Source organism: Streptococcus sanguinis SK355, from assembly GCF_000212855.1.
Lineage (GTDB): Bacteria > Bacillota > Bacilli > Lactobacillales > Streptococcaceae > Streptococcus > Streptococcus sanguinis_A.
Window position 1 is genome coordinate 1,809,353 of sequence record NZ_GL890993.1, and the last position, 54,200, is coordinate 1,863,552.

Sequence of the window (54,200 nt, forward strand, 5' to 3'; positions counted from 1 at the left end):
GTTAGAGTTCTTCCTAACCTTTGGAGTGAAGTGTTTTTTACCTTTAAATCTGCATTTGGTTATAGGACTTACTAAAAGATTCAAGAACTTCCTTAGGAGCCTTGTCATACTCGACAGAGCCTTCTAATGTTCCCTTGACAATAGTCCGGTTGGTTGCCGCAGCATCCTCACAAGTAACTAAAGTAATCTCTGTAACGCCTTCAGTATCCTCAATCAGATCTGTTCGATCCGGAGTTACCGTTTCAACACTAGTGATTACATATGTATAGACTTGCTCTTTATCGGTGATATAGATTTTCATACCAACCTTGGCACGATCTAGTGGGGAAAAGAGCATGTTACTAGCCCCTGTGATGCCAAAGACATGGTGGCTAGCCAAGGCATAATTTCCCTGCCCCATCTGCTGAGTCTCTTTCATCGTACCAGCACCATAATACAATCCAGCATTATCCAGCCTTTTGAAGATTGGCAAATTCATGGATACTTCTGGAATCGAGATGCCTCCGATAACAGGCAGTTGCTGGGCTTTCCACTGAGCATTGATGACCGCTTCTGTAGAAAGCGACTCTACCTTGTTAAAATCAAAACTTGTCTTAACATTTTTATTCTTATCAATAGAGTCTTTTGAAACCTTGCTGACCTGATATTGGTTGGTATGCCAAACCATAATCATGTTTCGGATTTGCGCATTAAAGATTAAGCCAAGAGCCACAATAATTAATAATGTCGCAACAATATTGATAAAAATATTTCTTTTGCTTTTTTGTTTTCTTTTTCGACTTCTTTTTCCTTGTACCATATAGAGGTCCTCTTTTACGATTCGTTTTCTTCCTCTGCTACATCTTCTTTATCGTCTGCTTCGACGCTTGTAAAGGTGACAATCTGTGCATTTTGGTCCAGACGCATGACCTTAACTCCCATGGTTGAGCGACCGGTCTGAGAAATATTAGCCACACTGGTCCGAATGATGACACCTGTATTGGTGATAATCATCAAATCTTCCTCGCCAGTAACAGTCATCAGACCAGCAAGAGGCCCGTTCTTATCAGTGATATTGGCTGTTTTAATCCCTTTACCGCCACGGCCCTTGGTTGGGTACTCGCTAGCAAGAGTTCGCTTACCGTAGCCTTTTTCGGTAATGACAAGCACTTCGTCTCCCTCAGCAATCACACCAGCACCAACGACCTGATCGCCCTCTCGAAGATTAACTCCGCGAACACCAGTCGCTATACGGCTCATGCTCCGAACAGCTGTCTCATTGAAGCGGACAGAATAACCAAACTTAGTACCAATGATAACGTCTGCAACACCGTCCGTCAGAAAGACATTGATTAGCTCGTCTTCATCTTTCAAATTCAAAGCCTTAAGACCGTTCTGACGAATATTAGCAAATTCTGTTACACTTGTCCGTTTGACCACCCCATGACGGGTAGTAAAGAAGAGATAGGAATCATCACTGCGATCTTGCTGGACATTAATAATGGTCTGAATGTTCTCTCCTTCATCCAGCTTCAAGAGATTAACAACAGGCAAGCCCTTGGCTGTCCGGCCATACTCAGGAATTTCATATCCTTTGAGACGATAAACCCGGCCTTTATTGGTAAAGAAGAGCAGTCTATCGTGAGTACTCGTTGAAACCAGCTCTTTGACGAAGTCATCGTCTTTGACACCAGTTCCTTGAACACCGCGGCCACCACGTTTCTGAGCAGTGAATTCAGCCTGATTCAGACGTTTGATATAACCTTTATTAGACAGGGTAATCAAAACATCCGCTTCCTCAATCAAATCTTCATCTTCAAGAGAAAGAACTTCCCCCACCATCAGTTCAGTTCGACGGTCATCCGCAAATTTACGCTTGACCTCGTCTAACTCTTCCTTGATAATAGTGATAACGCGCTCTGGCTTAGCCAAAATATCAGCCAAGTCCGCAATCAAAGCAATCAGCTCGTCGTACTCTGACTGAATCTTATCACGTTCCAAACCGGTCAGACGACGCAGACGCATATCAAGGATGGCCTGACTCTGGCGCTCAGACAACTCAAACTTAGCCATCAATTCAGCTTGTGCTTCTGCATCTGTCTCACTATTACGGATAATGCGAATCACTTCATCAATGTGATCCAACGCAATCAGCAAACCAGCCAAGATATGAGCTCGCGCTTCTGCCTTTTCTTTATCGAAGGCAGTCCGTCGAGTCACCACTTCCTTTTGGTGCTCAATGTAGGCTAACAAAATCTCACGCAAAGATAGAATCTTCGGCACACCATTTTGAATAGCCAGCATATTGAAGCTGAAATTGGTCTGCATCTGAGTCAGCTTGAAAAGGTTATTTAGAATGACATGAGCAGAGGCATCACGACGAACCTCAATGACAAAACGTACCCCTTCACGGTTGGACTCATCACGAACAGCTGTGATACCGTCAATGCGTTTTTCCTGCACCAGACGAACAATATGCTCATGAACCTTAGTCTTATTAACCATGTAAGGAAACTCGGTTACGACAATTCGTTCACGGCCATTTTTCATCTCTTCGATTTCAGTGCGAGAACGAAGAACAATCGAACCTTTCCCTGTTTCATAAGCCCGGTGAATACCGGACTTACCCATAACCAGTGCTCCTGTTGGAAAATCTGGTCCAGGCAGGACTTCCATGATGTCGCGAGTTGTTGCTTCCGGATTGTCTATCACCAGCTTAACTGCATCAATAGACTCACCAAGATTATGTGGTGGGATATTGGTCGCCATCCCAACCGCAATTCCTGTCGCTCCATTTACAAGCAGGTTAGGGAAGCGAGCAGGAAGAACTACAGGCTCTCTCTCGCTAGCATCATAGTTGTCAATATAATCAACAGTGTTTTTATTAATATCACGAAGCATCTCAAGAGCAATCTTACTCATACGTGCTTCTGTATAACGCTGGGCAGCGGCTCCGTCTCCATCCATAGAACCAAAGTTCCCATGACCGTCTACTAGCATATAACGATAGCTCCACCATTGAGCCATCCGCACCATCGCTTCATAAATAGAAGAGTCACCATGCGGGTGATACTTACCCATGACATCCCCTGTGATACGAGCTGATTTCTTGTGAGGCTTCTCAGGTGTCACGCCCAGCTCATTCATACCATAGAGAATCCGACGGTGAACTGGCTTGAGACCATCACGAACATCTGGAAGTGCCCGAGCCACGATAACACTCATTGCGTAATCGATGAAACTAGTCTTCATTTCACTAGTCAGATTAACATTTACTAAGTTTCTGTCTTGCATTAAAAAATGCCTTTCTTTCATATTAAACTATCTTATATTATACCACATTTTCTTTAATTTTTCAGTATTTTGAACCGTTTGTAAAAACGTTTACATCGCTAGATACACAAGTTGACCGTGACAAAATATGCCAAAAGTGGTAGAATGAATGTGTATGGGAAATCTTCCCTAAAAAAATAAGGAGATGTTTAGAAATGACTGCTACTAAACAACATAAAAAAGTCATCCTTGTCGGTGACGGTGCTGTAGGTTCATCTTACGCATTTGCTCTTGTAACCCAAGGTATCGCTCAAGAACTTGGTATCATTGAAATTCCTCAATTATTTGAAAAAGCCGTCGGTGATGCTGAAGACCTTAGCCATGCCCTTGCCTTCACTTCACCTAAGAAAATCTACGCAGCTACTTATGCAGACTGTGCGGATGCTGACCTCGTTGTTATCACTGCAGGTGCACCTCAAAAACCAGGCGAAACTCGTCTTGACCTTGTTGGCAAAAACTTGGCTATCAACAAATCTATCGTTACTCAAGTCGTTGAATCAGGCTTTAACGGCATCTTCCTCGTTGCTGCTAACCCAGTGGACGTTTTGACTTACTCAACTTGGAAATTCTCTGGTTTCCCTAAAGAGCGCGTTATTGGTTCAGGTACTTCACTTGACTCAGCTCGCTTCCGTCAAGCTCTTGCTGAAAAGATTGGTATCGATGCTCGTTCTGTCCATGCCTACATCATGGGTGAGCACGGTGACTCTGAGTTTGCCGTTTGGTCACATGCTAACGTTGCAGGTGTGAAATTGGAACAATGGTTGCAAGCTAACCGTCACTTGAACGAACAAGACTTGGTTGATCTTTTCATCTCCGTTCGTGATGCAGCATATTCAATCATCAACAAAAAAGGCGCAACTTACTACGGTATCGCGGTTGCTTTGGCTCGTATTACAAAAGCTATCCTTGACGATGAAAATGCTGTATTGCCATTGTCAGTCTTCCAAGAAGGCCAATATGGTGTTGAAAATGTCTTCATTGGTCAGCCTGCTATCGTTGGTGCTCACGGTATCGTGCGTCCAGTAAACATCCCACTTAACGATGCTGAGACTCAAAAAATGCAAGCTTCTGCTAAAGAATTGCAAGCAATTATTGATGAAGCATGGAAGAATCCTGAATTCCAAGAAGCATCTAAAAACTAATTATAAAAACATCTCCTGATAAAAGGGGATGTTTTTTTGTTGCTTTAAATGGATTTGTTAGCAAAAATTTCAAGCAAATAAGGCGCAACAAGATCACTCTCTATGTCTTCCAAAGAAGAAATCCAGACAAAGTCTGTATGCTCTTCTGAATCCAATATAATATCACGATGCTCCACAATTCTGCCCTCATAAACTAAGCGTGTAAAAACAGTATCTTTGCTAGCATCAAACTGACTATCTTCGTGAATAATCTTATCAATCTGAAGTTTTTGATTAACCTCTTCCATAGCCTCACGTAGAGCTGCCTCTCTAGGCAGTTCATTCTCTTCTACACTTCCGCCTGGAATATCCCAATAAAATGGATAGACATTAGGAAGACCTCGCTTTATCTTAGAACGTTTGATAAGCAGATGCTTCCCGTCTTCCTCGATTAAGGCATGGGCGATTAATTTTACTGTCATTGCATTTTCCTCCAAAAAAAAGAGCAAAAAAAGACTCCGAGGAGCCCAATTTTAAGTCATCCACCCTGAGAGAATCGAACTCCCATCTCAAGAACCGGAATCTTGCGTGATATCCATTACACTAAGGGTGGCAACTAATTCATTATAACTGATTTTCTTTGAAAATACAAGTGAAAATCAGAAAAAGAAGTTGAGATTTCTCAACTTCTTTTATCTAATTACAATTCAATATCGCCAAACAAATCAGCCATTGAGAATCCAGTTTGAGTTTCTGGAAGTTCAAAGTCACGTTTTTCTTGACGTTTTGGACGACGAGGACGTGATTGACGTTTCTCATCTTTTTGTCCTTCTTCTTGAGCTGGGCGTTCTTCAAGAGCCTTGATAGAAAGTGATACACGCTCATCAGCAGCATTCACTTCAAGAACCTTAACAGTCACTTCTTGACCAACCTTAAGGGCATCCTTAGGGCTTTCAACACGTTTGTGTGAAATTTGTGAAATGTGAACAAGTCCATCAATTCCTGGCAATACTTCAACGAAAGCACCGAAATCAGTCAAACGTTTTACAGTTCCTTCAATCACATCGCCTGCAGCAAGTTTTTGCTCAACGCCATCCCATGGCCCAGGTGTTGTTGCTTTAAGAGAGAGGGACACGCGTCCTTCTTCTTCGTTCAAGTCAAGAACTTTCACTTCGATTTCATCACCAACTGATACAACAGACTTAGGTGATACGTTGCGTTCATGTGACAATTCAGTCAAGTGAACCAATCCGTCAACTCCGCCAAGGTCGATGAAAGCACCGAAGCTAGTGATGCGAGCAACTTTACCAGTTACAACATCGCCAACATTCAACTTACCAAAGACTTCAGCACGTGCTGCTGCAGCTTCAGCTTCTACAACTTCACGACGTGAAAGGATGAAGCGGTTTTCTTTTGGATCCACTTCTTTGATCTTAGCATCAAACTCTTGACCTACAAAACGTTCAGTGTTGCGAACGAAACGAGTGTCAAGCATTGAAGCAGGGATAAATCCACGAAGTCCTTCAAACTCAACTGAAAGTCCACCTTTAACAGCACGAGTACCCTTAACAGTGACAACTTCTTCTTCACGACCAACCAATTTGTCCCAAGCTTTGCGAGCTTCCAAACGTTTTTTAGATACCAGGTAAGTTACTGTGTCTGTATCTTTACCCACTACTTGACGAAGAACAAGCAATTCAAGTGTTTCACCTGGTTTTACAAGGTCGTTGATATCAGCGTCGCGGTCGTTTGTCAACTCACGAAGAGTCAAAACACCTTCAACACCAGTTCCAGCGATTGCAACATTAGCTTGGTTAGCGTCAACAGTCAATACTTCAGCAGTAACGACGTCACCTGGCTCAACTTGGCTAACACTGTTTAGCAAATCTTCAAATTCATTCATCTAAAAAAATCCTCCAACAATCAAGCTTTCGCTTGACATACTACTTATTTATTTTCCTAAGCACCCGCAAATGACATTGATCTATCGTTAACGATTTCCATCCTATAAAGAAATAAAACACCTAAGAACATTTTATTATTTTATCAGATCTATTACCTAAGAACTGGGGTAGCTGGATTCGAACCAACGCATGAGGGAGTCAAAGTCCCTTGCCTTACCGCTTGGCTATACCCCAAAAAGAGCGCTGACAAAAGTCACTTTATCATCGTCACAATGAACGCTAATGGAGAGAGAGGGATTCGAACCCCCGAACCCGAAGGAGCGGATTTACAGTCCGCCGCGTTTAGCCTCTTCGCTATCTCTCCGACAATCAACGCTATCTATTATAACATTGATACAATGAAAATGCAAGCCCTTATTTGCTTAAATTATAGGTTTCAATCAAAGTTTCCACGGCTCTTTCAAGTTTTTTATAAAAACTTTCAGCATTTCCATTTTTGATGATAGCAAACTGGCCGTCTAGTTCGGCAATCTCGCCAATAACTTTCTTGCCAATAGTAAGACTGTAACCGTCAAATTGGTCTGCTCCGACTTTCACTTTGCTATCTGTGATTTGAATTTCAATCTTTTTATCTTTTTTACTCATAACTTACCTCTTTCAAATTTCTATTGTACACGAAAAAGGCTGACTACGCAAGCTATCTTAGGCTAGAATTACAGAAAAACTGCCCAATCAAGGACAGCTTTTAGATTATACTTTTACAATCCAACCTTCTGGCGCTTCTATATCACCGAACTGGATACCAGTCAATTCGTCATACAGCTTGCGAGTGACTGGGCCGACTTCTGTTTCGCTATAAAAGACATGGAAATCTTCGCCGTGCTGGATACCTCCGATAGGGGAGATAACTGCAGCTGTTCCGCAAGCTCCAGCTTCAGTAAATTTACCCAAGTCCGCCAGAGGAACATCACCCTCAATCGGTTTGAGTCCTAGTCTATGCTCCGCCAGATAAAGCAAAGAGTACTTGGTGATGGATGGCAAGATTGAGGGACTGAGCGGCGTTACAAACTCATTATTCTTAGTAATACCAAAGAAATTCGCTGAACCCACTTCTTCAATCTTAGTATGGGTTGCTGGATCCAGATAAATCACATCTGAGAAATGCTTATCCTTAGCAATCTTTCCTGGTAATAAGCTAGCAGCGTAATTGCCACCCACTTTTGCCGCACCAGTTCCGTGCGGTGCCGCACGATCATAGTCATCTGAGACAATGAAGTTAGTTGGAGTCAGACCGCCTTTGAAGTAATTGCCGACTGGCATTACAAAGATTGTAAAAATGTATTCTTCAGCTGGTTTCACTCCGATAATGTCACCGACTCCAATCAAGAGAGGTCGAATATAAAGGGTTCCGCCTGTTCCATAAGGTGGTACATATTCTTCATTAGCTCGGACAACCTGCTTAACTGCATCCACAAACATTTCTGTTGGAACCTGCGGCATGAGCAAGCGATCAGCTGTCAGCTGTAAACGCTCCGCATTTTTATCCGGACGGAAAAGCTGAATACTACCGTCCTTAGTTCGATAAGCCTTCAGACCTTCAAAAGCCTGCTGGCCATAGTGAAGGCTAGGAGACGACTCAGAGATATGGAGCGTAGCGTCCTCTGTTAATGTTCCTTTTTCCCACTGGCCATTGCGATAGTATGCTAAATAGCGATAAGGTAATTTCATATATGAGAATCCTAGATTTTCCCAGTCAAGATTTACAGTCATGGTCTTTCTCCTCTTCTTCCAAACTTCATTTTTAGATACTCCCTATTTTACACCTTTTTGAGATATTTTCAAGTATTATTTTCAATTTTCAGAAAATTTTGTTATTCAATCTTTTGTGCCACTATCAAACTTTTAGAAATTGAAAAACCAGCTCCTGCGAACTGGTTTGATGATTATTTGATGTAAGCTGAGAAGACTTCTTCGTCTGATATGGTATCAGAAATGAAGCTGCCATTGCTAGTTCTCTCAGACAGGCTAAGATCAGCTAGATTAATCTCATAGGCAGTTCCTTTATTAGAAAGCACCTGCAAAATCTGCTCCTCACTAGCTTCTGCTTCTGTTGTGAAGAGGTCAAAGTCCACTGCTTCGCCATAGACTGGTCCAGCCACAAAGACACGATGTGGCTTCTTGGTCTTAAGCTCTCTCAGAACTTGAAGACCGCGATTTGCCCGACTGGTAACAGGAATATCTGCGACTGCCATACGCTTGATCGAACCTCGCTGAGTCAGGAGGTAAAGCGAGTCTGTGTTGGCGATAAAGGCTGCCGCTAGGACATCGTCCTTCTTGAGGTTGATGGCTTTAACCCCAGCCGCCTTAGCTCCGATGACAGGTACTTCCTCAATATTGAAGCGCAGTGCATAGCCATTCTTGGTCACGAGCATAACATCATCTAGCTTAATCGGCGCCAGAGCAATGACCTGATCTTCTTCATTTTTCAGCTTGGCAAACTTGAGCGACTTAGACTTGTAGGTCCGCCAAGGACTGAACTCCTTGCGCTCTACACGCTTGATTTGACCTAACTTGGTCGCTGCAAAGTAAGTCCCCTCTTCAAAGCTGTCCAGCAATTCTGTATAGATAACCTCTTCCTTGGTATCAAAGTTGCTGATGGTCTGGCTGAGGTGTTCTCCAATCTCTTTCCAGCGGATGTCTGACAGCTCATGAACAGGCCGGTAAATGACATTTCCAAGACTCGTAAAGATCAGCAAATGCTGGGTCGTCTTGGCAGGGCTAACAAAAATCAGTCGGTCATCATCGCGCTTGCCCATCTCCTCTAGGGTCGAAGCTGAGAAGGAACGCGGACTTGTCCGCTTGATATAACCAGAACGAGTCACGCTGACATAGGTCTCTTCCTCAACAATGAGACTAGCTGTATCAATCTCAATGGCGTTTGCCGTATCCTGCAACTCACTGAGACGCGGATTGCCAAACTTCTTCTTGACATCGCGGAGCTCCCGCTTCATGAGGTTATACATAGTCCGCTCATCACCGATAATGGCTGCCAGCATCGCAATCTTCTCGCGCAGCTCTGCTTCTTCCTCTTCCAGAACCACTACGTCTGTATTTGTCAAACGGTAGAGTTGGAGAGTGACGATAGCCTCAGCCTGCTCCTCAGTGAAATCATAGCTGACTTTAAGATTTTCCTTGGCGTCTGCTTTGTTTTCTGAAGCACGAATCAGGGCAATCACCTCGTCCAAGATGGAAAGCACCCGAATCAGTCCTTCCACGATATGCAGCCGTTTCTCAGCCTTAGCCTTGTCAAAGCGGCTGCGAGCCAGAATGATCTCCTTGCGGTGGGCAATATAACTGGTCAAGATTGGCACAATTCCCACCAAACGAGGCGTGAAATTGTCAATAGCCACCATGTTGAAGTTATAATTCACCTGCAAATCAGTGTACTTGAAGAGGTAGTTGAGAATCAGCTCGGTATTAGCGTCTTTCTTGAGTTCGATGGCAATGCGAAGACCGTCCCGGTCGGATTCGTCCCGAACCTCAGCAATGCCAGCCACCTTGTTATTGACCCGCACATCATCGATTTTCTTGACCAAGACCGCTTTATTAATCTCATAAGGAATCTCGGTGATGACGATTTGCTCTTTACCGCCCTTCAGCTTTTCAATCTCAGTTCTGGAGCGCACTACAACGCGACCTTTGCCAGTCTCGTAGGCTTTCTTGATTTCATCACGACCTTGGACAATAGCTCCTGTCGGAAAATCTGGGCCAGGCAGAAACTCCATGAGTTTGTCCACCTTGGCAGACGGATGATCAATCATATAGATAACCGCGTCAATGACTTCGGCTAGATTATGAGGTGGAATATCAGTCGCATAACCAGCAGAAATCCCAGTTGCTCCATTGACCAAAAGATTAGGAAAGGCTGCCGGCAGAACGGTCGGCTCCTTCTCGGTATCGTCAAAGTTCCAAGCAAAAGGAACAGTATCTTTCTCGATATCCTGCAAAAGATAGCCAGCCATCTCAGACAGCCGCGCCTCAGTATAACGCATAGCCGCCGGTGGATCACCGTCCATAGAACCATTGTTTCCGTGCATCTCGACAAGAATCTCACGATTTTTCCAGTCCTGAGACATGCGAACCATGGCATCGTAGATGGAGCTGTCACCGTGAGGGTGGAAATTCCCCATGATATTCCCGACAGACTTAGCAGACTTACGGTATCCCTTGTCAAAGGTGTTGCCGTCCTTGTTCATCGAATAAAGAATACGGCGCTGAACAGGCTTCAAGCCATCGCGAATGTCCGGCAAGGCCCGCTCTTGAATGATGTATTTGGAGTAGCGACCAAAGCGCTCTCCCATGATGTCCTCAAGGGACATGTTTTGAATGTTGGACATAATAATTCTCTTTTTTATTTTTCTTTTTAATAATAACTAGAAGCTAAGCCTCTCTTTAGCATACTCAATCATTTTTTCTGCTGTTGCTTTGTCATAGTGGAAGCCGGTTTTGAGAGAGAAAGCTTGTGCTTCTTTGTGGAAAAAGCGCATGGTAGCTAAGAGAGATTTGGTGATTTTTTTCTGGTCAGAAAAGTCAAGCAAGGCAGTAAATTCTTTCTCTTTTTCAGCAGGCAAATACTGAAAGAGGTACTTGTAGTTCTTGCCAACATCAACCGAACCCTTATCTGCTGCCACTTGCCAAGCTAAAAGCTTGAGCAATTCTTGTTGGCAGATGCCATAGAGATGATCCGTCGCATAGACCAGGTGATTCCGATGAATGCCCTTGACTACATAAGCTGACACCCACCAAAATTCATTGCAGGATTTGTCAAAGTCAGTCGCACTAGCTGGTGTCGTCCAATAGCGCTTGGGTGCCGGTGCATAAGGAGCAAACAGCCCCCGCGGGTCATCCAGCACCGTGAAATCCGCTTCGCTATCCACCCACTCTTTGATGTGCTCCTTAGAACAAAGGGTCAAATCTATCCGATTTCCATCCTCAAAAAGCATGAGGTAGAGACGGCGATGGTCTAGTAGGACATGCTGCTCAATCATGCGCTTTCCAAACCTTTCCAACCAAGCAAGGTCAGCCACCAGACCATCCAAATCCTCCACAATGTAGACTACATCATAGTCTTGGAACTCGTCCTTGGGAGCATTTGGATTTGTCCGCGAGCCGGACATAGCGACAGCATCAACCTGTAGCACTTTTGCGGTTTGCAAAATCACTTCAAACATCTCGGTTTCAGTTCTCATGGAAACACCTACCTTTTTAGTGAAAACTCTTGATTCTGTAGAGGACATGTCTATAAAGGGGACTGTCTACTGGAACTTTTTCATTATCAAATTCTTTGACAAATTCCATGCCTAGCTTTTGCATGACATTTTGCGAAGGGAGATTGAGCAAAGATGTAAAAGAGTAAACTTCTGACAAGCCAGCTTGCTGAAAAGCAAAGTCTAGACAGGCTTGGGCAGCCTCCGTCGCATAACCACGATTCCAAAACTCTTTTCGCAGACGCCAGCCGATTTCTATAGCTTCTTTTCCAGCAAAAATCCGTAAATCCGAATGGTGCAGACCTACCAAGCCGATAAACTCCTGGCTGGTCTTTTCTTCAACAGCCCAAAGACTGTAGCCATAAGCCTTAGCTTCATCTTGAATGCCCTGATAAAGACGCAAGGACTCCGCTTGACTATATGGCTTTGGGAAATACTGCATGACCTCTGGATCTTGATTCATGGCAATCAAAGCCGGCAAATCTGATTCCTGCAAGTCCCGTAAAATGAGACGGTCAGTTTCAAGCATTGTCATCTAATCACTCCTCTGCAAACTTTCTTATCTCACAAGTCCTCAGCTTTATATAGGCTATAGCCTTCATAGTAGTAACTATGATCTACGCCCTTCATGTAGAGGTTTCGGTTATGAATGTCCTTTGTGAGGGCTTGCTTGAGAACGTGCTTGATTTCTGTATCTCGAATAGGACTGCGCTCCATAGCTAGGAGGTAATCCTCCTTGTCCACTTGAGACCAGTTCACAACTTGCCCCAGTTCAGCCTTTAGCAGGTGGTCTAGCCAAAGCCTCATGCTTCTGCCATTCCCCTCACGGAAAGGGTGGGCAATATTGAGCTCCACATACTTTTCGACAATCTGATCAAAGGTCTGCTGAGGCATGCGGTCGATATTTTCCAAGGAAGCTGACAGATACATGACAGGAGCAAAGCGAACATTCCCTTTGGTGAGATTGACTGTCCGAATCTGACCAGCAAAGTCATAGATTTCTTCAAACAAGAAAGTATGAATAAAGGCCAGAGTAGCATAGGTGCCAGCTGCTTTATCATCTAGAAGCTGCTCTTCAAAAAGCTCTTTAGCTCGGGTCTTGCTGATTTTTTCTTCCATCTTGGCTAGTTCAAGCGAATCCGTCAGACCCAGTTTATTGTCAAGAGTCATAAATACAGCTCCTTTCATTTAGATAGATTTTCTAAGCCCTGTTCCCACAGGCTTAAAACCTACTGTCTGATAAAATCCATCCGCTTCTGATATTAATTCAATGCGAGTTAAAGGATGTTTTTGATGAATTTCAGTGATCAATCGCCGTCCCAATCCTTTTCCGCGATAGGCTTTATCAATGATAATCTCAGCTAAAAAGGTCGTCATGACTTCATCTGTCAAGTAGCGGGCAAAACCAAGGATTTTCTGGTTCTCTTCAACTACCAAGTAATAGGACAGATTTGTTGAAAATAGTGACTTCACTTTTTCCTCTGTAAAAGAAATCCATTTTTCATTTTGATAAAGGGTATAAATAGCTTGACAATCTTTCGTGCTTGCAGGTCTGATTATCATTTTCTACTCCTTTCAAATCCGATGCGACCACTAACAATTTTTCAACTCAAATTTAGTTATATTCTAGTTGCTCTCCGCCACTTCTTCTTTCACCTTCTTAGCAGGTTTGCGTTTTTTGTAGCGGCTGCGGATAGTGTTGAGGTGGTCGCGAAGATTGACAACGTGAGTTCTTTCAGGATAAGCGTAGGCAATGATTGCAGTGAAATCCACTAGAAAATCATAGATTTCTTGGAGCTTGAGGCGGACATTCTTATTCTGGCTTGGTGTCTTACCCTTGAGCTCAGTCAGTCGCTCCTTGTAGACCTTTTCAAAGGCCTTCTGAGCAGCAGCCAGACTATCGATATGGGATTCCAGATGAAGCTTAGCCAGTGCTGTCTGGTAGGCCGGCTTTTTCAGCTCTTGGAGCAAGTGGTTGATGCCCTCGGTCTCCTTTTCCAAGCTTGTTGCAGCTAGACCAATGTAGTTTTTCAGGAGCTGAGACAGGGTCTCATAAGCTTCCTTGGTCGCTGCGTCCTTGACCCGAGCAAAGGCCCGAACTAAAGATTGGAGCGTGCCCAAGGCATCATCGCGCTCGCGGTCAGCCTGATCCAAACTAGCCACCAGCTTGCTGGACTTGGTCTGATGAAGCCCGCCCTGCAGCTGTTCCAGAAGTTTGTCCATCTCATCCAGCTTGGTCGTGTAAATGCCATCCACCTTGTTTTCCTTGATAAATGCCGCAACCTCACTCCGACTCTCGGACATCAGCTGGAAAAATTCGTTGTTTTCTAAAGTTTGAACATCTACACTAGTAATTCCATAAATTTTTTTCATTTTTATAATCTCCTAAATTTTTTATTTATTTTAACTTTAATTCCTTTTTACCTTTCCTGATTTTCAGAAAAAGTTTTTTGCTTTAAAACTACATGCCAGAAAAACAAACGTTCGTCTTTTACTCAAAAAATACTCGTCAGATTTTCTGCCAAACAGAATTTGCAAAAAAACACTCTGTCAGAAAATCTGACGGTCTCACTTTAGAACTGGCGAGTAAAGATTTGTTGTTTTAGGGATAAGCAGGAACTTTCCATGTATGTATAAAAATACTTTTATAAATAATAATCTTTTATAATTCTTGCTGAACTCTTTGTAACTCGGAATTTGAAAAGAGGTCGGTAATCGAAATTACATCACAACTCGTGATATAATTCTTTGCTGCTTTTCTACATTCTTTAGGAATTGTCGAATTTTGCTTTAAAAACATCATATAGGAACTTACAATATTTTTCAAATCCATATATTTAAGAAAAGTTGTCTCATCAAAGATTTTAAAATCAATGTATTCATGAAACTGTGAATTAATTTCTAAATCTTTTTTAAAAACAAAATGTCCTGTACAGTTTATATTTTGTATTAGCCTATGCCTGATTGATTTCTCTTTTTGATAGTAATTCTTTAAATCGCTTATAAGAATTTTTAAATATGGAGCTAAAGTAACATGATAAAGTAACACGATATTTTCTATACTGTAAAAATCTATTTGATAAATCCTAGCCAAATCTTTGTTTTCAAAATCACCGTCTATTACTCCGTAAAATTTCTTATCCTTATCATTTGAAACAATATTCTTAATATCTGAACAGGAACCTCCATTTACTAGTGTGTATTTTCTAAATAATACTATTTTTTGGTAATATTTTTTATTTACTTTTCCTTCAAAAAATATTTTCTTGTCAACTGCTGACAACATGTCATCAGCTGAACGATTGTATTCCTTATAATCTAAATTAGCTACCGATATTTCAGTCATAATTCTAGCCTCTCAAAATCATTTGAAATACAATCTTTAAAAATGTATGGTGCATGAGTCGCTAAAACCATTCTGCTACCCTTTCTTTCACACAAATATATTAAATCGTTAATAAGTTTTGATTGAAAATTTAGTGATAAAGAAACCTCTGGCTCATCGATTAGATAGATATCCGCTTCCTCAAATACAACTGTTAGAAATAATTTTACCACCCTCTTTTCTCCTGAAGAGAGTTTCTCAAAGTCTATAACTTCCGAATTTTTTTAACCTTAATTCTACCAGATTGAACTATAATTTCCAATCCTCCATATCCAGTAGATAATAGCTTATTTATAATAAGAATATTTCCCTTGATTTCGTTAATTTTGTTGATAATACTAATCTGAGTTGTTTTAGTTATCTCTTCTTTTTCAAAAAAAGCAAAACCATATTTTTCTATATTCTTTTTTATTCTATTTTATTAATTATAGTTTCTAAATTCGTTTCAGGTGATATATAATGTGTATCATTGTTTTTTAAGGAAGATTCAAGTCTTTTTTGAAATTCCCTAATAGAATTCACTTTATCATTGTTCTCTTTTAACTCTCTATAATGAGCATCCTCCAAAGTTCTCAATAAATAATCATTAATAGTTAAAGCCTCTTCTGTGAATAAAACAATATCCCTTTCATCTGCATAGCCATCGGTCGTAGAATAAAAACCATGCGGGATATCATTTCTCAATTTCCTTAGAGTCAAGCTACAAGTTCTGAATATCCGATCTACTTTATTTAAGTTGTTAATCTGATTATAAGACCTTCTCTCACCTGACGTGATTCGTAACAATAATTTCAAATCCATTATATGTCGCTTTAACAGTTCTTGGAAAACAAACGAAATTCTACTTAATTCATTCAGTACTGATAATAAATCGGTTAATGCAAATGCTATAGACTTGACATATTTAGTAATATAATTATTGTTTATCATCCTATTGCTAGTAGGAAATAAGTCTGTAAAATTTCTATTATCAATTCGCAATGTAGATAAATTTAATTCTTCTACTAGATTCAAAACTTTACTTTGAAATTCAATGCTTGCAATTTTATGCAAATTATCAATCGCAGTCAATATTCTAGTTTTTCCTCGACCATTATTACCATAAATTACAGTATTTTTAGATAAATCTATACTGCGATGTTTATCCGAACCGTCCCGTAGAACATCTTTAAACGAAAATTCTAATTTCATAATACTTAGCTCCTTTCATCCTCCTAAAACACCATCTCCCCACTCTCCTCAAGCGTAAACTTGACATTATCCTCAATCCACTTGCGGCGTGGTTCGACCTTGTCGCCCATGAGGACATTGACACGGCGTTCGGCGCGGGCCAGGTCTTCGATGGTGACACGGATGAGGGTGCGGGTTTCGGGATTCATGGTGGTCTCCCAGAGCTGATCAGCGTTCATTTCACCGAGCCCCTTGTAGCGCTGAAGCATGGCTCCCTTGCCAAACTTGCGGCGCAAATCGTCCAGCTCACCATCGGTCCAGGCGTACTCGACGACTTCGCTCTTGCCCTTGCCCTTGGACATCTTGTAGAGAGGCGGCAGAGCGATATAGACACGGCCAGCCTCGACCAGCGGGCGCATATAGCGATAGAAAAAGGTCAGCAGCAAGGTCTGGATATGGGCACCGTCGGTGTCCGCATCGGTCATGATGATAATCTTATCATAGTTGGCATCCTCAAGGGTAAAGTCTGTACCAACACCCGCTCCAATCGTGTAGATCATGGTGTTGATTTCTTCGTTCTTGAGAATGTCGGCCATCTTAGCTTTGGCAGTATTGATAACCTTACCACGCAGAGGCAGGATGGCTTGGAACTTACGATCACGGCCTTGCTTGGCAGAGCCACCGGCAGAGTCTCCCTCGACCAGATAGAGTTCGTTCTTGGCTGGATTCTTGGACTGGGCCGGAGTCAGCTTACCAGAGAGCAAGCCCTTGTCTTTTTTATTCTTCTTGCCATTCCGGCTTTCGTCGCGCGCTTTGCGGGCCGCTTCCCTGGCATCTCTGGCCTTGATAGCCTTGCGGATGAGGTTAGATGCCAGCTCGCCATTTTCCAAGAGGAAGAAAGTCAGCTTGTCAGAGACAATGGAGTCTACGGCCGGACGAGCCAAAGGGCTGCCCAGCTTGTCCTTGGTCTGGCCTTCAAACTGCAGGTGAGCCTCAGGGACCAGGATGGACAAGACAGCAGCCAGACCCTCGCGGTAGTCCGAGCCTTCTAGATTCTTGTCCTTTTCCTTGAGCAGACCTGTTTTTCTGGCATAGTCGTTCATGGCTTTGGTAATAGCAGTCTTGAGCCCCGTCTCATGGGTACCGCCGTCCTTGGTGCGGACGTTATTGACAAAGGACAGGATATTATCGGCATAGCCGTCGTTGTACTGGAGGGCGACCTGAACTTGGAAGCCGCTCTCCTCGCCCTCGAAATAGAGGACAGGAGTCAGGGTTTCCTTGTCTTCATTGAGATAGCTGACAAAGTCTTCAACCCCATTCTCATAGTGGAACTCTACTTCTTCGCCAGTCCGTGCATCGGTCAGCGACAGACGGACATTCTTGAGCAGGAAGGCTGATTCCTTAAGTCGCTCAGCAATAGTGTTGTACTTGAAGTCCGTCGTTGAAAAAATCGTATCGTCCGGCATGAAGGTCACTTTTGTCCCAGACTTGGACTTAGGTGCAGTGCCGATTTTCTTGAGCGTAGTGACTGGTTTTCCGCCATTTTCAAAGCGCTGCTTGTAAACAGTCCCATCCCGCGTGATTTCCACTTCCAGCCAGCTGGACAGGGCATTGACAACAGAGGACCCTACACCGTGGAGACCGCCCGAGGTCTTATAGCCACCTTGACCAAACTTACCACCGGCGTGGAGAACGGTGAAGATGACTTCAACCGTGGGAATACCCATAGCGTGCTTGCCGACTGGCATCCCACGTCCGTGGTCTGCAACAGTCAGACTGCCGTCTTTGTTGATAGTCACATCGATCCGGTCACCGAAGCCAGACAGGGCCTCATCGACAGCATTGTCCACAATCTCCCAGACCAGATGGTGGAGTCCAGCTCCGTCGGTCGATCCGATATACATCCCCGGACGTTTGCGGACCGCATCCAACCCTTCTAATACCTGAATGGCATCGTCATTATAATTGTTAATATTGATTTCCTTTTTTGCCACAAGAACCTCCTAATGATTCATCTTTTCTATCTTACAAGTTTTTGGCAAATATTGCAAAGATTTTTTTGAAAATAATGCTGATGAGAGCGGATTTTACACGAATAACAATCCAATATCCGAGTAGACATTTCCTGCTATAAATTCTATCCTTTTCTATTGTAAGAAAGCGAAATAATGGTATAATAAAATCATGATGAACACGATAATTGGATTAATACTAGCATACTTACTGGGCTCTATTCCGACTGGACTTTGGATTGGGCAAATTTTCTTTAAAAAGAACCTGAGAGAATACGGCAGCGGCAATACCGGAACGACCAATACTTTCCGTATTTTGGGAAAGACGGCAGGGACGGCTACTTTTGCTATTGACTTTCTCAAAGGAACTGCAGCGACCCTGCTGCCTTTCTTTTTGCATATTGAGGGAGTTTCGCCGCTTGTCTTTGGCCTCTTGGCTGTGATTGGCCATACTTTTCCCATCTTTGCTGGCTTTAAGGGCGGCAAGGCAGTGGCAACCAGTGCAGGGGTTGTTCTGGGCTTCTCACCAGCCTTCTTTGTCTATCTGATTGTCATCTTTACCAGCATCCTTTATCTGGGAAGTATGATTTCTCTGGCAAGTGTGCTCTCAGCAGTCATCGCTATCCTGTCGGCGCTGCTCTTTCCTCTAGTTGGCTTTATACTGCCCAGCTATGACCTCTTCTTCACTCTGATTATCATTGCGCTGGCTTTGATTATTATCCTCCGGCACAAGGACAATATCCAACGTATCAAGCAGAAAAAAGAAAATTTAATTCCTTGGGGCTTGAATATTACACATCAAAATCCTGAGGCTAAGAAATAAAACGGAAGTGAACAACTTCCGTTTTATTGTGTCTTCTAACTAGTCTTCTTTGTGACTTTTCTTGATTCCTGCCAATCCAAAGAATCCTAAAACTATACCAACTAGGCTCAAGGCAACCGCTGATTCACTGCCTGTTTGTGGTAGTTCTTTAGCTGCAAGGCCCTTAGTGAAGGTCTTGGCAACATGGACAGGTACTTGCTTAGTTTGATTTGGCGTGTTGGCCAGTGGTGCTGCCTGTTTTGCAGGATCAGCTGCTTTGGCACCAGCTGGGTAGGAAGCTGCATTAGCCGGATCCGTTCCTTGCTTTATTTCTTCAATATCAGTGTAGCCATCACCGTCTGTATCCTTTGTGGATGAAATAGAGATAGCGCGTGAGTTTGGATTGATAACTGCATAGGCTGTCAAATCAGCTTTTGCAAGATAGTCTGCAAAAGCCACATCCATCGATGGTCCTTCCTCGCGAGGACCGCCCAGCATAGTATAGCCGTCACCACCAGCAGCCAGGAAGTCGTTTGTCGTCAGATAGTAGGTCTTATTTGGATCAAGAGGCTCATAAACACCCGTTTCTTTGTTCTTAATCTCAATGTGGAGGACACGCTGATCAGCTGGCAGAGTGGTGTCGTAGTAGACTTTAGCCCCAGAGATTTGCAGGTAACCACCACTTGGTTCTAGCAAGGGTTGTCCGTTCTCATCCAGCACAGGCTTGCCATCTTTTTCCTGAAGAATAGAGCCCAGAGATTTGGCAAACATATCTGCGATATTTTGACCAGTCACCTTGATTTGAGAAATAGTGTTCCCAAAAGGCAATACGGCGATAACATCTCCCTTGGTGATCGGCTTGTCTTTGGCAATAGTTTCGCGCAGGCCGCCTCCGTTAGTGACAGCCAGGTCTGTTTTATTGGCAAAGCCAGTTTGACCATAATCGTAGAGAGCATCGGCTACGACATTGCCCAGATTGGTTTCGCGAACGCGGACATTTTCACGGTCGCCATTAAGCTCTACAGGGCTGTTTGCCACGATAACCTTAGCATTATCTGCGTCGTATCTGGCTTTAATCTTGCTGACCATGTCTGCTACAACTGGGTCTGGAGCGACTTTTTTAGCTGTTTCAGCAGGGATTTGTTGAGGATTACCTAGCAGTTGATTGGCCTTGAAAGTTACTTTTCCGATATTGTGCAGGTAGCTACCGGTCTGGTTGTAAGTTACATTATCACCATAAGTCGTAGACTCTACTGTGTGGGAGTGGCCGTCAATAACGGTTACACGCTTACCTTTGAGCTTAGGATTTTTAGAAAGGGCTTCAGCCAAGGTTGAGCCGCGCCACTCAGTCGGAGTTGTCGTATCAACACCCAAGTGAGCTAGAACAACGTAGTTTTTGTAGTTCTTTCCTTCTGCCGCTGCGCGTGCTTCGATTTCGTCAATAACCCGATTAACCTCTGTGATTGGATCAGTGAAGGTCACACCTTGGATGTTTTTAGGGTGGGTTTTTGTAGCAGTTTCTGGTGTTGTCACACCGATTACCACAAACTCATCTCCCTCAACCGCTGGATCCTTGTCCACAATGGTAGAAGCTTGGAAAACTCGAGCATTGTTGGCATAGGTGTTAGAACTGAGAAGCGGGAATTTAAGAATTTCCTTGTATTTCTTTGCCTCATCCAGACCAAAGTCAAACTCATGGTTACCGACTGCCATAGCATCATAGCCAATTTCATTGAGGATTTTCGCCCGTTCTTCCCCTTTTGAGCTATTGGAAATTGGCAGCCCTTGGAAGGCATCACCCGCATCCACAACAAGCACTTTAGGATTTTTAGCGCGCTCTTCCTTGATAACAGTAGCCAGCTTAGCATCACCGATAACGCCTTTTTCCTCTACGATGCGACCGTGAACATCGTTGGTATGGAGAATCGTAGCCTCTGATAGATTTTCAGACTGGGCTGGTGCTGCAGCGGCTTCTGTCGCAGCTGGACCAGCCGGAGCAGCTGCATTCTGACTATCTGCTGCTGGTTTTTCTTCTGCTGAAGCTGCTGGAGCAGTTGGTTGCGTTGCAGAAGCTGTCTCAGCAGTTGGCTGACTGGTCAACTCAGTCGTTGCCGGTTCAGGACTAGCCTGAGCCTCTTCTGCAGAGACTTGATGGGCCAAAAAAAGCAGGTGCCAAAAGCACTGTCGATAGAACAGGTAAGATGAAAAATTTCTTCTTCATATAACGAACACTCCTCTTTAGTATTTTGTTATATTATACCTCTTTTTGGTTTAAAAAGGAACTATATCCTTATTATTTCAACAAACATTCGTAATTTCAAAAAATTTCCGGAAAGTTTTCTGTATTAAAAAAGACCCTGAAATTCATCAGAGTCTTATTAGTATTATCCTTCAAAGACAATTTCCCCATCACAGATGGTAAACTTCACTTGGCCTTTAAGATTTTCACCAACGAAAGGTGAATTGGCTGCCTTGGAGGCAAAATGATCAGTCACAAGTCTATCTGCTTCTGGGTCAAATATCGTCAAATCAGCAGGGCCATCCTGAGCGATGAAGCCAGCATCAAAACCATACAAACGTGCTGGATTAAGGGTCATTTTCTCTAAAAGTTCCATCAAGCTCAGATGACCAGGCTCAACTAGGTAGGTCAGTCCTAGAGAAAGCGAAGTCTCAAGACCAGTCATGCCAGAAGGTGCCTGAGTGATATCAGCTACATTTTTCTCGTCAGCATGATGTGGAGCATGATCCGTCGCAATGACAGAAATGACACCAGACTTGAGCCCCTCAATAACCGCCAGACGGTCCGATTCTAAGCGCAGAGGCGGATTCATCTTAGCATTGCTGCCCTTGGTCAATAGCAGAGCTTCTGTCTTAGAGAAATGCTGCGGTGCTGCTTCAGCAGTGACTTGAGCGCCTAGCTTCTGAGCGAATTCGACCACCTTTACACTCTCAGCCTTGGACAAATGCTGAATATGCACATGAGCCTTTGCATCATAAGCAATCATAACATCGCGTGCAATCATGCTATACTCTGCCACACCTGTCGCGCCGCAAATATGAAAATGCTCTTTAGCAATATGCTCATTGAAACCAAGTATCCCGTTGAGATTTGGATCTTCCTCGTGCAAGCTGATAAAGGTGTTATTTTTACGCGCTTCTACGAGCGCCTTGCGGATAATGCCAGCGTTGGTCAGCGGAATACCATCATCAGAAAAACCTACTGCACCAGCTGCCAAAAGACCTTGGAAATCTGTCAAATGCTGCCCATCAAAATTCTCTGTAATCGTCGCGACCGACTTGATATGGATATTTTCGCGACTAGCCGACTCCAGTACTTCTTTCAGGGTTTCAACCGTAGAAATGGTCGGATTTGTATTGGCCATCATAACAACTGTCGTGAAGCCACCTGCTGCTGCTGCCAAAGCCCCCGTATGAATGTCTTCCTTATGAGTCTGGCCCGGCTCCCGAAAATGAACATGTATATCCACCAAACCAGGAGCCACAACCAAACCACTGGCATCAATAACTTTTGCATCTTCCGCCTGCAAATCTTGACCGATTTTGACGATTTTCTTCCCCTCAACCAAAAGGTCAGAAATTTGGTCAAAACCAGTTTTAGGATCCATAACTCGTCCGTTTTTGATTAATAGCATCGTCTTATCTCCTTATTCGTAAAAGTCCACCTGCGTATCCAATAGCTTATCCCCGTCATAAACAAACTTTGCTGAAAAGAAAGGCTTGTCTTCTAAAAGCCACTCAACAAAGGTATGATCGCCTTCCCAAGTTGGTTTAGACAAAACCTGGTCATAAGGCACCCATTCCAAAGTCCCTTCGTTGCAGTCAATCAGTTTACCCTCAAACTCAGTCACCTTGAAGACATAGGTGTACCAGTCCAAGTCGGGAGTAAACTCTGGAAAAGTGATAACTCCTTTGAGAACAGGCTTGGCCTTTAGACCTGTTTCCTCTAGAATCTCACGAGCTGCGCATTCCTGTGGGGTTTCTCCTCGCTCTAGCTTTCCACCGACACCAATCCACTTCCCAGCATGAACGTCATTGGGCTTTTTGTTGCGGTGCAGCATGAGAAACTCTTGACCATTATCAATATAACAAATCGTTGCTAACTGAACCATACTACCTCCTAAGCTAACCAATCAATAGGTTCCAAGCCCTTAGTCACTAAGAAGTCATTGGTACGTGAAAAAGGTTTGCTGCCAAAGAAGCCACGGTAAGCAGACAGCGGACTTGGGTGAGCTGACTCGATTACCAAATGTTGGGTATTGCTAATCAAGGCTTTTTTCTTGCGAGCGTAAGAACCCCATAAGATAAAAACAACTGGATCCGACTTTTCATTGACTACTTTGATAATAGCATCAGTAAAGGGCTCCCAGATTAGGCCGGCATGCGCATTGGCCTGGCCAGCAGGCACTGTCAGACCAGCATTGAGCAAGAGAACGCCCTGCTGAGCCCAGGAAGTCAAATCATGCGACTCTTTCACTCCGATATCATCAGCTAATTCTTTGAGAATATTCTGCAAAGAAGGCGGAGCTGGAATGTCATCAGGTACCGAAAAACTCAAGCCCTGTGCCTGTCTCGGTCCATGGTAGGGATCCTGCCCTAAAATAACCACCTTAACATCTGCTAAATCTGTCGTCTGAATTGCATTAAACACCTTTTCCCGAGGTGGGTAAATAGTTCCTGAAGCATACACTTCGTCTAAAAAATGATTGATTTTTGCAAAATAACCTTCCGGCAACTGCTCCTTAATCAAAGCATGCCAAGCTGAATGCTGCATATATGTCTCCTCTTATTTCCTACGATAAAATTATCTTATCTAATCCACCTAAGTGCTCTTCTTAGTTCTGCTCTGCCATTTTCCAGAAAACAAGAACCATGGGCTAGGATGATTTTTTCCGGTTGCCAAGCCAGCATCTGCTCTAGACATTCTTTGGCTTCTTTTTGATGACCGATAAAGGTCATACGGTAGTCAATAGGCGTCTGGCCGTCCGGAGCTGCAACTCGAACTAATTTATAAGCCTTGCCACGAAGCTGACTTGGAAAACGCTCTGTTTCAAAATTCTCAATCAAATCTGTCAAAATCAAGGTTTGACTGTCCTTATGAAAAAAGACAACTTCCTCAATATAAGTACTTCCCTTGAAAATCAACTGTTCTATCTGGCCTGCCCAAGCTTCAGGAGCCTCATTCGTCAGTTTTTCATCAAAAGTGACTGGAATTTTCTGCTTGGCCGCTCTCTCCTCAACTCCTGGGCTGGACCAAGCAATTGCCTCCGGATAGCGCTTCTTCCAGTCAGCTATATATGCATAGTGAATCTTATTAGGTGAAACAAGGTGTGCGACTGGTCCCAAAGCGTCCAACTGGTCAAACAAGGCTTGATTTGGCTGGATTGGTGAATGGCACCAGAGCTGGCCATTTGCTAACTTGATGACAGTCATGCGGGTAGAAAAAGGCAATTTTGTCAGCACCGCATCCATCTCAATCAAATCACCGTCGACAATCCAGATATTGTCTGCAATAGGCTTCAAGCTATAAAGCGGTTCATAGATAGGAACAGGTCTTTTCATTTCAAAGATTCCTTCTTTCTAGTCCAAAAGCGAAACTTCCCTAGGGCTTGTGGGTACTGAGATAAGCCCACAGCAGACAGAATCAAAATCTGTGGCAAAAATTGAATCAGATATCTCGTCTTTCCTCCCTCGAAAATCTGCAAAAAGAGCAGGCCGCCAAAAACAGCTAAGGTTAGAAAATTCAGTTCATCACTGAAGTGATATTTCCAAAGTGCAAAGACAAGTCCTGCTGCCATGACAATCCAAACCGCCTGCTTGGACAGCGAGAAATAGACAAATTCTGACTTGTCAGTATTCAAGAAGAAGTCACGGACAAACTGAGTAAAAGGATTATTCTTCGTATCTTGGTAAAAAGGCGATATATAAGGCGTCTTTTCATTTTCGACACTGCGGTAGAGCCAGCCCAAATCTCCTTCAGCTACTGTCAGAGACTGCTTGTGGAAGAGATGATGAGCGAAAGTCAAAGGATTATATTCACTTAAGCGCCGCTTGATTTCCTTGATAACATATTCCTTAGAAAACATACCGTTGTTGTAATCAGCTTGCTTGTCAGGCTCAATATACTGCAAGAGCCCTTCTTTCATATCTTCCTGATTGTGGCCATTGAAGGTCAGACCTAGATTAATAAAGAGCAGAGGACCTTTTGCTAGTCCCTCTCCCTCCATAATCGGCACTTCCGTCTGGTGCTTGGACCAGTAATGCAGCGGGGCATAACTAATCGCAAAACTGCAAGCAAAAACGACTAGTGTCAGAAAGAACTTCTTCCAATTCTTTTTGAAAAAGAGGACTCCGAAGACAGCTATTAGCAAAATCATTACCGTTGGTCTAAAGAAGAAAGCCAGACTAGTCATCAGCCCAAGAAAGATACTGCGCCAAATTAGCTGTCGGCTTGATTCCTCTCCTTTCAGCAATCCCAGAACTAGGAAAATCTGCAAACTGATGAAAGGCAGGGGCGGAATATCAGTATACATTGAAAAGAAATAAGGAGAGAAGCCCAGTAAGAGCACATAAAGACTAAAGACAGCATCTGCAGTCTTTTGGGAAAAATACTTTTGGCAGCCCTTATAGAGAATCAAGGCCGTCACGTTAGTATAAACAATATTCAAGGCCTGCATGACCCATAGAGCGGATTCCCCAAATACATTAAAGAAAAAACGCTCGTAGAGAAATAGTGAGACATTGTTAGGGTTACGGGTCAGATAGCTGGAAATGGAGCTTTCTTTCAAAGTTTTGAAAGCCCCTGTGAAGACAACTGCTGCATCCCGCCTAATCAAAAGTTCTGCCGAAAAGAGCATAATCAGCTGAAAAATAAAGACAGCTAGCATAATAAGAAGTTTATGCTTCATCAGCCAATGATAAGCTTTTTCTAGCAAATTCCGATAGCGATAGGCCAGATAAGTTAAACCAGTAAAGGCAAACAAAGCCAAAATATTCAGCTCTGCAACATGCCAGATGGCAATCAGAAACCAGTGAACAGCCGTAATCAGCATCACTTTCTGTAATATCGAAAAGGATAGATGATAAATCTTAGACATAGCTCTATTATACCAAAGACCGAGACTTTAAGCCATTTTTAAAGGTAAGACAAGGACGTTTTACTGAAAAATGACCTGAATAAGAGTCAGATCATTTTATTTCTGTTCAGTCTAATCTTGCCAATTTTCTTGGTCATGCTTAAATTTCTCAAGCAAGGCCAAGCCCTCAGGACTGACATAACCTTCTGCTTCAGCCAGAGTAATTAGCTCAGTGTAGTTAGAAAGGGTCACCAATTTGACACCCGCTTCTTTGAAGTTCTTTTCTGCCTTTGGCAGCTCATAGGTAAAGATGGCTGCTGCGCCAATCACATCCGCACCTTCACGTTTAGCGGCAGCTATAGCATCCAAGACCGAACCGCCAGTCGAGATTAAGTCTTCAATGACAACCATCTTCTGCCCAGGCGCTACGCGACCTTCGATTTGATTGCCCGCTCCGTGATCTTTGGGTTTGCTGCGGATATAGGCAAATGGTAGGTTCATCTTATCTGCGATAATGGCTCCGTGAGGAATACCTGCTGTCGCAGTTCCAGCAATGACTTCTACATCTGGAAATTCCGCCCGAATCTTTTCGACGAAACCATCCTCAATCAAGGTTCGAGTCTCTGGATAAGCCAAGGTTACACGATTGTCCGTATATATAGGTGACTTGATGCCCGACGCCCATGTAAAAGGCTCTTCCGGCTTCAAATACACAGCTTTGATTTTCAATAAATCACGCGCAATCTCTTTTGCTAAAGTCATTTTTTGCTCCTTATAAATTTGAATGTTTATGATGCTGTTAATTTTGTATAACGATTTAATTCGTATTTCTTGTTTTGCTTAGCTATTCCACTGCTTCTTAATCTCGTGGTAAGCGTCCCAAGGATTCTCAGCTTGGATAATCGGACGACCTACTACAATATAATCACTGCCAATTTGATGGGCTTCCTGCGGTGTCATGACCCGTTTTTGGTCGCCGATTTCTGATCCAGCTGGCCGAATCCCCGGCGTCACACAGAGGAAGTCATTTGCAGTAGCTGCCTTAATCAGTTCCACTTCTTGAGCTGAACAAACCACACCATCCAAACCAGCCTCTTTAGCCTTCCGAGCGTAATTAACAACGGATTCCTGAACTGTGGTCTGGATGTTCTGGCAATCACGCATATCTTCCTCGCTGGTCGAGGTCAGCTGGGTCACAGCAACCAACTTAGCCTTATCCCCCAAGACCTTCTTGGCTTCACTCATCATCTCCACACCGCCTGCTGCATGAACCGTCACCATGTCAATGCCAAATGTACCTAAGACAGACATGGCTGAGCGCACTGTATTAGGAATATCGTGTAGTTTCAGATCCAAGAAAATGCTGTGTCCAAGACCTTTCAGATAATGGACGATTTCTGGACCAATGGCATAGAAGAATTCCATGCCAATTTTGACATAGAGTTTTTCATCTTCCGGAAAATGCTCCAAGAAATCTTTGACATCGTCAAAAGATGGAAAGTCGAGGGCGATAATAGGCCGTTCTTCACGCATGAGGGGAAAATCTCCTTTTAAGTTATTATCTTCAAAGAAGTCTGCTAGGCAATCCTATCTAAAAACCAACTGTCACGTTAGGCTCAAAGACATAGAAAAACCTTGCCCGAGAGCAAGGTTACACGAAAATGTGGCAGTATCTGCCATTCAAACGTATGTACCTTAGTAGCCTCTCTGGACTTCTTTAAAGGTTATATTTAGTTCATTCTATAATTTAACAGCAGGATTGTCAAGTAAAAATGTAACTTTAAAGCAAATTCTCTCGAACTTCTTTTCGTAAGCTTTCAAGACTTTCGATGCCGTATTTATCCATAGCCTTAGGCAGGTTCTCAATGATGGTTGGGCAGGCATAAGGATCCGTGAAATTGGCAGTGCCCACTCCAACAGCTGAAGCGCCTGCTATAAACATCTCCAGAGCAGCCTCCGCTGAATCAACTCCCCCCATACCAATAATGGGAAGTTTGCTTGCTTGTGCTACTTGACGGATTAGCTTGAGAGCTACCGGAAAGACAGCTGGACCCGACATACCACCTGTGCCATTAGCGATAATAGGCTTGCGCGACTTCAAGTCAAATCGCATACCTACCAAGGTATTAATCATGGTAAAACCAGAAGCACCAGCATCTTCAACTGCCTTAGCTACCTGAGTGATGTCTGCCACACTCGGGGTTAATTTGACATAGACTGGTACAGCAGAAGCATCTACCGCTGCCTTGGTTGCTTCGTAAGCCAACTCTGGAACTTGGCCAATCAAAAGTCCAGCATTTCCATGGTCAACATTAGGGCAGGAAATATTGAGCTCAATAGCATTGACATTAGGGGCTTGGGAGATTTTCCCAGTCACTGTGGCATATTCATGATTGGAAAAGCCCGCTACATTGGCGATGATTGGCAGGTTGGGATAATGCTTTTCCAGCCAAGGCAGTTTTTCAGCTAGGACAACCTCAACACCTGGATTTTGCAGGCCAATGGCATTGAGCATACCAGCTGGCGTTTCTGCCACACGCGGAGTGGGATTGCCAAAGCGGGGGTCCAAAGTCGTAGCCTTTATCATGATGGAGCCTAGCAAGTCTAGGTCATAGTACTTGGCATATTCTTGACCGAAGCCAAAGCAGCCAGATGCTGGAATAATTGGATTTTTCAGGTCCAAGCCTGGCAAGGAAACTCTTAAACGTTGGTCACTCATTCTTTCCCCTCCTAGACAATAATCGTGCCCGTCTCAAAGACCGGACCGTCTTCACAAACGCGCTTATTGACCGACTCGTCCTGACCTGCAACATGAACTACGCAGGCATAGCAGGCGCCCATGCCACAAGCCATACGAGACTCCATGGATAGATAAGCATGCGGATGGTCCTGAAACTTACGATCCACATACTGGAGCATAGCTGGCGCACCACAGGAATAGACAGCCACATAGTCTTGAGATAACTCATCCACAACAGCTGATACATAGCCCTGACGACCATAAGAACCGTTATCCGTCGTGACAATGACAGCAGCGTATTTTTTCATTTCTTCCTCTAAAATAACAGCAGATTTATCAGCGAATCCCAATACAGCTGTCACTTGAGCTCCCATGGCATGCAATTCTTTAGCAACCTCAAGCAAGGGAGGGACACCAATCCCACCACCGATAATCAAAGCGTGGTCACCTGCCCTTACAGGACTCAAATCAAAGCCATTGCCCTGAGGCCCCATAACATCAAGAAAAGATCCAACTGGAAGTTGAGAAAAAATAGCCGTGCCGCCGCCTTCTATCCGATAAATGATGCGACAAGTGAGATTGTCTCGGTCAATCTCTGCGATTGAGATAGGCCGTCGCAAAAGTTTGCTGTCATCTGGTACCCGAATATGTAAAAACTGCCCAGCATGCATCTGGCTGACCATTTGGCCCTTTAGGAGCATAGAAAAAATATTAGGCGCAATTTCTACTTGCTCCAACAGCTCCATCCGCTCTAGCATAATCTTGCCAAATCTCTTTTTACAACTGTCACTAACCATGACAACCTCACTTTCTACAAGAAAAAACCTCGCCGCAGCAAGGTTTCGTAAAAAACAAGTCAAACAGTTGCCTCTTATACCGTTTTTCCCACCTTGCAGCCTCACTGGACTTGATTAAAGGTTAAATTGTAAACATTATAACGTTAGAGATGAGGAATGTCAAGGCATAAAAAATATTAGAATTTTCATGTCACTAATGAATCGAAACATTACCAGCTCTTGTCAAATTCACTTCTTGCATCTGCTAGACAAAAGCTGCCATCCTCCTGCCTCTTAAAAATCAAAGACACCCTATCCAGTTTTCGTTCAGCAGGTGGACGATGAATATTAAAATAATTCACCTGCAACGATAACGGGCTATAATCTGTATCGCTTCCAGAAAAATTACTATCTGAAGGCAGTCCAAATCGATCAACAATCTCCTGATATGTCATGCCACCTTTACCATATTGACTATCACCTACTGTTAATGTATCCATATCTTCTGGCTTCCACTTAAAAACAAACTCATTTTTGGTAGCTGGCAGGTTATGGACGTCATCCAAGTAAACTGCCGTTTTGGTTATTAAATAGTACTTTTTTCCATTGGAATCGGGGTCATAAAAACCCAAACTGATTTCCTGAGGATGTCCTGATGAGCCATATCTAGGAACATCTACAATTCTTATCTTATAAGTTAGTGTTAATCCATTTTCGGTAAAACTCACATTTGAACCCTTACCGTATTTCGTAACAACCTCTTCCAAAGTCGGATTATTTTTCCACTCCCCAACTGTTGCTATTTTGAGTTCAACAAAATTGTCTAACGTCCAATTAAAAGAAAACTTTTTTTCATCATCCTCAACAATTTTCTTTTTCAGTTCCTTCTGTTTCTTATCCATTTCTAACCCAGCTTCATCTTGTTGAGTAGTAGAGCTTTCTCTACTAACCGACGAAACTGTCTTATCAGATTTGTACTTAAGGTTAGCTCTAGGAATCTTTTGAGAAAAATAATAGAAGCCAAAGAATAAAGCAAATGACAAGGTCAAACAAAGAAGAATAAAGGCCAAATTTATCCTTTTTTTCTCCTCTTGTATGGCCATCATGCTAAGTTCTTCTCTTTTTATCTTTTGTTGTTGATAAAGTTCTTTTTTTATGGCTCTAAATGAATTAGCATCATGTTTTTTCTTGCTACTCCTTCTCAAGATTATCTCCTCTGTCTTTTTTATTTTAGTTTACTGGTTTTGTTTAGAAACCAAACGCCATGTTCCATCTTCTTGCTTATAGAATTCTAGATTGACAGACTTCAATTGTTCCGGATTTGTCAAAGAATGAGGATTATGATAAGTAACTCGCATTTGAAGTTGATTGTCCTCTCCCAAAATCGTCTGATACAGCGGCAAACCAACATTTGAAACAATCTCATCATACACCGTACCTTTGTCAGTACCTTCTCTAGCACCAATAACAAGACTATCTATATATTCTTGCGTCCATAAAAAGTTTCTATTAGGATTTTGATCCACCTTAATTTCATCACTTGCAAGGTTAGAATGGGACTTGGAAATGAGCTTATAGACACCATCAAATTCAGCAAATATTAAAGAAACATAACCAAGAGCATCATCCTTCTCTTTCCAAAAAAGACGAATATACTTTTGAATTTCATTATTTGATGAAAAATCAATCCACGAACCAGCTTCAACAGGTCTTCCAAATTCTTTTAAAACATCTTCCAAGACAGCTCCGCCTTTATCTTTGTCCATGTGTAGAGAAACTGCCTTGTCAACCGTCCAAAGAAAGGAACCACTTTTTTCTGGAGGAACTGTAAGACTTTCAGCGAATTTTTTTACTTCAGTCTCCTTATCCTCTAATTCTTTTGATGGTGAAATAATCGGACTTGACTGGCTCACTGGTTGCTTAGATTTAGCTTTTTCCGGTATGGAAAGCATTAAAAATACTGCTCCAACGATAGAAAAGCCAATAATGGCTAATAGAACGAATGGTAAGAACTTAGACTTAGAAGTCTCCTTCTCTAACTCAAAAGCAATATCTTCAAAAGAATCCTCTTTTCTCTTCATAACTACTCCTTTTACAGTCTAAAAATCATCATATCACGAATAACTTGAAATTGCAAAACCTGTTTCATTATAAAAGACTTGATAAAATCTCTCTATAATTCCGATAAGAATAAACTTTAAAAATGTCACTATATCCAATAGAATTTCTTTTACCATCTGTCCATTTAATAAATTTAATTGTAAAACCACACTAGCCTTCATTGATTTATCAGGAAAAAATCCCCAGTTTGTGATAAAATAGTCCTATGAGAATTCAACAGTTACACTATATTATCAAAATTGTCGAGACTGGTAGCATGAATGAGGCTGCAAAGCAGCTTTTCATTACTCAGCCTAGCTTGTCCAATGCTGTGCGGGATTTGGAAAATGAAATGGGCATCGAGATTTTCATTCGCAATCCCAAAGGAATTACCTTGACTAAGGACGGCATGGAGTTTCTTTCCTATGCCCGTCAGGTAGTTGAGCAGACTCAGCTTCTAGAGGAGCGATACAAAAACCCTGTCGCCCACCGCGAGCTTTTCAGCGTTTCTGCCCAGCACTATGCCTTTGTGGTCAATGCCTTTGTCTCCCTGCTTAAAAAAAGCGATATGGAGAAATACGAGCTCTTTCTGCGGGAAACTCGGACTTGGGAGATCATTGACGACGTAAAAAACTTCCGCAGCGAAATCGGCGTCCTCTTTCTCAATAGCTACAACCGCGATGTCTTATCCAAGATGCTGGATGACAATCACCTGATTGCTACTCATCTCTTTACAGCTCAGCCTCATATCTTTGTCAGCAAGTCCAATCCGCTGGCCAAGAAAAAACTGGTTCAATTATCTGACTTAGAAAACTTCCCTTACCTCAGCTACGACCAGGGGACCCACAACTCTTTCTACTTTTCAGAGGAAATTCTCTCTCAGGAACACCATAAAAAATCAATCGTCGTCAGCGACCGAGCGACCCTCTTTAACCTTTTGATCGGTCTGGACGGCTACACACTTGCAACCGGTATTCTAAACAGCAACCTCAACGGAGATAATATCGTGTCAATCCCACTGGACATTGATGATCAGATTGAACTGGTCTACATCCAGCACGAAAAAGCCAGCCTTTCCAAAATGGGAGAACGCTTCATTGAGTATCTGATTGAGGAAGTGAAGTTTGATAAATAGATTAATAACTATTTTAAATAAAATGCATAAGGAGACTGAATGAAGTCAAAACACAAAGCTAAATTATTTTGGGGATGCATTATCCTTATCTTCCTCGGAATAATCACTTACTACTACATGCACCCTGTCTTTATTCAGGATACTGGACGTGTTTTTTGGGACACTACGAAGCCTTTTGGAAGGTAGAAAAGACGCTGAAGATACCTTTTATGTGAAATTTAAAATAGAAAAAGATCGCAACTATGTTTCTGAATCAGATTTTGATTTGTATGATGACAAGGGAACACAAGTACCAATTGAAGAGTTCAAAGACAACTCAGATCTGAGTTACGAAGTGTGGTTTTCAGGTCAAGCAGAAAAGAAATATCAACTTGTTTACCATGACCAAGATTACGACAAAAAATTTAGTTTTGAATTTCATACTCCTAATCAGAAATCAGTTGAAGAAAAACCAAGCCAAATCGTTAAAGCATATATAAAAAAACATTTATATTCTAATGTTTCAAAAAAACTATACGATGAAATTATTGTAGATCCTCCCTTTTATGCTGATATATTTGCCAATGTAAAACCATACTACAACCCTTCAAATGATGAAAAGAAAGCTATTTTTCAAGCATATTGGGAAACTTATATAAAGGATTGGAAGGATTATAAGGTTGAAATGACTGAAGCTGGTTCTTCTAGTTACTATTTCAACATCACTTATCATTGGGATGAACCAAATATGAAGGAGCTCAATAGAAAAATTGATGAAAGAGAAACTCAATTAAAAAAAGAATTTGGTAATGATTACAAAGCAGTATTTAAAAAAATCATAGCTGAAATACCAGAGATTATTAAAAATACTCCACCGAAACAAAACAAAGAAGAAAAAACTGATTCCTTATCATTAGAAAAAGACGAACTACAGACTCTTAGTGATGATACATATACCAATGAAGATTTGTGGACTCCTAAAGAATTCCAGGACTCTCTGATAAAATTATATCCTTAAAATGAAAAATCCAGATACTTGTTCAAGCTATCTGGATTCTTTCTTATTTTTGATTTAAAACTTCAGATATATACTCATCCTTATTTTCATCCGTGTAAGTTTTGGAGGTTGATTTAACCTTATAATCATCATCGTTAAGAAGTTCCACAATATAAGAATGCGTAATAGTCATTTTAAACTGATTCCCCGTTGTACTAACGCTTAAGGGTAAGTTACTTAATTCGTCTGAGTAAAAAATTCTGTAGTAATAAGAATTTGATGTATGAGACAATCTGTTTTCATAAATTTCATACTTTCTTTCCCAATAGTTCCCTCTGTACTGATTTTGATAATCATCAAAAAAATCTATTTGGTTATCTAAAAGTTTTTTTGATCTAATAAAGAAAATTGGGGTCCAGTTAAACTCAGGTTTACTTCCATATTCATAATATGTCTGCATTTTACCAGTTTTAGGATTTTTCAACTGATAAGAAATCATGCTAGTGGCTTCTGGAACTTGATATAGTGTGTCACCTACATAAAGAAAAAGTAATACGTCTACCAAGTCCCTAGGATGTTCATCCTTATCAGGTAACTTATATTCTGGAAAACGAAAACTCAATTTTTGATAAATAGAATCATTAAATAACTTCTTGCTAAAAGCTGGACCAATTTCAGAAGTCTCTTCTATCGGAATATCTGACTTGCTACCATCAGTAAAAGTAACATGCAAAATTTGTTTTTCATTATATTCGTTCCAATTTGATATAGTTTTCTCAGTCCACTCTTGGTTTTGAGGTACTTCTTCAGTCGCGTCATGTACAAATTCAATATTTAAGTCTTTAACTATTTTTTTCTTAGGTTTGATATCGGTTACTTTATAATTATATACCGTATAGTAGATATTCTCTGAATCAAACCATTCAGGCTTAAGGTAGTAACGCAGTCCAATATATCCAATCACTAGCACAATAATTCCGCCTAAAATCAACTTCTTCTTCTCTTTTAGTTTCTTCATAGAGGCCTCCTGAGTTCTTTATCTTATTATAGCATAGTCACAAGAATATCTATAGAAGATTCCTTTCAGTCGAAAGAAAAACACCCGAAAAAGCTTTTACTGCTATTCTCAGGTGTTTTTCTATTGTTGCAATTTCCCCAACACTTCTCCGATCTTACCCTCAATGACTAGATCTGCCTGGCTGTCTTGAGGGATGCTGGTCTTGTTGATGACGACCAGATGCTTACCTGCAAAGTACTGGATGAGGCTGGCTGCGGGATAGACGACTAAGGAAGTGCCACCAATTATCAGCAGGTCTGCTTGCTGGATAGCTTGGGCAGCCTGCTGGAAAACTTCCATATCTAGCGGTTCTTCATAGAGAGTCACATCTGGCTTGACAATACCGCCACAGTCAGGGCAGTGAGGAATGGTACCGTCCAGAGCCAGAAAGGCATCCAAATCATAGAATCGCTGACAATTCAGACAGTAATTTCTATCCGCACTGCCATGTAATTTGATAACCTTTTTTGAACCAGCCATTTCATGCAAGCTATCGATATTTTGAGTCACCACAGCCTTGAGCTTGCCTGCCTTCTCCAAACCAGCCAAGTAGACATGGGCTGGATTCGGCTTAGCCTCTGGATAGAGCAGGTACTTCTTGTAAAAGTCAAAAAAATCCTGCGGATAGCGCTCAAACATAGTGTGAGAAACCAGCTGCTCCGCTGTAAAATGCCGTCCCAACTTGACACTGTAAATTCCATTTGAACTACGAAAGTCCGGAATATTGGACTCCGTCGAAACACCCGCACCTCCGAAAAAGACGATATTTTGACTTTGGTCTATCAATTCTTGCAACCTTGCAATCTTATCCATCCTGCTACTCCTTATAAGAGACTTTCTATGACCGCATTCGCTCGGTCGAAGTAAAAAGGCTCCCTCTGATAAACTGTGCCTGTCTCCTGCGCCAAATCAATCAGAAGGTCCATAAAGTGCTGAGATGAAAAACCTGTCGTCCTGTGCAATTCTTCCTCATCGAATGACCTGATAAGGTGAGCCAGTGGATTGCGGACTGACTTTTCTAACTCTCTTAGCTGCTGTGCTGATTCTTTGACGGATTCAGATAAATGCAACTGCAAAATCAACTCCGTCAAACTAGAAGAATTGACCGTGCTTTCCGCATGAAAATTTTGCAGGTCAGGATTACCAGAATTTCGCATCTTTTCAAACTTCCAACGGTCGTAACTAGCCCCTCGTGAATTATGAATATAGCTCTCAATATCTGGTATTTGCATGCGAATCAGCCGCATAAAAATCCGGTAGATAGCCGGACTGACTGCCCGTATAAAGTCAATCAGCTGCTCATTTCTCAGCTTAGCTTCCAGATCATAAAGGTAATTGACTAGCTGCTCATCCTCTTCATTTTCATGGCAAAAAAGCTGAAAATCAGCAAGGTCAGACCCAGTGATTTTCAACTTTAGATTCATCATAGATTGGATGTTGAGCTCTCTTCGCTCCGCTAAAGCCTCAAAAAGAAGGACCAAGTCAGACTGGACATTGCTTCCTGCTCGCTCAGCTAGTTTATGTGCATAAGCATAGTCATAGCGGGAAATAGCAAAGAGAATGGCTTCTTTGACATCTACTTTCATGCTTCTGTAATCAAGGTTTCCAAACCAACCTTCATCATATCGGTAAAGGTATTTTGGCGTTCTTCAGCTGTCGTATCCTCTTCTGGATTGACCAAACTGTCAGAAATCGTCATAATCGCGAGAGCATCTACATGGTGCTGAGCAGCCAGATAGTAAAGTGCAGCAGCTTCCATTTCAACAGCTTTAACTCCCCATTTACCAAGCTCAATATTCTTTTCAAAGTAGTTTGAGTAAAAGACATCAGACGACAAGACATTTCCAACGTGCGTCGTCATACCGAGATCTTTGGCGATATGATAGGCCTTATCTAGTAAATCAAAGCTAGCGATTTGTGGGAAATCATACTGCGGCCAGTCATTACGGACAATGTTAGAGTTAGTTGCAGCTGCCTGTGCCAGTACTAATTCACGGACATGGACATCAGCATTCAGCGAGCCAGCTGTTCCGACGCGAATCAGCTTTTTCACACCGTAATCAACAATCAGCTCACGCACGTAGATAGAGATAGACGGCATTCCCATTCCCGTTCCCATAACAGAAACACGCTCGCCTTTGTAAGTACCAGTGTATCCGAACATATTACGGACTTCATTGAAGCAAACAGCATCTTCTAGGAAATTCTCCGCAATAAATTTGGCCCGAAGTGGATCCCCTGGAAGAAGGATTTTATCCGCAATTTCACCTGGCTTAGCAGAAATATGAATAGACATAGTTAAGATACCAAACCCGTCAAAAGCAAAGGGAAAATAGGAGATGGTCGCAGTGAGCAATGCTCGCAAGACCATCTATCTTTTTCCCACCGCTTTTAGGGTGGGTTCAATTCCTTTCTTTCTTAATTTTAAAATTCCATAGGAAGACTAGCCTGAGTTCAATTCAGACTCAGACGCCCTTCCTTTATGTGTTTATTTGAAAGATAGTTTTTCGCTCGTGTTTAAATCTGAACACACTTTACCTTTCTTTAGTTTTATAATTTTATCAGTTAGACAGAGAGGCTGTTCCAGCGTCAATTACCAATCCAGACACTACGCCTTTCAACATTTTTTTACAATTCAGCAAGTGTTTCTTTAAGCAGTCGTTTAAAATCACCTTTGACACGTTCTGTTACTTCAACCACTTCCTCATGATTTAGCTCTTCTTGGAACCCAGCAGCAAAGTTTGTAATGCATGAAATCCCAAGGACTTTCAAACCAGAATGTGCTGCTACAATCACTTCAGGAACAGTAGACATGCCGACTGCATCTGCTCCGAGCGTCTTATAAGCACGGATTTCTGCAGGCGTTTCGTAAGTCGGACCGGTAACACCAATATAGACACCGTCATCAAGCTTAATGCCAAGCTTATCAGCAACTTTGTGAGCGATGGCACGGTATTCTGGAGTGTAAGATTTAGACATATCAGGGAAACGTGGACCAAATTCATCCAAATTTTCACCGATCAAAGGATTTTGGCCAGTCATATTGATGTGGTCAGTGATTGCCATAAGCGTACCAGGGCCATAACCAATACCACCGGCAGCATTGGTCACAATAACACCTGTCGCACCAAGAGCCTTCATCACACGCACTGGGAAAGTAACGATTTCTAAAGGATTTCCTTCATAGAAGTGGAAACGGCCTTGCAGTGCCAAGACTTTCCGTCCTGCCAAATCTCCATAGACTAATTTACCAGCGTGACCAACAACAGTTGAGCGGCCCCAGTTCGGAATATCCGCATAGTCAAGACTAACGGCATTTTCAATTTCAGAAGCCAATTCTCCCAAACCAGATCCCAAAATCAGACCAAATTCAGGTTCTGTCATTCCTTTTTCTTTCAAGAAGGCTGCTGTTGCTTTGATTTTTTCTGATAACGTTGTCATAAATTTTCCCTCACTCTCTTATCACACTTATACCAATTTGTCCAAGAAGCTTTCACCAATTATCGCCTTGTCCACTCCGAAGTTTTCAGCAACTGTTGCTGAGATATCCGCAAAATGTCCGACAGGAATATGACCATGACCGCTCAGCGATTTTCCATAGACCAAGAGCGGAATGTACTCACGAGTGTGGTCAGTTCCGGCATAGGTTGGGTCATTACCATGGTCAGCAGTAATCATGAGCAAATCATCTTCACGCATGTTTTCAATGATTTCTGGGATACGAGCATCAAACTCTTCCAAACAGTCACGGTAGCCATGTGGATCACGGCGGTGACCATAAAGAGCATCAAAGTCTACTAGGTTGGTAAATGAGAAACCTTCTTTGAAGTTTTCGTCTTTGAGAGCTTTGACCAAAGTATCTACACCATGATTGTTAGACTTATTGTGTCCCATGTCATGGTTGATTCCAGCGCCGTTGAAGATGTCGTTAATCTTACCAACAGAATAGGTAGCAATTCCAGCTTCATTAAGCTCATCAAGAACAGTTGGATTAAACGGAGAAACGGCATAGTCATGACGGTTGGCTGTTCGAGTGAAGTTGCCTGGCTCACCTACATAAGGACGAGCGATGATACGTCCCAGAAGCGCAGGCCGTTCCAAGGTAATAGAGCGGGCGAACTCACAGATGCGATAGAGCTCTTCCAAAGGAATCACTTCTTCGTGTGCTGCAATTTGCAATACTGGGTCAGCAGAGGTGTAGATAATCAGCTCGCCTGTTTCCATCTGACGAGGACCAAAGTCATCAATAACTGCTGTACCAGAGTATGGCTTGTTAGCCTCACGAATGATCTTGCGACCAGAAAACTCTTCAATCTGAGTCAGGATTTCTTCTGGGAAGCCATTCCAGAACGTATCGAAAGGCTCAGTAATATTGAGACCCATGATTTCCCAGTGTCCTGTCATCGTGTCTTTTCCAAGTGATACTTCTTCCAGCTTAGTATAGTAGCCGCTAGGATTTTCTTCTTTAGGAACGGTCTTCAAAGGAGCAGGACGCTCGATATTTCCCAGGCCGATCTTAGCCATGTTTGGCACATTCAGTCCTACCGTTTTGGAAATATGTCCCAGAGTATCTGAAGCACCATCTGGTACCCCTGCATTGACAAAATTATTAGCATCTGGTGCAGCACCGATACCAACTGAGTCCATGACTACCAAGTGAATACGATTAAATTTTGGCATAAAATACCTCTTTCTATTTATTGGCCTCTAAAACTTGAAGACCCGATTTTCCAGCAACAATGACCTTGTCTACCATTTGATTAAACAGTCCATGCTCCACTACGCCCACTACATGATCAAGTTCTTGTGCAAACTCAACTGGATTTTCAATCACACCTAAATCTAAGTCAATAATGAAATTCTGCATGTCCGTGACAAAACGTTGGTCAACTTTCTCACGAAAGGCTGGCTTATATCCAGCACGCTCAAAGCGACGAAAGAGCTGTTCAGCACCGTACTGAACAACTTCTACTGGTAGCTTGAAGGCACCTAGCTTCTCTACCATCTTGCTCTCATCGACCACCCAGATATAGTGCTTAGTAGGAACCGCCACGACTTTCTCCATGAGAAGTGCGCCGCCACCGCCCTTGATGCCGTTAAAGGCTGAATCTACCTCATCAGCACCGTCAACTGTCACATCAACAAAGTCAACTTCATCAATGGATTTGAGCGGAATACCTAATTCTTCCGCCTGTTTGCTAGTGACACTGGAAGTCGTAACAGCTGTAATCTGCAATCCTTCTTCCTTGATACGCCGACCAATCTCTTCGACAAAATAATAAGCAGTCGAACCCGTCCCGAGACCAACAATCATCCCGCTTTGGACAAATTCAGCAGCCTTGATTCCTGCCAGTTTCTTTAGATTTTCCATAGCACCTCCTCAAATCACACTACTTTCATTATATCATGATTCTTCCTGTTATGAAAGTGTTTTCTTTACCATGCCTAAATTTTATTCCTTCCGCTTGATAATCGAAAGCCTTGCTCCTCCTTGATTTTTGCGTTACAATTAAGGTAATTGATTTTAAAACACAAGGAAAAATACAGTATGATTACCAGAGAATTTGATACAATCGCTGCGATTTCTACGCCTCTCGGCGAAGGGGCTATCGGCATTGTCAGACTAAGCGGGACTGACAGCTTTGCTATTGCCCAAAAAATCTTCAAAGGGAAAAATCTGAGTGAAGTAGAAAGCCACACGCTCAACTACGGCCATATCGTTGACCCTCAAAATCAGGAAATTCTGGACGAGGTCATGCTTGGTGCCATGCGCTCTCCCAAGACCTTCACGCGCGAGGATATCATTGAGATAAATACCCATGGTGGGATTGCGGTCACGAATGAAATCCTGCAGCTAGCTATCCGAGAGGGCGCTAGAATGGCTGAGCCTGGTGAGTTTACCAAGCGGGCCTTTCTCAATGGGCGCGTAGATTTGACTCAGGCTGAGGCTGTCATGGACATCATACGCGCCAAGACCGATAAAGCCATGAACAATGCTGTCAAGCAGCTGGATGGCTCCCTCTCCAACCTTATCAACAATACCCGTCAGGAAATTCTCAACACACTGGCTCAAGTCGAGGTCAACATCGACTATCCTGAATACGACGACGTGGAAGAGATGACGACCCAGCTGATGCGAGAAAAAACAGCTGAGTTCGAGACTCTGCTGAGCAATCTCCTCAATACTGCACGACGAGGTAAGATTTTACGTGAAGGCATTTCCACTGCTATCATCGGACGACCTAACGTTGGCAAATCAAGCCTCCTCAACAATCTCCTGCGAGAGGATAAGGCCATTGTGACTGATATTGAGGGGACAACTCGTGATGTGATCGAGGAGTATGTCAATATCAAGGGTGTACCGCTCAAGCTCATCGATACCGCAGGGATTCGAGAAACCGATGACCTTGTGGAGCAGATTGGAGTTGAGCGCTCTAAAAAAGCCCTGCAGGAAGCTGACTTGGTTCTCTTGGTTCTCAATGCCAGCGAGCAACTGACAGACCAAGACCGCCAGTTGCTGGAAATCAGCCAAGACAGCAACCGCATCGTCCTGCTTAACAAGACTGACCTTGAAGAAAAGATTGAGCTGGACCAGCTGCCAACTGATGTCATCAAGATTTCCGTCCTCCACAATCAAAATATCGATAAAATTGAAGAACGCATCAATCATCTCATCTTTGAAAATGCTGGTATTGTCGAGCAAGACGCTACCTACTTATCCAACGCCCGTCACATTTCCTTGATTGAAAAAGCTCTGGAAAGTCTGCAAGCCGTCAACCAAGGCTTGGAAATGGGTATGCCGGTAGATCTACTCCAAGTCGATATGACTCGCACCTGGGAAATCCTTGGCGAAATCACCGGTGACGCCGCACCAGACGAACTCATCACCCAACTCTTCAGCCAATTCTGCTTAGGTAAATAGAGAAACAGGAGACCTAAAATTTAGGTCTCTTTTCGAATGCAGTACATTCGATTATTTTTAATAGCATTTCGTACATTATTCGTTCTCCACTTTGCTCTCCTCTAGAAAGCTAAATATAGGGAGCGACCGGCGAGCTTTAACGACAGAGCGGTTTCAGTTGATATTTCAATCCACGCTCCCGCGAAGAGAGCGACGTTGCCAAAAGAACTTTTTTCAAATCCTGAATTTATTTCAATCCACGCTCCCGCGAAGGGAGCGACTTAAAGGTTTTATAATTAAGTTAGAAATTCGCAATTTCAATCCACGCTCCCGCGAAGGGAGCGACTTTAGATAGAATTGGCTATCCCATTCAATATATGATTTCAATCCACGCTCCCGCGAAGGGAGCGACTGAAATTCTTTGGGGCAACGGCATTGATAGAAAAATTTCAATCCACGCTCCCGCGAAGGGAGCGACCCGTTCTTGTCTGTTGCTTGGGCTGTTCTGTTTAATTTCAATCCACGCTCCCGCGAAGGGAGCGACTTTTGACGATGAGTACGTTTATGTGGCTACTTCATTTCAATCCACGCTCCCGCGAAGGGAGCGACTTTACTAAAAGAGTACATGCTTTTGGAAGATATTATTTCAATCCACGCTCCCGCGAAGGGAGCGACTTTAGTAGTCATTCCTTTCTTTTGTTGCAAATTGATTTCAATCCACGCTCCCGCGAAGGGAGCGACATCAGTAGCGCTATTGCTGTATGGGAAGGCTTCAAATTTCAATCCACGCTCCCGCGAAGGGAGCGACGAGTTTTATATTAGGACAATTTACTTTAACTTCCATTTCAATCCACGCTCCCGCGAAGGGAGCGACATCGTTTCGTTATCAATGTCTATAAGGCGCACTCTATTTCAATCCACGCTCCCGCGAAGGGAGCGACTTCACCCCTACCAATCCTCCGAGTCCGATATACTATTTCAATCCACGCTCCCGCGAAGGGAGCGACGTTCCAGGAGCTATATCTTACTCCGGGAACAGAGATTTCAATCCACGCTCCCGCGAAGGGAGCGACTAAGACGTTTCCAGATTCAGTTCCTCTGGAATGTTATTTCAATCCACGCTCCCGCGAAGGGAGCGACATGGAAATAGATATGATAATCATTTTATAAGATATATTTCAATCCACGCTCCCGCGAAGGGAGCGACGGGTAAAAACAAATACTAGTATATCTGTTATTGGATTTCAATCCACGCTCCCGCGAAGGGAGCGACGTCAGGAATGATGGTATTCTGTCTCTTCCTGTTATTTCAATCCACGCTCCCGCGAAGGGAGCGACCTCGTACCAAACAGACACAGCCTTTGAGTAATAATTTCAATCCACGCTCCCGCGAAGGGAGCGACAGAACTATGCAGGCCGACAGTATGTGACACTTGATTTCAATCCACGCTCCCGCGAAGGGAGCGACACAATGTATCAGCTTTTATTTCAGATACAACGCAATTTCAATCCACGCTCCCGCGAAGGGAGCGACGTCAGGTGCGGTAGGCAAAAGGTAACCTACAAAATATTTCAATCCACGCTCCCGCGAAGGGAGCGACCGAATTACGCAGGCGAACAGTTAAAACAACTGTATATTTCAATCCACGCTCCCGCGAAGGGAGCGACTGAACACAGAGTACAATTTCCTAGCTGCTAACGATTTCAATCCACGCTCCCGCGAAGGGAGCGACAGAAAGTCAGTCAATTAATAGCCAACCAATCTTATTTCAATCCACGCTCCCGCGAAGGGAGCGACAATCCGCCCAAAAAGTTTATAAAAAAATATAAAAATTTCAATCCACGCTCCCGCGAAGGGAGCGACCTATGTTTCCTCATAGAACTCTCTATTTCTCCAAATTTCAATCCACGCTCCCGCGAAGGGAGCGACTTAAACCTAAGATTACATTATCTATTTCTGTTAATTTCAATCCACGCTCCCGCGAAGGGAGCGACATAACCAATGGTTAAAGCCGTAAAGAATAGACTTATTTCAATCCACGCTCCCGCGAAGGGAGCGACTGAGCGTTTGCGTGGATATAAACAAGGATTTTAATTTCAATCCACGCTCCCGCGAAGGGAGCGACAGCGCGTAGTTGCACTGTTTTAGGCAAAAATTATCTTTCAAGGAAAGAAAACTCTTCCCGACTTTTGAATTTTCACCTTGTTTTTATTTATTTTTCGCGCGAAAGCCCTACTTTTTTATGAGCAACCACTATTCGCACTAAGCAATTTAAAGGAGTAATACACCTATATCAGGATCATAACTTGTATCACGTCCAATCGTTTCTAGACGATTTTGCCAGTTTTTTCCTAGCAAATAAAAACGAATACTGTCAGACTCAGTGTCAATAATACTCAAAAGCTTAGCCTTTATTTCTACAAATTCTGCAGGAGTTACTGAGCATTCAAAGACTGAATTCTGAACACGTTGACCGTAATCAACACATAATTTTGCCACATGACGCAATCTTTTCCTGCCTTGCGCAGTTTCAGTATTCACATCATATGTTACTAATACCATCATAAACTGCCTCCTATATTAAAAACGGCGGATAGGATTCCAATTCTCCACGGATTGTCTTGGCCAATAACTGTGCTTGGACATAGGGCAGTAACATCAATTTCACCTTTTCTTTAGTAAAAGGATGTTCTACTTCCTGATGTTTCCGCTTTTGCCAGGCTTCAATAAAGATTGTACGCCCTTTTTCAGTTAATATGATACTTCCATTTTCTTTAAAGTCAAAATGCTTTTTGTTTAACTGAGCTTTATTTATCAAAGAAAATACAAATCTATCAACTATATAAGCACGAAATTCTTCGACTAAATCCAATGCTAAGCTAGCGCGACCTGGCCTATCTGTATGAAAGAAGCCAACATAACTATCCAGCCCTACTGCTTCCAAAGCAGATTGGCACTCATATGTTAACAAACTATAGCCAAATGATAACAGAGCATTAACGCAATCTAACGGAGGCCGCCTGGTCCTCCCGTTAAACTGAAAAGTCTCCTTATCAGTTAATACTAAATCATTAAAAATACGAAAATATTGGTTTGCTGCCTGACCTTCAATTCCTAAAAGAGAATCCTTGTCTTCAGTTGCTTGAACCTGTTCCAAGGCCCAAGTCAATTCCGTATTCACCTCTTCAAAGAGATGGCTATCGATCCGATCCCGATGGTCACGCTTGAAACGTAATAAATATTTCCTAGAATTTGAAATCTTAGCAAGAATAAAGTGTTTTGCATATTCTAGAGATTGTTCTTCATCCGCCAAACGATAATGCTGTCTCCTCAGCAAAACATTCCCATTTGTTTGCCCAACAAATCGACCGCAAAAGCGCCCTTGTGGTGTATGGAAGGACAAATTTATCTGATTTTTGGCACATAGTTCAATCAAAGAAGGAGACGCCCCCAAATAAGAAAAACAAACAATGCCATCAATTATCCGATATGGAAAACGACTGACAACCTTACCTTCTTGCTTGATAACGATATTGTCTCTTTCACGCGTTAAATAAAAATTATCTTGAGTCAAATATAGAGTATTAAGTAGCTTTTTCATAAGCTATCCTCACTTTTTAGTGCTTGGAAAATATAATTGTCAACATTGCGTGCCTTTTTGCTCAGACGCGGCATGCAAATATCAACTAAGGAGCATAACTGACATTTTTTAAAATATTCAGCTTTCGGAATAAGCTTTTTATCATAATATTGATGCATTCGGCAAGCCAGCTCAGCTACTTCTTTTCGTAAATCAGAAGTGATTTCTATTCGCTTCTTTTGATTTACACTATGATAGTAAAGATAACCATACTCGATTTCGCATCCAAGAGTTTCTTCAAGACAAATCGTTTGAGCAACCAACTGAACAATATCACGAGTATCCCTTTTTGGTTTTCCACGCTTATATTCAATAATAACAGGGAGCCATTTGCCACGTTTCCCTTTTAACGAAACTCCTTTTTCATCCTTATGGAATTCAACTACATCCAATATTCCATAGAGACCAAGCTCTCTTGACGAGACATGCATAGCTCGCGAGGTAATGACATCCTTTCGTTTTTCCTTGATATATGGATTGTCTGCTTTTTGATGTAAAATCTGCCCATGAGCTGTCGCTTCGTTTTCAACCCACTGCTGCTCAATATGAATCAAACTCCATTGGCGCTTGCAGAATTGGAAATGCTGAATTCCAGATAACATCAAATAGTCACTTTCAACATAAACCATATTACAGTCCTTCTAAGATATCAACTTTCAATCCTTTAGTTTCATATTCTGCCAATTTCTCTTGATTAAGATGGATAGCATAGTCTTCATAACTATCCTTATCCTGTTTTTCTTTGTCAAATTCAAACAAATCAAAAACACGAGCACTGGAAACATTTCCCAACTTATTAGAATGTGTAAACCAGAAGACTTCCCTTACTCGCATAGAACCTTCAGGACGAGCGGATGACGCATCGTTTTCAAACAGACTGATAAGTGCTTTCTTAATTACCTCAGCATCTTCATCAGAAAATCCTGTTTTTTCAGCAAAATTCGGATTAATCGAACCTTTGATGAGATAGATACCATAATCAACAAAATGCTTAGTTCCCATGGTGTCTGACGAACGACCACTTTCATTTTTTGCTTCCATACCGTTGGTACTTCTAGTAATCTGTAGACTGGAAATCACAATTGGTTCCAAGGATTTAGCCATATTCAGAGAAACTGGACCACGAACACCGATTGACTTTTTTAAATAGGTAAATACTTGACCGAAAGAACGCACATCCAGCCATAATTGATTAGCTTTTTCTTCAATTTCTGCATCTGAATCTTTTGAAGTGAATTGATTAGAAAAACGTTTTTCAAGCGAACGAAACTCGTCCTCAATGCGATCACCTGCCTGTACAAAAGTAGGACAACCAAAATCTTGCATACGATTTCTAATTTTACGTTTAATGGCCACATCTGAAATCAATCCATGACCCTTAGCATCTGTTCTTGGCATATTACCAGATAAAGGATCGCCATTTGCATTTGCCTCACGTACCTCAATCGTCACCATAAAATCAATTTTGTGTTCCAACATATCTTATCCCTCGTTTTCTTTAGTTTGTTTAGTGTAGTAAAATTGTTTTTCAGCATAGTAGCCAAAGATAAATTTATAATCTAAAGGTTGTGTAAACTCTTTATTAGCATATAATGGGGTCAAAAGTTGAATAATTTCTTTTCTTTCTTTCTCCAATTTATGCCAAATACCAGTTCTATTCAATTTCAAAACTTGCTCATAGGGCTTAATTTTATTTTCTAAATGATTCATCATCTTGGCTGGTTGGCCAGTATAAGCATTCCAGTAACGCTCAGCATTCGTGATGCGTTCTTGGCTGCTGCCATCTAGAGCATAGCGCTGCGCCTCGAACAGCTCATAAATTGCAAGTAAGCGTCCAAATAGGTAAGAACGATCTGTTTCTTGATGGTCTAACATTGGTGTGAACTCCCTCCCATATTGTTTGTGTAAAATTGCTAAACTAACTTGTTGTACTTGATACCAGTTCTTAGAATACTTCTGTCTTTGTTTAATGTTATCTTCTAATTTTTTAACAATAGTATTTGGTATTGTTCTTCCATCAATCAAAGCTGTTACTAATTGCTGATATTGTTCGCTCTTAAAACTGTCATTGTCTAATTCCAAATAACGTTCTCTGTCAACACCGTAGGCAACATTAATAATATCATTAAAAGTAGGCGTCCTTAATTTATAATTCCCAGATTTAGTTTTTGCCTCCCAAGAATAGTTTTCCTGCCAAGTTTCCATATTTTTCAATAACTGGGAAACTTGAACCTGACGGAAATATTTTAAAGCGATACGACCATTGCTTGTTTTATTTAGTATTGCAACATAGTAGGTTGCATCATTGCCAAACAATTTTCGCCCCTTAAAAAACGAAGATCCTATTTTCTTGTTTTCTTCGTTCGGTTTAATGAAAACAAGACTATCTTTTTCATCTTCATCATCTTCAAATAAATCATTAAAGGCTGGCTTAACAATATCTAATTGGCTCTCATTCGCTAAATCATCACTAAACCAATTGATGAGATATTGTGACGATTCCAGCCAAGTACTACTATTCTTATTTTCCAGAAGATACTTAATCATTAAATGAATTTTTTCTGAAGTTTCATAGCCAACACTAAAAACATCTTCCCGCTCTTTAAAGCGGCCTTTGTAGGCCTCTCCTTTATTACTAACTGAAATAATTTTAGCATTCCCCATCAATCCTCGATGTTTATTAGTAATTTGCTCCATTCGTCCACTGATATTACATGTTCCCAAATTATCTTGATTAGCTGTTATAAACGAAATAAACGATTGATGCAATGCCTCGTAGCTAGTTACTGATTCATCTTTAAAGCCATGAAATTGTACAATTGAAAACTCTAAGAAATAAGCTGATAAATCAACAGTCTTGTTTTTTCCATCAGAGTCAGAATAGGTGATTTTCAATCCCTCCCTTTGGTAATGCTCGCCATATAAAGAGTAAAGAATATTACTTAGAAAATCTGTTTGGAGAATAAACTGCTGAATTTTCATCAAAAAATCCTTGACTTCACCTTCCTCACAATAAGTAATCCAACTAGCTAATTGTTTATGAAAATCATCATATTGTGATTGACTCAACTCTGGTACATAATAAGAAAACTTATCTACAAGCGGATGTGGAGCTGGATTGCTTCCAGATCTTGCTACAGAATTTGAGGTCACAGGAAATATGATTGTTTGATTCTCAGCATCCATGATTTCTGCTTTATAAAGACTCCCATCCTGTTCTAATTTAACTGAAATAATATTTTTACCATTTGACTTCAAGCTAGTATGATAAAGTGGAAGCAAAACAGGATTGTCCCCATTTTGTTGATCAACTAAGCCAATTTCTTCTGCTTTTTCATAAGCTTTTAAGAGAGAAGTAAAAAAATCCATTAGCCTTCTCCTTTCTCCATAGCATCGTATTCCTTAAGTTCATCATCAACGGACTTAACTTGGCCAGGTGTCTTAAAGGTATAACTAGACAAAGTATTTACAATTTCACACTCAGGCTGAGGCTTAAACTTAATCACCCCATTATCCATAACTATTTTTGTGAAATAAGATTTTAATGGTGTCGTTTCGTCTTTGGGATAAGCAAAAGAATGGAACATGATGCCTAAATCAATAATAACGCCATCGTAGTAAGAAGGGATGTTCTCATACTCTTCTTGACTAATCTCTTCGACTAAGCCAAAGCATTCCGTCGTACCAAGGAAAATATGTCGCCGACCACCTTTCCGAATAGAACGTTCCATAATAGCCTCATGCTTTTTAGGTAGCCTATCTTGCATCAAATCTTCACGATTCTCATTCCAAATGAAATGGAATTTTACTAAGTACTCTACATCACTCAAATAGGACACGTAGCTTAAATCTGCACTATAATCATGTAGCAAAGCACGAACGCCGTGTAGCTCTGTCTGAATTTGATTGATGACTTTAACTTCAGTAACAACATTTGTGATAGTCGGCTTGTGATAAATACTATCAACTATGCCTTGCAGAGCTTGTCTAGTAGGAACTGAGTACGATGATCTCTCGCTTCCACCTTTAGTTGCAGGATTCGTAAAAAGTGCTCGATCTCCACGCACTCTCGCATAGAAATTTCTTGATCTGTACAAGGTTAAAACCTCCTTCTGTGATTCTATAAACCTATCTTAGCACTTGAAACTTCAAAAGTCAATTATTTTCTTTCTATATTTAGTGTTTATAATATAGCTGTTGATTATATGAGTCAATTTTGATATAATCTAGCCATCATAGTGCTATCTATGTGGATTGAAATTATATTTAGTGCTTATTTATACTGAATTACAGGTCAACGAAGTCCTCTACTGACTCTCGTTGGCCTGTTTTCTTTTAATTTTTACATCAGGAAACTTCCTGACTCTAAGGTGATCCCCTTTTTATCATTATAATAACCATCTGACAATATCTGAATTTGCCCATTCAAATACGGTTTTGTCGCTTCAAGCACTTGATCGTGCTTACGAACGTTTACCGTAAAGGGCTGCAATTCCTTTAAAAGGGCTTTTATTGTTTGATAGTCTTCAACAGATGGGTAATCATATTCACACAATTCTTCTAAAACCAACAACTTCTCAATAGCGTCTCCATACGGAACCAACACCCCTATTGTGTCATTGTTTATTAAATTCATCTTCAAACCAGCAGTTTTAAAGGCTTGTTTTAACTTTCCTTTAAAATTATTTCTGTCTTGATATGAATTTATACTTAAATAATCGTAAACTGATTCACCATGCGATAAAGGATAATCCATTGAACCTTGATTATTAGCATAATAATATTCAAAAAAATCCCGATTTAAAAGTGACATTTCAATAGGCGATGAGATCTTATGGATAATATGCTCTGTGGCGTCTTTCTTAGCTTTTATTTCTTTCAAGCGTGATAGATTTTCCTCTTCAGCGGTAAGATTGACTAAGGTAACTTGACCTTTATCACGTTTACCTTCACGATTGCATCGTCCACTAGCTTGCACAATTGAATCAACTCCTGCATAAGATCTGATGACGCGATTAAAATCAATGTCAACTCCAGCTTCAATTAGTTGCGTACTAATACAAATAATAGGTATTCTCTTTTTTAGATGCTGTTTAATTTCTGATATAATATCTAATCTGTGCTGAGCACACATATTAGTCGAAAGTTGATAAATAGGTCTATCAGTCAATCCTTCAAGCATCATATAGAATTTATCAACTGTCTTCTTGGTGTTAAAAATCGCAAGAATAGACTCGTCATTTTCCAGTACAAAATCTACTAAATCTGACAGGTTCGAATGTTGATTATTTTCATCAAATTTTCTAAGTTCTGTTCTAGAAAAGACTTCTTTTTCGTCATGAGTTAACTCGACTATATCAGTAGCTTCACCATTTTTTCCACCATAAGAAAGTTTATGTTTAATTGCAGTAGAATCATAAGCAGGTTGTGTAGCTGTACATAAGATGATAGTCGTGTTCATAACTTTATTTAAGAAATTCATGGTTAAATTAAATAAAGTTGTCACCTCAATAGGCAACGATTGTACTTCATCTAAAATCAAAACACTATTAGCTAAACTGGAAAAACGACGGATATTTGCTGATTTAGTTTTAAATAAAGTTTGAAAAAATTGAACCATTGACGTAAGAACAGTCTGACTATCCCAACTTTCAATTAGATAGTCAGACATTGCAGCTTCTTTTTCATCATTATCGGCAGTCTGTTTAACAACATTAGAATGGTGCTCTAGGACACCTACCTCGCCAATTACTTTTCTAATTTCAGAAGCATTCTGTTCCAGGACAGATAAAAATGGTGTGATATAGAAACATCTTGATTTATTTTGATCAAGTAACTGATGAAAGGCATATCTCATACTAAGATTCGTTTTTCCAGCGCCAGTTGGCAGATCCAAACGATATATTCCCGTTGAATCTTTTTCACCCCTACTCTTAACTCGCTCACCAATTTGTGAGCGAATTTCATTAAGACTTGTAGTCGGATGACTAAAGCTACGATATTTTCGCTCAATAGCTTCAAGATAAGACTCGTTTAGTTTTTGTTTTTCTTCATCTTTTAAAGGTTCAATGAGTAAGCCATAAGCATTGATAGTATCTAAAATATCTGCATTCTTCAAAAAAGCTAAATACATCCGAATAAAACAACTACTATAATATTCTTTCTCGCTTTCATCAGACCAATTAAGTTTACACCAAGCTTGCTGGTAATTTGCAAAAGATTTCTCAATTAAATCGTTTAAATCTTTGTAACCGAAAGTACTTAGTTCATCTTCTAATTCCTGAGCAAAGACTAGAATATCTTCTTGATAAGAATCATTCTTCATGCATTCTATCATTCTATGCCTTAATTTATTGAATGCAAATTGCTCAGCTTGAACTCCTTCATCTTCTAGAAGAATGTCATACATACCGTGGTGAGCTGAAATAACATAGGCACTGATTTCTTGAAAAAGCACCCTGTCTGCTAAAGGAATACTTGATTGTTTTAAACAAGTTTGTATTTTCTGAAAGAGATAGCTAGCTCCAGCAGATGAATGATCAACATGTTTGTTAGGATGCTTTTCTAACTTATCTTGAAAAGCTATACTCGCCTTGCCTAAATCATGAAACAATCCTAATAAAAACAAAATGTCTCCTTGCTCAATAACTTGTGCACTTTCCCTTGCTTGAACAGCAACGTTAAAAGAATGTTTTTCTAGAGATTGTTTATTCCCTCTGTTATCTTTATGTGCTAATATCATAATTTACCTTATCTACCCCAAAGAAGAGATTATTATATTAAATCTATTTTATAACTAAATCCAAAAAAACTCAACTAAAAATGCAACGCTTTTTTAATTATTTACTATGGAGTATTAGGCAGTAGAAGAGTAGGAATAGTTATTTCTATCTTAAGATTTAAAATACTACACTAAATAATCCCTATCGTGAGACTTTCGATAGGGACTATTCTTTCTTTATTTAATATTCTAAATACTCCGTCCAAAACTGACGTTAACGACTCAGTCAGGATCAAGAGAAAATGACAACCCATCTCTTTTCCTCCTGAGAGTATTGAAAAAAGCCTTAGACAGGCTTTTAGAATGTCCCCTGCCGGAATCGAACCAGCAACTACTCCTTAGGAGGGAGTTGTTATATCCATTGAACTAAGGGGACTTAGAGAAAAACTCTGCCCAACGACAGAGTCTTTCTAAGATTAACGGCGAATTTCTTTGATACGCGCTGCCTTACCTTGCAATGCACGAAGGTAGTACAATTTAGCACGACGGACTTTACCGTAACGAACGACTTCAATCTTGTCAACACGTGGAGTGTGGATTGGGAAAGTACGTTCAACACCGATACCGTTAGAAATCTTACGAACGGTGTAAGTTTCTGAGATACCAGCACCTTTACGAGCGATAACCACACCTTCAAAAATCTGGATACGTTCGCGAGTTCCTTCGACAACTTTCGCGTGAACACGAACAGTGTCACCAGGACGGAATGCAGGGATGTCAGTACGAAGTTGACCTTCAGTCAAGCTTTGGATTAATGGATTCATTTTTTCTACTCCTATCTTACTAATCTTAAGGTTCAAGACCGCAGCGGATTAGCCGTTTTTTGTGCTTCCATTAGGCACAAACTATATTATATCAAAATTTCTAAAAATGTAAAGATGTTTAAATGAAAATTCCCAAAAGAATCGCTAAAAATCCGAGGATATAGGTCAAAGCCAAATAGAGAACAAATTTCTTTCTCTCAGAAAAGAGCTCTGCCAACTCAGCATTCAAAGTGGAAAAGGTTGTCAGTCCACCACAGAAGCCTGTTGCCAAAATCACATAAAACTGCTTGTCTTCTATATGATTATAAAAATAACCAATTAGAAAAGCACCTAGAATGTTTGCCAATAAAGTCCCAATCGGCAGATATGCTCTGCTATTGACCTTGGAGAAAACATAACGCACAAGAGAACCAGCGCCGCAGCAGATTAGTATCGCCCACATCATGGCTTCACCTGCTTTCCAGCCCATAGGGCGATTGCAAGGCCGCCACCTACACTTAAAACTAGATAGATAAGAAGCTCCATATAGCGCCCTGAATCTGCTAGTTTGATACTGTCTAGCAGAAGACCAGAAAAAGTCGTCAAACCTCCGCAAAAACCAGTCGAAAGCCCTAGAATTAGGCGCTGAGACTTAACTTTACTGCTAAGATAGCCCTTGATGATATAGACCAGCAAAAAAGTTCCCAAATAATTGACCAGTAAGGTACCTAGCGGAAATGAATCATCAAAAACTGATATGAGTGCTACTTGATAACGTATCCAACCGCCTGCCATCGCAGATAAAGCCACAGCTATCGAGTTCTGTACTTCTTTCATTAGAGCTTTTTATTCTGAAATTCACGCGAACGTTTTAAAATGTCAGAAAAGGTCGCAACAACAGTTTCCTTATAGTCTTTGTTTTCAACCTTATCCGCCACTCTGGCAAAAATCACATCTTCTCTCTTGCTATCCAAGACAGCTGTGCCTGTTAATTTCTTTAAAGCCACGACTTGGCCAACCAGATTCATGCGTTGCTCCAACAGGGCAACGATTGCATCATCAACTTGATCAATTTCCTGTCTGATTTCTTCTAATGTCATCTACTTCCTCCTTGTATCCCATCTATCATAACAAAAAATAGTAAAATTTTCTAGTTTAATTCTAAATAAAAAGCTCCAAGTCCCGTGATTAAAAGAAAACTCGCAAAGGCGAGTCCCTATCTACAGATTAAAAAGGTTCCCCAAACCTTATTAAAGAGCACTTGCTTAACCGAGTGCTTATCC

Annotated in this window: 49 protein-coding genes, 4 tRNA genes, 2 pseudogenes and 1 CRISPR repeat array; of the genes and pseudogenes, 5 read left to right on the forward strand and 50 right to left on the reverse strand. The window is 41.6% G+C overall.

Annotated features, from left to right (window positions below):
* Nucleotides 1-43: 43 nt before the first annotated feature.
* Nucleotides 44-799 carry a class A sortase gene (locus tag HMPREF9389_RS02720; RefSeq protein ID WP_002930546.1) on the reverse strand — a complete coding sequence of 252 codons (756 nt, stop codon included), beginning with the start codon at nucleotides 797-799 and terminating at the stop codon, nucleotides 44-46.
* Between the two features lie 14 nt (nucleotides 800-813).
* Nucleotides 814-3,273 (reverse strand): DNA gyrase subunit A, encoded by a 2,460-nt coding sequence (gyrA, locus tag HMPREF9389_RS02715; protein WP_032906570.1) that lies wholly within the window; start codon nucleotides 3,271-3,273, stop codon nucleotides 814-816.
* Nucleotides 3,274-3,467: 194 nt separating this feature from the next.
* Here gyrA and HMPREF9389_RS02710 point away from each other — a divergent pair, with 194 nt between their 5' ends.
* Nucleotides 3,468-4,454, forward strand: coding sequence for an L-lactate dehydrogenase (locus HMPREF9389_RS02710; protein ID WP_002930548.1), 987 nt, complete (start codon nucleotides 3,468-3,470; stop codon nucleotides 4,452-4,454).
* A 44-nt stretch (nucleotides 4,455-4,498) separates the two neighbouring features.
* On the opposite strand, the gene HMPREF9389_RS02705 is transcribed toward HMPREF9389_RS02710, so the two are convergent.
* The 17 genes and pseudogenes from HMPREF9389_RS02705 to parE form a co-directional block, all read right to left on the reverse strand.
* Entirely contained in the window at nucleotides 4,499-4,915 is a 417-nt protein-coding gene (locus HMPREF9389_RS02705; protein WP_002930549.1) for an NUDIX hydrolase, read from the reverse strand.
* Between the two features lie 59 nt (nucleotides 4,916-4,974).
* Nucleotides 4,975-5,046 (reverse strand) — tRNA-Arg (locus HMPREF9389_RS02700).
* 87 nt (nucleotides 5,047-5,133) lie between these two features.
* The gene (gene rpsA, locus HMPREF9389_RS02695; protein WP_002909688.1) at nucleotides 5,134-6,336 is read right to left on the reverse strand and encodes a 30S ribosomal protein S1; all 1,203 of its coding nucleotides are present in this window, start codon (nucleotides 6,334-6,336) and stop codon (nucleotides 5,134-5,136) included.
* A 163-nt stretch (nucleotides 6,337-6,499) separates the two neighbouring features.
* A tRNA-Gln gene (locus HMPREF9389_RS02690) sits at nucleotides 6,500-6,571 on the reverse strand.
* Between the two features lie 49 nt (nucleotides 6,572-6,620).
* Nucleotides 6,621-6,701, reverse strand: a tRNA-Tyr gene (locus tag HMPREF9389_RS02685).
* Between the two features lie 50 nt (nucleotides 6,702-6,751).
* On the reverse strand, nucleotides 6,752-6,982 hold the full coding sequence (locus tag HMPREF9389_RS02680; protein ID WP_002904541.1) for a DUF2969 domain-containing protein: 231 nt from the start codon (nucleotides 6,980-6,982) through the stop codon (nucleotides 6,752-6,754).
* Nucleotides 6,983-7,087: 105 nt separating this feature from the next.
* Nucleotides 7,088-8,113: pseudogene (locus tag HMPREF9389_RS02675) on the reverse strand (branched-chain amino acid aminotransferase); the annotation flags it as partial.
* 167 nt (nucleotides 8,114-8,280) lie between these two features.
* A complete protein-coding gene (gene parC / locus HMPREF9389_RS02670) occupies nucleotides 8,281-10,734 on the reverse strand; it encodes a DNA topoisomerase IV subunit A (RefSeq protein WP_002930551.1) in 2,454 nt (817 codons plus the stop codon).
* 36 nt (nucleotides 10,735-10,770) lie between these two features.
* The gene (locus tag HMPREF9389_RS02665; RefSeq protein WP_002930553.1) at nucleotides 10,771-11,586 is read right to left on the reverse strand and encodes an aminoglycoside 6-adenylyltransferase; all 816 of its coding nucleotides are present in this window, start codon (nucleotides 11,584-11,586) and stop codon (nucleotides 10,771-10,773) included.
* Nucleotides 11,587-11,602: 16 nt separating this feature from the next.
* Nucleotides 11,603-12,139, reverse strand: a complete 537-nt coding sequence (locus tag HMPREF9389_RS02660; RefSeq protein ID WP_002930555.1) for a GNAT family N-acetyltransferase — start codon at nucleotides 12,137-12,139, stop codon at nucleotides 11,603-11,605.
* 29 nt (nucleotides 12,140-12,168) lie between these two features.
* Nucleotides 12,169-12,774 carry a protein adenylyltransferase Fic gene (gene fic / locus HMPREF9389_RS02655; protein WP_032906725.1) on the reverse strand — a complete coding sequence of 202 codons (606 nt, stop codon included), beginning with the start codon at nucleotides 12,772-12,774 and terminating at the stop codon, nucleotides 12,169-12,171.
* A gap of 18 nt (nucleotides 12,775-12,792) precedes the next feature.
* A complete protein-coding gene (locus HMPREF9389_RS02650; protein ID WP_002930558.1) occupies nucleotides 12,793-13,167 on the reverse strand; it encodes a GNAT family N-acetyltransferase in 375 nt (124 codons plus the stop codon).
* Nucleotides 13,168-13,230: 63 nt separating this feature from the next.
* On the reverse strand, nucleotides 13,231-13,977 hold the full coding sequence (locus HMPREF9389_RS02645) for a DUF6261 family protein (protein ID WP_002930559.1): 747 nt from the start codon (nucleotides 13,975-13,977) through the stop codon (nucleotides 13,231-13,233).
* A 289-nt stretch (nucleotides 13,978-14,266) separates the two neighbouring features.
* Nucleotides 14,267-14,950: a hypothetical protein gene (locus tag HMPREF9389_RS02640; protein WP_002930560.1), complete on the reverse strand. Its 684-nt coding sequence runs from the start codon at nucleotides 14,948-14,950 to the stop codon at nucleotides 14,267-14,269.
* A complete protein-coding gene (locus tag HMPREF9389_RS02635; RefSeq protein ID WP_002930561.1) occupies nucleotides 14,947-15,162 on the reverse strand; it encodes an AAA family ATPase in 216 nt (71 codons plus the stop codon). Before HMPREF9389_RS02635 ends, HMPREF9389_RS02640 begins: the two co-directional genes overlap by 4 nt.
* A gap of 235 nt (nucleotides 15,163-15,397) precedes the next feature.
* Nucleotides 15,398-16,180, reverse strand: coding sequence for a hypothetical protein (locus HMPREF9389_RS02630; RefSeq protein ID WP_002930565.1), 783 nt, complete (start codon nucleotides 16,178-16,180; stop codon nucleotides 15,398-15,400).
* 23 nt (nucleotides 16,181-16,203) lie between these two features.
* A complete protein-coding gene (parE, locus tag HMPREF9389_RS02625; protein ID WP_002917184.1) occupies nucleotides 16,204-18,153 on the reverse strand; it encodes a DNA topoisomerase IV subunit B in 1,950 nt (649 codons plus the stop codon).
* 190 nt (nucleotides 18,154-18,343) lie between these two features.
* On the opposite strand from parE, the gene plsY reads away from it, so the two are divergent.
* Nucleotides 18,344-18,994 (forward strand): glycerol-3-phosphate 1-O-acyltransferase PlsY, encoded by a 651-nt coding sequence (gene plsY / locus HMPREF9389_RS02620; RefSeq protein ID WP_002930572.1) that lies wholly within the window; start codon nucleotides 18,344-18,346, stop codon nucleotides 18,992-18,994.
* Between the two features lie 39 nt (nucleotides 18,995-19,033).
* On the opposite strand, the pseudogene nt5e reads toward plsY, so the two are convergent.
* The 12 genes and pseudogenes from nt5e to HMPREF9389_RS02560 all read right to left on the reverse strand — a co-directional run bounded on the left by nt5e (nucleotide 19,034) and on the right by HMPREF9389_RS02560 (nucleotide 31,664).
* Nucleotides 19,034-21,194 (reverse strand): annotated as a pseudogene (gene nt5e, locus HMPREF9389_RS02615) (cell surface ecto-5'-nucleotidase Nt5e).
* Between the two features lie 163 nt (nucleotides 21,195-21,357).
* A complete protein-coding gene (locus HMPREF9389_RS02610) occupies nucleotides 21,358-22,626 on the reverse strand; it encodes a dihydroorotase (RefSeq protein WP_002930574.1) in 1,269 nt (422 codons plus the stop codon).
* A gap of 12 nt (nucleotides 22,627-22,638) precedes the next feature.
* Nucleotides 22,639-23,103, reverse strand: coding sequence for an NUDIX hydrolase (locus tag HMPREF9389_RS02605; protein WP_002930575.1), 465 nt, complete (start codon nucleotides 23,101-23,103; stop codon nucleotides 22,639-22,641).
* A gap of 8 nt (nucleotides 23,104-23,111) precedes the next feature.
* Nucleotides 23,112-23,765 (reverse strand): uracil-DNA glycosylase, encoded by a 654-nt coding sequence (locus HMPREF9389_RS02600; protein ID WP_002930576.1) that lies wholly within the window; start codon nucleotides 23,763-23,765, stop codon nucleotides 23,112-23,114.
* Between the two features lie 35 nt (nucleotides 23,766-23,800).
* Entirely contained in the window at nucleotides 23,801-24,553 is a 753-nt protein-coding gene (locus HMPREF9389_RS02595) for a DUF4336 domain-containing protein (RefSeq protein ID WP_002930577.1), read from the reverse strand.
* Entirely contained in the window at nucleotides 24,550-26,088 is a 1,539-nt protein-coding gene (locus tag HMPREF9389_RS02590; protein WP_002930578.1) for a glycosyltransferase family 39 protein, read from the reverse strand. Before HMPREF9389_RS02590 ends, HMPREF9389_RS02595 begins: the two co-directional genes overlap by 4 nt.
* Nucleotides 26,089-26,199: 111 nt before the next feature.
* Nucleotides 26,200-26,829, reverse strand: coding sequence for an orotate phosphoribosyltransferase (gene pyrE / locus HMPREF9389_RS02585; RefSeq protein ID WP_002930579.1), 630 nt, complete (start codon nucleotides 26,827-26,829; stop codon nucleotides 26,200-26,202).
* A 78-nt stretch (nucleotides 26,830-26,907) separates the two neighbouring features.
* Nucleotides 26,908-27,600: an orotidine-5'-phosphate decarboxylase gene (gene pyrF, locus HMPREF9389_RS02580; protein ID WP_002930580.1), complete on the reverse strand. Its 693-nt coding sequence runs from the start codon at nucleotides 27,598-27,600 to the stop codon at nucleotides 26,908-26,910.
* A 247-nt stretch (nucleotides 27,601-27,847) separates the two neighbouring features.
* Complete coding sequence (locus HMPREF9389_RS02575) at nucleotides 27,848-28,786, reverse strand: dihydroorotate dehydrogenase (RefSeq protein ID WP_002930581.1); 939 nt, start codon at nucleotides 28,784-28,786, stop codon at nucleotides 27,848-27,850.
* Between the two features lie 11 nt (nucleotides 28,787-28,797).
* The gene (locus HMPREF9389_RS02570) at nucleotides 28,798-29,709 is read right to left on the reverse strand and encodes a dihydroorotate dehydrogenase electron transfer subunit (RefSeq protein WP_002930582.1); all 912 of its coding nucleotides are present in this window, start codon (nucleotides 29,707-29,709) and stop codon (nucleotides 28,798-28,800) included.
* 104 nt (nucleotides 29,710-29,813) lie between these two features.
* The gene (locus HMPREF9389_RS02565; RefSeq protein WP_002930583.1) at nucleotides 29,814-30,788 is read right to left on the reverse strand and encodes a hypothetical protein; all 975 of its coding nucleotides are present in this window, start codon (nucleotides 30,786-30,788) and stop codon (nucleotides 29,814-29,816) included.
* A 30-nt stretch (nucleotides 30,789-30,818) separates the two neighbouring features.
* Nucleotides 30,819-31,664 carry a hypothetical protein gene (locus HMPREF9389_RS02560; RefSeq protein WP_002930584.1) on the reverse strand — a complete coding sequence of 282 codons (846 nt, stop codon included), beginning with the start codon at nucleotides 31,662-31,664 and terminating at the stop codon, nucleotides 30,819-30,821.
* Nucleotides 31,665-31,909: 245 nt separating this feature from the next.
* Here HMPREF9389_RS02560 and HMPREF9389_RS02555 point away from each other — a divergent pair, with 245 nt between their 5' ends.
* Entirely contained in the window at nucleotides 31,910-32,818 is a 909-nt protein-coding gene (locus HMPREF9389_RS02555) for a LysR family transcriptional regulator (protein ID WP_002930586.1), read from the forward strand.
* 175 nt (nucleotides 32,819-32,993) lie between these two features.
* Nucleotides 32,994-33,815 (forward strand): hypothetical protein, encoded by an 822-nt coding sequence (locus HMPREF9389_RS02550; protein WP_235787858.1) that lies wholly within the window; start codon nucleotides 32,994-32,996, stop codon nucleotides 33,813-33,815.
* 43 nt (nucleotides 33,816-33,858) lie between these two features.
* On the opposite strand, the gene HMPREF9389_RS02545 is transcribed toward HMPREF9389_RS02550, so the two are convergent.
* The 7 genes from HMPREF9389_RS02545 to rpiA form a co-directional block, all read right to left on the reverse strand.
* Nucleotides 33,859-34,812, reverse strand: coding sequence for a hypothetical protein (locus HMPREF9389_RS02545; RefSeq protein WP_002930588.1), 954 nt, complete (start codon nucleotides 34,810-34,812; stop codon nucleotides 33,859-33,861).
* Between the two features lie 120 nt (nucleotides 34,813-34,932).
* Nucleotides 34,933-35,664 carry an NAD-dependent protein deacylase gene (locus tag HMPREF9389_RS02540; RefSeq protein WP_002930589.1) on the reverse strand — a complete coding sequence of 244 codons (732 nt, stop codon included), beginning with the start codon at nucleotides 35,662-35,664 and terminating at the stop codon, nucleotides 34,933-34,935.
* A gap of 11 nt (nucleotides 35,665-35,675) precedes the next feature.
* Nucleotides 35,676-36,437: a hypothetical protein gene (locus HMPREF9389_RS02535; protein ID WP_002930590.1), complete on the reverse strand. Its 762-nt coding sequence runs from the start codon at nucleotides 36,435-36,437 to the stop codon at nucleotides 35,676-35,678.
* A complete protein-coding gene (gene deoD, locus HMPREF9389_RS02530; protein ID WP_032906727.1) occupies nucleotides 36,434-37,147 on the reverse strand; it encodes a purine-nucleoside phosphorylase in 714 nt (237 codons plus the stop codon). Before deoD ends, HMPREF9389_RS02535 begins: the two co-directional genes overlap by 4 nt.
* A 332-nt stretch (nucleotides 37,148-37,479) precedes the next feature.
* Nucleotides 37,480-38,292 carry a purine-nucleoside phosphorylase gene (locus tag HMPREF9389_RS02525; RefSeq protein WP_002930593.1) on the reverse strand — a complete coding sequence of 271 codons (813 nt, stop codon included), beginning with the start codon at nucleotides 38,290-38,292 and terminating at the stop codon, nucleotides 37,480-37,482.
* Between the two features lie 27 nt (nucleotides 38,293-38,319).
* Nucleotides 38,320-39,531, reverse strand: a complete 1,212-nt coding sequence (locus tag HMPREF9389_RS02520) for a phosphopentomutase (RefSeq protein ID WP_002930594.1) — start codon at nucleotides 39,529-39,531, stop codon at nucleotides 38,320-38,322.
* Between the two features lie 13 nt (nucleotides 39,532-39,544).
* Nucleotides 39,545-40,222 carry a ribose-5-phosphate isomerase RpiA gene (rpiA, locus tag HMPREF9389_RS02515; RefSeq protein WP_002930597.1) on the reverse strand — a complete coding sequence of 226 codons (678 nt, stop codon included), beginning with the start codon at nucleotides 40,220-40,222 and terminating at the stop codon, nucleotides 39,545-39,547.
* 177 nt (nucleotides 40,223-40,399) lie between these two features.
* On the opposite strand from rpiA, the gene mnmE reads away from it, so the two are divergent.
* Nucleotides 40,400-41,773, forward strand: coding sequence for a tRNA uridine-5-carboxymethylaminomethyl(34) synthesis GTPase MnmE (gene mnmE / locus HMPREF9389_RS02510; protein ID WP_002930598.1), 1,374 nt, complete (start codon nucleotides 40,400-40,402; stop codon nucleotides 41,771-41,773).
* A gap of 162 nt (nucleotides 41,774-41,935) precedes the next feature.
* A CRISPR array of direct repeats spans nucleotides 41,936-43,878; the repeat unit is 32 nt; unit sequence ATTTCAATCCACGCTCCCGCGAAGGGAGCGAC.
* Nucleotides 43,879-44,024: 146 nt separating this feature from the next.
* On the opposite strand, the gene cas2 is transcribed toward mnmE, so the two are convergent.
* The 12 genes from cas2 to HMPREF9389_RS02450 all read right to left on the reverse strand — a co-directional run bounded on the left by cas2 (nucleotide 44,025) and on the right by HMPREF9389_RS02450 (nucleotide 54,017).
* Nucleotides 44,025-44,318, reverse strand: a complete 294-nt coding sequence (cas2, locus tag HMPREF9389_RS02505) for a CRISPR-associated endonuclease Cas2 (protein WP_002930608.1) — start codon at nucleotides 44,316-44,318, stop codon at nucleotides 44,025-44,027.
* Between the two features lie 10 nt (nucleotides 44,319-44,328).
* Nucleotides 44,329-45,354, reverse strand: a complete 1,026-nt coding sequence (cas1c, locus tag HMPREF9389_RS02500) for a type I-C CRISPR-associated endonuclease Cas1c (RefSeq protein ID WP_002930610.1) — start codon at nucleotides 45,352-45,354, stop codon at nucleotides 44,329-44,331.
* On the reverse strand, nucleotides 45,351-46,022 hold the full coding sequence (gene cas4 / locus HMPREF9389_RS02495; RefSeq protein WP_002930612.1) for a CRISPR-associated protein Cas4: 672 nt from the start codon (nucleotides 46,020-46,022) through the stop codon (nucleotides 45,351-45,353). The genes cas1c and cas4 overlap by 4 nt, the downstream gene beginning before the upstream one ends.
* Before the next feature lies 1 nt (nucleotide 46,023).
* A complete protein-coding gene (gene cas7c, locus HMPREF9389_RS02490) occupies nucleotides 46,024-46,872 on the reverse strand; it encodes a type I-C CRISPR-associated protein Cas7/Csd2 (RefSeq protein ID WP_002930616.1) in 849 nt (282 codons plus the stop codon).
* Between the two features lie 3 nt (nucleotides 46,873-46,875).
* Nucleotides 46,876-48,762: a type I-C CRISPR-associated protein Cas8c/Csd1 gene (gene cas8c / locus HMPREF9389_RS02485; protein WP_002930618.1), complete on the reverse strand. Its 1,887-nt coding sequence runs from the start codon at nucleotides 48,760-48,762 to the stop codon at nucleotides 46,876-46,878.
* Complete coding sequence (cas5c, locus tag HMPREF9389_RS02480) at nucleotides 48,762-49,490, reverse strand: type I-C CRISPR-associated protein Cas5c (RefSeq protein ID WP_002930620.1); 729 nt, start codon at nucleotides 49,488-49,490, stop codon at nucleotides 48,762-48,764. Before cas5c ends, cas8c begins: the two co-directional genes overlap by 1 nt.
* Nucleotides 49,491-49,735: 245 nt before the next feature.
* Entirely contained in the window at nucleotides 49,736-52,135 is a 2,400-nt protein-coding gene (locus HMPREF9389_RS02475; protein ID WP_002930623.1) for a CRISPR-associated helicase/endonuclease Cas3, read from the reverse strand.
* Between the two features lie 343 nt (nucleotides 52,136-52,478).
* Nucleotides 52,479-52,550: transfer RNA gene (locus tag HMPREF9389_RS02470), tRNA-Arg, on the reverse strand.
* 40 nt (nucleotides 52,551-52,590) lie between these two features.
* Entirely contained in the window at nucleotides 52,591-52,938 is a 348-nt protein-coding gene (rplS, locus tag HMPREF9389_RS02465; RefSeq protein WP_009660455.1) for a 50S ribosomal protein L19, read from the reverse strand.
* Nucleotides 52,939-53,056: 118 nt separating this feature from the next.
* The gene (gene crcB, locus HMPREF9389_RS02460) at nucleotides 53,057-53,383 is read right to left on the reverse strand and encodes a fluoride efflux transporter CrcB (protein WP_002930625.1); all 327 of its coding nucleotides are present in this window, start codon (nucleotides 53,381-53,383) and stop codon (nucleotides 53,057-53,059) included.
* The gene (gene crcB / locus HMPREF9389_RS02455; protein ID WP_002930627.1) at nucleotides 53,380-53,754 is read right to left on the reverse strand and encodes a fluoride efflux transporter CrcB; all 375 of its coding nucleotides are present in this window, start codon (nucleotides 53,752-53,754) and stop codon (nucleotides 53,380-53,382) included. Before crcB (HMPREF9389_RS02455) ends, crcB (HMPREF9389_RS02460) begins: the two co-directional genes overlap by 4 nt.
* Complete coding sequence (locus tag HMPREF9389_RS02450) at nucleotides 53,754-54,017, reverse strand: chorismate mutase (protein ID WP_002930629.1); 264 nt, start codon at nucleotides 54,015-54,017, stop codon at nucleotides 53,754-53,756. Before HMPREF9389_RS02450 ends, crcB (HMPREF9389_RS02455) begins: the two co-directional genes overlap by 1 nt.
* Between the last annotated feature and the right edge of the window lie 183 nt (nucleotides 54,018-54,200).

Bases quoted from the DNA above. Each gene is read 5' to 3' on its own strand.
- HMPREF9389_RS02720 (WP_002930546.1), bottom strand. From the start codon at position 799: ATGGTACAAGGAAAAAGAAGTCGAAAAAGAAAACAAAAAAGCAAAAGA.
- gyrA (WP_032906570.1), bottom strand. From the start codon at position 3,273: ATGCAAGACAGAAACTTAGTAAATGTTAATCTGACTAGTGAAATGAAG.
- HMPREF9389_RS02710 (WP_002930548.1), top strand. From the start codon at position 3,468: ATGACTGCTACTAAACAACATAAAAAAGTCATCCTTGTCGGTGACGGT.
- HMPREF9389_RS02705 (WP_002930549.1), bottom strand. From the start codon at position 4,915: ATGACAGTAAAATTAATCGCCCATGCCTTAATCGAGGAAGACGGGAAG.
- rpsA (WP_002909688.1), bottom strand. From the start codon at position 6,336: ATGAATGAATTTGAAGATTTGCTAAACAGTGTTAGCCAAGTTGAGCCA.
- HMPREF9389_RS02680 (WP_002904541.1), bottom strand. From the start codon at position 6,982: ATGAGTAAAAAAGATAAAAAGATTGAAATTCAAATCACAGATAGCAAA.
- parC (WP_002930551.1), bottom strand. From the start codon at position 10,734: ATGTCCAACATTCAAAACATGTCCCTTGAGGACATCATGGGAGAGCGC.
- HMPREF9389_RS02665 (WP_002930553.1), bottom strand. From the start codon at position 11,586: ATGAGAACTGAAACCGAGATGTTTGAAGTGATTTTGCAAACCGCAAAA.
- HMPREF9389_RS02660 (WP_002930555.1), bottom strand. From the start codon at position 12,139: ATGACAATGCTTGAAACTGACCGTCTCATTTTACGGGACTTGCAGGAA.
- fic (WP_032906725.1), bottom strand. From the start codon at position 12,774: ATGACTCTTGACAATAAACTGGGTCTGACGGATTCGCTTGAACTAGCC.
- HMPREF9389_RS02650 (WP_002930558.1), bottom strand. From the start codon at position 13,167: ATGATAATCAGACCTGCAAGCACGAAAGATTGTCAAGCTATTTATACC.
- HMPREF9389_RS02645 (WP_002930559.1), bottom strand. From the start codon at position 13,977: ATGAAAAAAATTTATGGAATTACTAGTGTAGATGTTCAAACTTTAGAA.
- HMPREF9389_RS02640 (WP_002930560.1), bottom strand. From the start codon at position 14,950: ATGACTGAAATATCGGTAGCTAATTTAGATTATAAGGAATACAATCGT.
- HMPREF9389_RS02630 (WP_002930565.1), bottom strand. From the start codon at position 16,180: ATGAAATTAGAATTTTCGTTTAAAGATGTTCTACGGGACGGTTCGGAT.
- plsY (WP_002930572.1), top strand. From the start codon at position 18,344: ATGATGAACACGATAATTGGATTAATACTAGCATACTTACTGGGCTCT.
- HMPREF9389_RS02610 (WP_002930574.1), bottom strand. From the start codon at position 22,626: ATGCTATTAATCAAAAACGGACGAGTTATGGATCCTAAAACTGGTTTT.
- HMPREF9389_RS02605 (WP_002930575.1), bottom strand. From the start codon at position 23,103: ATGGTTCAGTTAGCAACGATTTGTTATATTGATAATGGTCAAGAGTTT.
- HMPREF9389_RS02600 (WP_002930576.1), bottom strand. From the start codon at position 23,765: ATGCAGCATTCAGCTTGGCATGCTTTGATTAAGGAGCAGTTGCCGGAA.
- HMPREF9389_RS02595 (WP_002930577.1), bottom strand. From the start codon at position 24,553: ATGAAAAGACCTGTTCCTATCTATGAACCGCTTTATAGCTTGAAGCCT.
- HMPREF9389_RS02590 (WP_002930578.1), bottom strand. From the start codon at position 26,088: ATGTCTAAGATTTATCATCTATCCTTTTCGATATTACAGAAAGTGATG.
- pyrE (WP_002930579.1), bottom strand. From the start codon at position 26,829: ATGACTTTAGCAAAAGAGATTGCGCGTGATTTATTGAAAATCAAAGCT.
- pyrF (WP_002930580.1), bottom strand. From the start codon at position 27,600: ATGCGTGAAGAACGGCCTATTATCGCCCTCGACTTTCCATCTTTTGAC.
- HMPREF9389_RS02575 (WP_002930581.1), bottom strand. From the start codon at position 28,786: ATGAGTGACCAACGTTTAAGAGTTTCCTTGCCAGGCTTGGACCTGAAA.
- HMPREF9389_RS02560 (WP_002930584.1), bottom strand. From the start codon at position 31,664: ATGAAGAGAAAAGAGGATTCTTTTGAAGATATTGCTTTTGAGTTAGAG.
- HMPREF9389_RS02555 (WP_002930586.1), top strand. From the start codon at position 31,910: ATGAGAATTCAACAGTTACACTATATTATCAAAATTGTCGAGACTGGT.
- HMPREF9389_RS02545 (WP_002930588.1), bottom strand. From the start codon at position 34,812: ATGAAGAAACTAAAAGAGAAGAAGAAGTTGATTTTAGGCGGAATTATT.
- HMPREF9389_RS02540 (WP_002930589.1), bottom strand. From the start codon at position 35,664: ATGGATAAGATTGCAAGGTTGCAAGAATTGATAGACCAAAGTCAAAAT.
- HMPREF9389_RS02535 (WP_002930590.1), bottom strand. From the start codon at position 36,437: ATGAAAGTAGATGTCAAAGAAGCCATTCTCTTTGCTATTTCCCGCTAT.
- deoD (WP_032906727.1), bottom strand. From the start codon at position 37,147: ATGTCTATTCATATTTCTGCTAAGCCAGGTGAAATTGCGGATAAAATC.
- HMPREF9389_RS02525 (WP_002930593.1), bottom strand. From the start codon at position 38,292: ATGACAACGTTATCAGAAAAAATCAAAGCAACAGCAGCCTTCTTGAAA.
- HMPREF9389_RS02520 (WP_002930594.1), bottom strand. From the start codon at position 39,531: ATGCCAAAATTTAATCGTATTCACTTGGTAGTCATGGACTCAGTTGGT.
- rpiA (WP_002930597.1), bottom strand. From the start codon at position 40,222: ATGGAAAATCTAAAGAAACTGGCAGGAATCAAGGCTGCTGAATTTGTC.
- mnmE (WP_002930598.1), top strand. From the start codon at position 40,400: ATGATTACCAGAGAATTTGATACAATCGCTGCGATTTCTACGCCTCTC.
- cas2 (WP_002930608.1), bottom strand. From the start codon at position 44,318: ATGATGGTATTAGTAACATATGATGTGAATACTGAAACTGCGCAAGGC.
- cas1c (WP_002930610.1), bottom strand. From the start codon at position 45,354: ATGAAAAAGCTACTTAATACTCTATATTTGACTCAAGATAATTTTTAT.
- cas4 (WP_002930612.1), bottom strand. From the start codon at position 46,022: ATGGTTTATGTTGAAAGTGACTATTTGATGTTATCTGGAATTCAGCAT.
- cas7c (WP_002930616.1), bottom strand. From the start codon at position 46,872: ATGTTGGAACACAAAATTGATTTTATGGTGACGATTGAGGTACGTGAG.
- cas8c (WP_002930618.1), bottom strand. From the start codon at position 48,762: ATGGATTTTTTTACTTCTCTCTTAAAAGCTTATGAAAAAGCAGAAGAA.
- HMPREF9389_RS02475 (WP_002930623.1), bottom strand. From the start codon at position 52,135: ATGATATTAGCACATAAAGATAACAGAGGGAATAAACAATCTCTAGAA.
- rplS (WP_009660455.1), bottom strand. From the start codon at position 52,938: ATGAATCCATTAATCCAAAGCTTGACTGAAGGTCAACTTCGTACTGAC.
- crcB (WP_002930625.1), bottom strand. From the start codon at position 53,383: ATGATGTGGGCGATACTAATCTGCTGCGGCGCTGGTTCTCTTGTGCGT.
- crcB (WP_002930627.1), bottom strand. From the start codon at position 53,754: ATGAAAGAAGTACAGAACTCGATAGCTGTGGCTTTATCTGCGATGGCA.
- HMPREF9389_RS02450 (WP_002930629.1), bottom strand. From the start codon at position 54,017: ATGACATTAGAAGAAATCAGACAGGAAATTGATCAAGTTGATGATGCA.